At 53.7% G+C, this 57671-nt stretch carries 48 protein-coding genes (2 of these 48 cut by a window edge); 35 read left to right on the top strand and 13 right to left on the bottom strand.

Annotated elements, in window-relative coordinates:
* From BN8_RS08380 to BN8_RS33555, 4 genes are all read left to right on the top strand, one after another.
* Positions 1-49: the 3' end of an alkaline phosphatase D family protein gene (locus tag BN8_RS08380; protein WP_040005892.1), read on the top strand. Its footprint begins 974 nt before the window's first position; 49 of the gene's 1023 nt are visible here — the last part of the coding sequence; its start codon lies beyond the left edge, outside the window; its stop codon occupies positions 47-49.
* A gap of 144 nt (positions 50-193) precedes the next feature.
* Positions 194-1873, top strand: a complete 1680-nt coding sequence (locus BN8_RS08375; RefSeq protein WP_009281404.1) for a M28 family metallopeptidase — start codon at positions 194-196, stop codon at positions 1871-1873.
* 97 nt (positions 1874-1970) lie between these two features.
* A complete protein-coding gene (locus tag BN8_RS08370) occupies positions 1971-2648 on the top strand; it encodes an HAD family hydrolase (RefSeq protein WP_009281403.1) in 678 nt (225 codons plus the stop codon).
* A 290-nt stretch (positions 2649-2938) separates the two neighbouring features.
* Entirely contained in the window at positions 2939-3079 is a 141-nt protein-coding gene (locus BN8_RS33555) for a hypothetical protein (RefSeq protein ID WP_009281401.1), read from the top strand.
* A 120-nt stretch (positions 3080-3199) separates the two neighbouring features.
* Here BN8_RS33555 and BN8_RS08365 read toward each other — a convergent pair whose 3' ends face one another.
* The 5 genes from BN8_RS08365 to BN8_RS08345 form a co-directional block, all read right to left on the bottom strand.
* On the bottom strand, positions 3200-3979 hold the full coding sequence (locus BN8_RS08365) for a glycoside hydrolase family 25 protein (protein WP_009281400.1): 780 nt from the start codon (positions 3977-3979) through the stop codon (positions 3200-3202).
* 89 nt (positions 3980-4068) lie between these two features.
* Positions 4069-4314 carry a hypothetical protein gene (locus tag BN8_RS08360; protein WP_040005645.1) on the bottom strand — a complete coding sequence of 82 codons (246 nt, stop codon included), beginning with the start codon at positions 4312-4314 and terminating at the stop codon, positions 4069-4071.
* Positions 4315-4473: 159 nt separating this feature from the next.
* Positions 4474-5109, bottom strand: coding sequence for a peroxiredoxin (locus BN8_RS08355; RefSeq protein WP_009281398.1), 636 nt, complete (start codon positions 5107-5109; stop codon positions 4474-4476).
* A gap of 114 nt (positions 5110-5223) precedes the next feature.
* On the bottom strand, positions 5224-5880 hold the full coding sequence (locus BN8_RS08350; protein ID WP_009281397.1) for a response regulator transcription factor: 657 nt from the start codon (positions 5878-5880) through the stop codon (positions 5224-5226).
* Positions 5867-7450 (bottom strand): sensor histidine kinase, encoded by a 1584-nt coding sequence (locus BN8_RS08345; protein WP_009281396.1) that lies wholly within the window; start codon positions 7448-7450, stop codon positions 5867-5869. Before BN8_RS08345 ends, BN8_RS08350 begins: the two co-directional genes overlap by 14 nt.
* 85 nt (positions 7451-7535) lie before the next feature.
* On the opposite strand from BN8_RS08345, the gene BN8_RS08340 reads away from it, so the two are divergent.
* From BN8_RS08340 to BN8_RS08315, 6 genes are all read left to right on the top strand, one after another.
* Positions 7536-8015 carry a hypothetical protein gene (locus BN8_RS08340; protein WP_009281395.1) on the top strand — a complete coding sequence of 160 codons (480 nt, stop codon included), beginning with the start codon at positions 7536-7538 and terminating at the stop codon, positions 8013-8015.
* Between the two features lie 188 nt (positions 8016-8203).
* Entirely contained in the window at positions 8204-8407 is a 204-nt protein-coding gene (locus BN8_RS33205) for a hypothetical protein (protein ID WP_040005643.1), read from the top strand.
* A 376-nt stretch (positions 8408-8783) separates the two neighbouring features.
* The gene (locus BN8_RS08330; protein ID WP_009281394.1) at positions 8784-9656 is read left to right on the top strand and encodes a carbon-nitrogen hydrolase; all 873 of its coding nucleotides are present in this window, start codon (positions 8784-8786) and stop codon (positions 9654-9656) included.
* A 126-nt stretch (positions 9657-9782) separates the two neighbouring features.
* Positions 9783-11417, top strand: coding sequence for a hypothetical protein (locus tag BN8_RS08325; RefSeq protein WP_009281393.1), 1635 nt, complete (start codon positions 9783-9785; stop codon positions 11415-11417).
* A gap of 70 nt (positions 11418-11487) precedes the next feature.
* Positions 11488-12420 carry an ROK family protein gene (locus BN8_RS08320; protein ID WP_009281392.1) on the top strand — a complete coding sequence of 311 codons (933 nt, stop codon included), beginning with the start codon at positions 11488-11490 and terminating at the stop codon, positions 12418-12420.
* A 73-nt stretch (positions 12421-12493) separates the two neighbouring features.
* On the top strand, positions 12494-13051 hold the full coding sequence (locus BN8_RS08315; protein ID WP_009281391.1) for a D-sedoheptulose-7-phosphate isomerase: 558 nt from the start codon (positions 12494-12496) through the stop codon (positions 13049-13051).
* A gap of 176 nt (positions 13052-13227) precedes the next feature.
* Here the strand turns inward: BN8_RS08315 and BN8_RS08310 are convergent, their stop codons facing one another.
* The 3 genes from BN8_RS08310 to pheA form a co-directional block, all read right to left on the bottom strand.
* On the bottom strand, positions 13228-13935 hold the full coding sequence (locus BN8_RS08310; RefSeq protein WP_009281390.1) for a molybdopterin-dependent oxidoreductase: 708 nt from the start codon (positions 13933-13935) through the stop codon (positions 13228-13230).
* Positions 13936-14079: 144 nt separating this feature from the next.
* Positions 14080-15558 carry an IPT/TIG domain-containing protein gene (locus BN8_RS08305; protein ID WP_040005889.1) on the bottom strand — a complete coding sequence of 493 codons (1479 nt, stop codon included), beginning with the start codon at positions 15556-15558 and terminating at the stop codon, positions 14080-14082.
* 328 nt (positions 15559-15886) lie between these two features.
* Positions 15887-16966, bottom strand: coding sequence for a prephenate dehydratase (pheA, locus tag BN8_RS08300; RefSeq protein ID WP_083882490.1), 1080 nt, complete (start codon positions 16964-16966; stop codon positions 15887-15889).
* A gap of 253 nt (positions 16967-17219) precedes the next feature.
* Between pheA and BN8_RS08295 the strand changes: the two genes are divergently transcribed.
* Complete coding sequence (locus BN8_RS08295; protein ID WP_009281387.1) at positions 17220-18314, top strand: fasciclin domain-containing protein; 1095 nt, start codon at positions 17220-17222, stop codon at positions 18312-18314.
* A 92-nt stretch (positions 18315-18406) separates the two neighbouring features.
* Here BN8_RS08295 and BN8_RS08290 read toward each other — a convergent pair whose 3' ends face one another.
* The gene (locus BN8_RS08290; RefSeq protein WP_009281386.1) at positions 18407-20299 is read right to left on the bottom strand and encodes a DNA topoisomerase IV subunit B; all 1893 of its coding nucleotides are present in this window, start codon (positions 20297-20299) and stop codon (positions 18407-18409) included.
* A 171-nt stretch (positions 20300-20470) separates the two neighbouring features.
* Between BN8_RS08290 and BN8_RS08285 the strand changes: the two genes are divergently transcribed.
* From BN8_RS08285 to BN8_RS08200, 18 genes are all read left to right on the top strand, one after another.
* Positions 20471-23218, top strand: coding sequence for a polysaccharide biosynthesis/export family protein (locus BN8_RS08285; protein ID WP_009281385.1), 2748 nt, complete (start codon positions 20471-20473; stop codon positions 23216-23218).
* Between the two features lie 18 nt (positions 23219-23236).
* The gene (locus BN8_RS08280; protein ID WP_009281384.1) at positions 23237-24343 is read left to right on the top strand and encodes a GumC domain-containing protein; all 1107 of its coding nucleotides are present in this window, start codon (positions 23237-23239) and stop codon (positions 24341-24343) included.
* 42 nt (positions 24344-24385) lie between these two features.
* Complete coding sequence (locus BN8_RS08275) at positions 24386-25216, top strand: ABC transporter permease (protein WP_009281383.1); 831 nt, start codon at positions 24386-24388, stop codon at positions 25214-25216.
* 52 nt (positions 25217-25268) lie between these two features.
* The gene (locus BN8_RS08270; RefSeq protein WP_009281382.1) at positions 25269-26528 is read left to right on the top strand and encodes an ABC transporter ATP-binding protein; all 1260 of its coding nucleotides are present in this window, start codon (positions 25269-25271) and stop codon (positions 26526-26528) included.
* 64 nt (positions 26529-26592) lie between these two features.
* A complete protein-coding gene (locus BN8_RS08265; protein ID WP_009281381.1) occupies positions 26593-27696 on the top strand; it encodes a DegT/DnrJ/EryC1/StrS family aminotransferase in 1104 nt (367 codons plus the stop codon).
* Positions 27697-27776: 80 nt separating this feature from the next.
* Positions 27777-29831 (top strand): ArnT family glycosyltransferase, encoded by a 2055-nt coding sequence (locus BN8_RS08260; protein ID WP_009281380.1) that lies wholly within the window; start codon positions 27777-27779, stop codon positions 29829-29831.
* A 107-nt stretch (positions 29832-29938) separates the two neighbouring features.
* Complete coding sequence (locus BN8_RS08255) at positions 29939-30646, top strand: WbqC family protein (RefSeq protein ID WP_009281379.1); 708 nt, start codon at positions 29939-29941, stop codon at positions 30644-30646.
* An 86-nt stretch (positions 30647-30732) separates the two neighbouring features.
* Positions 30733-31386, top strand: a complete 654-nt coding sequence (locus tag BN8_RS08250) for an acetyltransferase (protein ID WP_009281378.1) — start codon at positions 30733-30735, stop codon at positions 31384-31386.
* Between the two features lie 93 nt (positions 31387-31479).
* Positions 31480-32679, top strand: a complete 1200-nt coding sequence (locus BN8_RS08245; RefSeq protein WP_009281377.1) for a glycosyltransferase family 4 protein — start codon at positions 31480-31482, stop codon at positions 32677-32679.
* On the top strand, positions 32672-33820 hold the full coding sequence (locus BN8_RS08240) for an acyltransferase family protein (protein WP_009281376.1): 1149 nt from the start codon (positions 32672-32674) through the stop codon (positions 33818-33820). The genes BN8_RS08245 and BN8_RS08240 overlap by 8 nt, the downstream gene beginning before the upstream one ends.
* 43 nt (positions 33821-33863) lie before the next feature.
* Positions 33864-34847 carry a glycosyltransferase family protein gene (locus BN8_RS08235; RefSeq protein ID WP_009281374.1) on the top strand — a complete coding sequence of 328 codons (984 nt, stop codon included), beginning with the start codon at positions 33864-33866 and terminating at the stop codon, positions 34845-34847.
* Positions 34848-34851: 4 nt separating this feature from the next.
* Positions 34852-35901, top strand: a complete 1050-nt coding sequence (locus BN8_RS08230; RefSeq protein WP_009281373.1) for a glycosyltransferase family 9 protein — start codon at positions 34852-34854, stop codon at positions 35899-35901.
* Positions 35898-36725 carry a DUF5672 family protein gene (locus tag BN8_RS08225; protein WP_009281372.1) on the top strand — a complete coding sequence of 276 codons (828 nt, stop codon included), beginning with the start codon at positions 35898-35900 and terminating at the stop codon, positions 36723-36725. The genes BN8_RS08230 and BN8_RS08225 overlap by 4 nt, the downstream gene beginning before the upstream one ends.
* Positions 36726-36733: 8 nt before the next feature.
* Complete coding sequence (locus BN8_RS08220) at positions 36734-37756, top strand: glycosyltransferase family 2 protein (protein ID WP_009281371.1); 1023 nt, start codon at positions 36734-36736, stop codon at positions 37754-37756.
* An 18-nt stretch (positions 37757-37774) separates the two neighbouring features.
* Positions 37775-38788 carry a hypothetical protein gene (locus BN8_RS08215; RefSeq protein ID WP_009281370.1) on the top strand — a complete coding sequence of 338 codons (1014 nt, stop codon included), beginning with the start codon at positions 37775-37777 and terminating at the stop codon, positions 38786-38788.
* 129 nt (positions 38789-38917) lie between these two features.
* Positions 38918-40300 (top strand): O-antigen ligase family protein, encoded by a 1383-nt coding sequence (locus BN8_RS08210; RefSeq protein WP_009281369.1) that lies wholly within the window; start codon positions 38918-38920, stop codon positions 40298-40300.
* A complete protein-coding gene (locus BN8_RS08205; RefSeq protein ID WP_009281368.1) occupies positions 40297-41481 on the top strand; it encodes a glycosyltransferase family 4 protein in 1185 nt (394 codons plus the stop codon). Before BN8_RS08210 ends, BN8_RS08205 begins: the two co-directional genes overlap by 4 nt.
* Before the next feature lie 14 nt (positions 41482-41495).
* Positions 41496-42647 carry a glycosyltransferase gene (locus BN8_RS08200; protein WP_009281367.1) on the top strand — a complete coding sequence of 384 codons (1152 nt, stop codon included), beginning with the start codon at positions 41496-41498 and terminating at the stop codon, positions 42645-42647.
* Between the two features lie 7 nt (positions 42648-42654).
* Here the strand turns inward: BN8_RS08200 and BN8_RS08195 are convergent, their stop codons facing one another.
* From BN8_RS08195 to BN8_RS08185, 3 genes are all read right to left on the bottom strand, one after another.
* Positions 42655-43506 carry a polysaccharide deacetylase family protein gene (locus BN8_RS08195; RefSeq protein WP_009281366.1) on the bottom strand — a complete coding sequence of 284 codons (852 nt, stop codon included), beginning with the start codon at positions 43504-43506 and terminating at the stop codon, positions 42655-42657.
* Positions 43507-43589: 83 nt separating this feature from the next.
* Positions 43590-44354 (bottom strand): methionyl-tRNA formyltransferase, encoded by a 765-nt coding sequence (locus BN8_RS08190; protein WP_009281365.1) that lies wholly within the window; start codon positions 44352-44354, stop codon positions 43590-43592.
* Between the two features lie 68 nt (positions 44355-44422).
* A complete protein-coding gene (locus tag BN8_RS08185; RefSeq protein ID WP_009281364.1) occupies positions 44423-46420 on the bottom strand; it encodes a sialate O-acetylesterase in 1998 nt (665 codons plus the stop codon).
* A gap of 134 nt (positions 46421-46554) precedes the next feature.
* On the opposite strand from BN8_RS08185, the gene BN8_RS08180 reads away from it, so the two are divergent.
* The 5 genes from BN8_RS08180 to BN8_RS08160 all read left to right on the top strand — a co-directional run bounded on the left by BN8_RS08180 (position 46555) and on the right by BN8_RS08160 (position 50783).
* Positions 46555-47535, top strand: coding sequence for a glycosyltransferase family 2 protein (locus BN8_RS08180; RefSeq protein WP_009281363.1), 981 nt, complete (start codon positions 46555-46557; stop codon positions 47533-47535).
* Positions 47492-48061, top strand: a complete 570-nt coding sequence (locus BN8_RS08175) for a WcaF family extracellular polysaccharide biosynthesis acetyltransferase (protein WP_009281362.1) — start codon at positions 47492-47494, stop codon at positions 48059-48061. Before BN8_RS08180 ends, BN8_RS08175 begins: the two co-directional genes overlap by 44 nt.
* 94 nt (positions 48062-48155) lie before the next feature.
* On the top strand, positions 48156-48920 hold the full coding sequence (locus BN8_RS08170) for a glycosyltransferase family 2 protein (protein WP_009281361.1): 765 nt from the start codon (positions 48156-48158) through the stop codon (positions 48918-48920).
* Between the two features lie 133 nt (positions 48921-49053).
* Complete coding sequence (locus BN8_RS08165) at positions 49054-50262, top strand: glycosyltransferase family 4 protein (protein ID WP_009281360.1); 1209 nt, start codon at positions 49054-49056, stop codon at positions 50260-50262.
* An 83-nt stretch (positions 50263-50345) separates the two neighbouring features.
* Positions 50346-50783: a glycosyl-4,4'-diaponeurosporenoate acyltransferase CrtO family protein gene (locus tag BN8_RS08160; RefSeq protein ID WP_040005641.1), complete on the top strand. Its 438-nt coding sequence runs from the start codon at positions 50346-50348 to the stop codon at positions 50781-50783.
* Here BN8_RS08160 and BN8_RS08155 read toward each other — a convergent pair.
* Complete coding sequence (locus BN8_RS08155; protein WP_009281358.1) at positions 50780-54883, bottom strand: hybrid sensor histidine kinase/response regulator transcription factor; 4104 nt, start codon at positions 54881-54883, stop codon at positions 50780-50782. The genes BN8_RS08160 and BN8_RS08155 overlap by 4 nt on opposite strands.
* A gap of 297 nt (positions 54884-55180) precedes the next feature.
* Between BN8_RS08155 and BN8_RS31590 the strand changes: the two genes are divergently transcribed.
* Positions 55181-57671: the start of a CBM96 family carbohydrate-binding protein gene (locus BN8_RS31590; protein WP_009281357.1), read on the top strand. The gene runs 3590 nt beyond the window's last position; 2491 of the gene's 6081 nt are visible here — the first part of the coding sequence; it begins with the start codon at positions 55181-55183; the stop codon falls past the right edge of the window.

Raw genomic sequence — 57671 nt, 5'->3', positions numbered from 1 at the left:
CAACGGCGACAACCAGGCGACGTACCTGACACAGCCGGTTACGTTCTAATCGTTCCCATCATTGAAGCTCCATTCCAAACCTGCCCTGTGTTCTGAAGACTGGAACCGTAGGGCAGGTTTTCGTTTGTCGCTTATCACTTTCGACAGGTATTTTGTACTTTTAAGATTTCCAAAAGTAAGACCACCCTGCCGAATGTCTTTCTGCTTCCCGACTAAACAACTCGCTTTATTACTCACCTGCGGCCTGAGCTGGTCTGGTGTGCTCGCGCAGACTACGCCCACTACCCTACCCACTGAGGCTCAGAAAGTGGCCCAATCGGTTCGCCCTGAAGCGATTCAGGCGCACATGAGGTACCTGGCCGACGATAAGCTGCGGGGCCGCAAGCCCGGTACACCTGGTTATGAGATGGCGGCTCAGTACGTCGAAGAACAGTTTCGGAAGCTTAACTTTCAACCTATTGGCGAGAAAGGAACGTACCGGCAGGCGGTTCCACTGCGGAAGGGACAAGTTAAGGAATCAGGGAGTTCGATGGCCCTCGTCCGGGATGGACGCCAGTTCCCGCTGGTGTATGGCCGTAACTTTATCCTCAGCCCGAATTTCAATGCGCCCACGAGCGAAGTAGAAGCGCCGATTGTGTTCGTGGGTTTTGGCATTTCCGCCCCCGAACTCGGCTACGATGACTACGCCAAAGTGGACGTGAAAGGAAAAATTGTGGCCTGCTTCAACGGGGCACCCACCGTTTTCCCATCCAACCAGCGGGCTTATTACTCATCGGCCAAGCAGGAGATGGCGGTTGCGCATGGGGCTGTAGGTGTGCTGATGTTCAGCCTGCCGACCGACATCCGGATGCGGATCGAAATGGCCGGCCCACGTGCCCGGCAGGCCGTTTATCGGTGGGTCGACAAGCAGGGACAGGCCCAGCGCACGTTCCCCGACCTGAAAGCAGCGGCTGTTCTGAGCGATTCCACGGCCCGGTCGCTTTTTACCGGCACCGCCAAATCGTTTGAGGAGGCCATGGCTGTTGCCCACCGGAGTATGCCGCAGGGGTTTCCGCTCAACAGTTCGGTGCGTATTCGGACACAGACCGAGCTGAACGACGACCTGATTGGCGAGAACGTAATGGGTGTGCTGCCCGGCAGTGACCCGGCGTTGAAAAACGAGTACGTTGTGTACGTCTCACACCTCGATCACCTCGGCGTTGGCCGACCTGTCAAAGGTGATTCCATTTACAATGGTGCCCACGACAATGCTTCCGGTGTAGCGATCAACCTCGAAGCAGCCCGGCTGTTTGCGTCGTTGCCTAAAGCCCCCCGTCGGTCCATTATCTTCGTTGGCGTAACGGGCGAAGAAATGGGGCTGCTCGGCTCTGACTACTTTGCCAGCAACCCCACGATTCCGCAGGACAAAATTGTTGCGAATCTGTGTCTGGACATGCCGTTCTTTTTCCATCCGCTGCTCGACATCGTACCCTATGGCGCCCAACATTCAAGCATGATCCGGGAGGTTCAGGCGGCTGCGAACTTTGTGGGTGTTCAGATTGCCGACGACCCGATTCCGGAACAGGCCGTGTTTATGCGCAGCGACCACTTTAGCTTTGTGCGACAGGGTATCCCGGCGATTTATGTCAAAAGTGGCTCCCAAACGGGTAATCCCCAGCTCGACGGTACGAAGCTCAACCTCGACTGGCGGGCGACCATCTACCACTCGCCCCAGGACGAGATCGACCAGCCGTTCGACTACAACGCAGCGGCCAAACACGTGCAGTTACAGTTTCTGATTGGTTATCTGACCGCCCAGGCCGACCAGCGTCCCGTCTGGAACGAAGGCGACTTCTTCGGAACGAAATTCGGGAAGAGGAAGGAGGTTAAGTAGGGCTTTCTGCTGGTTGGTCAATCTAACACCAGAGAAGGCTAATAACGGCGTTGAATTCACCCCGTAATCTGGCCTGTTCTGGGGAAATAGTACGGTTATGAAAAACCCATTTGCGGCTGCGTTCCTGTTGGACCTGGATGGTACGCTGGCCGATACGTTGCCCCTCTGTATTCAGGCCTTCCGGCAATCTATTGAGCCACTAGCCAACCGGCAACTGACCGATGAGGAGATTATTGCTACGTTCGGGCCGTCGGAAGAGGGTACCATCCGGGCTTTGATTCCTGACTATGTTGACCAGGGAATAACTAGCTACCTTCGCTTCTACGAGAGCCTGCACGGAATGTGTTCACAACCCTTTCCGGGCATTACCCAACTGCTCGAAACCTTGCAGAAGCGCCGGGTAAGACTGGGCCTGGTAACGGGAAAAGGTGAACACAGCACCCGTATTTCTTTACAGCAATTTCGGCTTGCTTCTTATTTCGAGTACGTTGAAACGGGCTGGGTGCATGGCCCCCGAAAAGTTGACGGAATCAAAGCCATCCTGAGCCAGTGGTCTGACCTGCCCAAAGAGAACGTCTGGTACGTAGGCGATGCACCGAGCGACATCCTGGCATCCCGTGAAGTGGGCATCCCGTTTGTAGCGGCAGCCTGGGCCAGAACAGCCGACGTTAACCAACTGAGAGCTTTGCAACCCAACGAACTGTTTACGAGCGTTGACGATTTTGTGAACTGGACAGAGGGCGTCACGATGAGTCATTCGCCCATGCAAGATTGAGCCGTCACATGGTTGTGGAGCCACCTGTCGTTGTTTAAAGCCCTCGTCAGTAATACGGCTGACCGCTCACGTAATCGTAGTTCAGGGCACAGTGTTCAACGACTTGTCCCTGGCTGTTGAGTACAATCAGTACGGTTTTACCTTTCCACGCGCTTTCGACCAAATTGAGCACTGGCGTCGCTCGACCACATGCTGCAGGGACGATTAACCATCAACATCATTAATTTCGACTTACCCGGCTATCTGAGGAAGTCAGTTTACGTTACCAGTGCTGCGCCGAAGCCATCGATATGCTGAAACAGGTCTGGACCAGTGACCGCATTGAGCACAACAGTCCGATTTACGGCAGGATATCGCTCCCGGCAACGCCGGTGAAATGCTATCAGCAGAACGGCGGCCCTTTCCTCTATTTCGGTGGTACGTCGTATTGAGCCCGGGACGTTTGCGCCCGCTACTGCGATATGTTCCTGATGTGGCCCGAAACCGAAGAAATGCTCTACGACAACATGAAAGACGTATCGGCGCGGGCGGCCCGCTACGGGTGGATTCCCTTAGAGACAGATTTCATTCATCCGTTCGGGTTCCATCACGAACACGTTGAAGTCTACCCGGCCACGAATGCCCTGCACCCAGCCACTTTGGTTGTGTTGCCACAGATACAACTTGTCGGGGTTGTAATCGCGGAGGTGTGTATTGGAGTAATCAGCGATCCAGAGCGGATAATCGTCCAGGTTGCCTTTGATGTAGTTCCGGTAGAGATTGCCATTGGTATAAATGATCGGCCGAACGTTGTAATGGTCTTCTACGAGTTCGAGCCACAGCCGCAGCCCATCAATAACTTTGTCTTTTGGCTGCCCATTGATGACTTCAAAATCCAGCACCGGCGCAAAATCCCCCGCTTCGAGATCGACGCGTTTGATGAAGTTGTTTGCCTGTTTCTGTGGGTCGCGCGTAGGATGATAAAAATGATAAGCGCCCCGGCGCAGCCCCGACTTCCCGGCTTCGCGCCAGTTTTTAACAAAGTGCCGATCTGTGAGCGTTGCCCCTTCAGTAGCCTTTATGAACACAAACTGCAGCCGAACGCCCTCGGCTTCCATTTGTCGAACCCGCTTCCAGTTGATCTGGCTGTTGTGCCGCGATACGTCGATGCCATGCACGCCATACCGCATCGGCAACCGGATACCGAACGATTTAACGTAGCGCCAGTCCTTATCCTCTTCAATGATACGTGCCGGCCGAAAAACTAGCCATACGCCAATCAAGCACAGCAGTCCGGCAATCCACAAGCCATAACGACTGATAATAATGTTGAACAGAACGCGACTTTTCATTCAATAAGGATGCAACTTGGCAGACCAAAAATAAGCACAAAACCCTCGCTGCGGGCGAGGGTTTTGTGATATTGAAAAGCTGTGGCCTCTTAATCATTACCTTCCAGCTTCACCAGTTTGTTATACAGACCCAAAATCAAAAACGGAGCGGCCCACTGGCCTACGAACAGGCTTCGCTCACGGTCCCCCTGCGCCTGCAGGAACAGGGAAACGGCCATAGAACCCAGTGCTGACCACAGGAACAGGTCAGACGGCAACTTGGCGGTTTGGTTTTCAATAGCCTCGGCTACCGGGCCTTCTTGGTGCTCGGGATTGAAATTTTTACTTTTTGCCATAACGCTCTGTAAGTTTTGGTTATCCAACGCTTTTCTAACTTAGAAACCGGCGTTGTGTTCAGAGATTAGAGCTTATGGTTTTAAACAAAGCGGTCGCTGCACTGGTCAGCCAACGAATTGGCCGCCCCTGCAACGACCGCTTTTTACGGGTGAAATCGGTTACTTATTCGGCTGGGGCGTTACCCGCAGATACGGCTTCACAAACGTAACCCCTTTTGGAAACTTCTCTTCGAGTTGGTCGTTCGAAACGGCCGGCGTTACGATTACGTCCTGCCCCTCTTCCCAGTCGGCCGGGGTAGCCACCTGGTAGTTGGCCGTCAGTTGCAGCGAATCGATTACCCGCAGCAACTCGTTGAAATTCCGACCGGTAGAAGCGGGGTACGTCAGTGTCAGTTTTATTTTCTTGTCAGGTCCAATCACGAACACCGACCGCACCGTAGACTTCTCGCTGGCGTTTGGGTGAATCATGTCGTACAACGTAGCTACGTTCCGGTCGGCATCGGCAATGATCGGGAAGTTCACTTCCGAGCCCGTTACGTCCTTGATATCCGGTGTCCAGCGGTTATGCGAATCCAGATCGTCGACCGACACCGCAATCACTTTTACGTTACGCTTGCCAAACTCATCTTTCAACAGCGCCGTACGACCGAGTTCAGTCGTGCAGACAGGCGTAAAATCGGCGGGGTGTGAAAACAGCATACCCCATGAATCACCCAGCCATTCGTGAAAACGAAGATGGCCCTGGGTGGTGTCGGCCTCAAAATCGGGGGCGATGTCTCCTAAGCGAAGTGACATAGTTGAAGGCGTTTAAATTTATAAAACCTATCTATTTTATGTAGTTAATTTAAAATGGAAAAACCGGCTGTAGACCGGTTTTTATGGGCAAACGTAAGCAGGATTTTGAAAGTTTCAAATCAATTTATCCTCAACAGCCATCCGGACTAATTCGGCCGCATTGCGGACCTGTAGCCGACGCATCATGTTTGCGCGGTGGTTATCGACCGTCCGGACGCTGAGTTGTAGTTTTTCGGCAATTTCGCGGCTGCTCATGCCCTCGACCAGGAATTGCAGAATCTCTTTTTCCTTCTTCGACAGGCGCGACTGACGCTGCGCCCGGCCATGCTTTTCACCTTTCTTCAACTGCTGCATGTAGCCGTTGAGGATGATTGTGGCCACGGGTGAGCTGTAGTACTTCTCGCCTGAGGCAATGGTCCGGATGGCCTTCACCATCTCGTCCGACGACGAATCTTTCAGGATATAACCATAAGCCCCCGCTTCGACCGACCGCAGGATATAATCCTCATTGTTGTGCATCGACAGCATCAGCACCCGAACACCCTTGTAAAGCCGCGAGATAACCTGCGTGGTCTGAATGCCCGACATGCCCGGCAAGGAAATGTCCATCAGTACCACATCGGGCCGCTGCACCTTCAGTTTTTCCAGTGCTTCTTCGCCGTCGTTGGCTTCATCGACAATTTCCAGTCCTTCGGCCTGTTCCAGCAGCAGCCGAATTCCGTCGCGAACGATTGAGTGATCGTCCACCAGCATCAATTTAGTAGGTGTCATGATGAATGGGTTGAGTATTATAGGGAATGCTAACCTGAACTTTTGTGCCTTTTCCAGGCACTGAACTAATTTTGAATTTACCATTGAGGAGCTTGGCCCGCTCCTGCATATTGTGTAACCCTTGCGAAACTCGTCTGTTTGATTCGTGAGAGGCAATGGTCTGTGAACGAACGCTATTCAACTCTTCGGCCTCCTTCTGACGCTGTAATTTACTACCGGGTTTGAACCCTCGGCCATCGTCCGTAACGATCAGATGCAGATAGCTGTCTTTCTCGAACAGTCCGATATGAACGTGCGATGGCTGTGCATGACGGACAGCGTTGCTGACGGCCTCCTGGGTCACACGATACAGCATAATTTCCAGGTCTTTATTCAGCCGGGGCATGTCGGGTGTCAGGTTCGTTTCGAACGTTACATCGATGGCCTCACTACGGTCATTCTCGGCCAGCATTTTTAAGGCTGGAATAACCCCGAAATCGCTCAGGACTGTCGGCATCAGGTTATTGGAAATGGTCCGGGTTTCCTGAATGGTCTGCGTAATGAGGTTCTTGAGCGTGCTGAGGTTCTTGGCGTAGGGCACCGTACCGTTCGCAGCCGGCTGGGCGGCATTGCGGGCCAGTCCGGCCTCCAGTCCCTCAATTTGCAGTTTGATCGCCGTCAGCATCTGCCCCAATCCGTCGTGCAGTTCGCGCGACAGGCGTTTTCGTTCTTCCTCCTGTCCGGCAACCAGGTACGATGTACGTACTTTCTGTTCATTAATTTCCTGCTGATACTGCTGCTTGGTAGCCTCAAACAGCTTCTGTCGGGTTTCTTTCAGCGACTTGTTAACGCTGATGAGCTTCTTGTTAGCGGCTGTCGTACGGGCTTCGGCCGCGATCAGTTGCGCGAGGGTTTGCCGAAGTTTTCGGGCAGCCGGCCGGATAATCAGTAAACCGATGCCGACGAGCACAAGAACAGTAAACAGATAAAGATAAGCTTCAATGGTCTGCATTGAGGAGAGTTCGTTCCGCACCTGAGCATTATACTCACGCACGATAGCGTCCATTTCCTCCAGAAATGGTTTTTCGTTGGCCAGCATCAGTTGCAGACTGGCCTGCACGTCGGGCTGACTGGCCTCCTCGAACCGCTGCAGCCGCATCATGCGCCGGGCGCTGGATTGAATGGCTTCAAACTCCGGCCGAATGGCGAGGTACATCTCCCGGATGCGATCCGGCAGTTCAATCGTTACGTTCTGATCCGACACACGGCCTTCGCGCCCTTCCAGATGGTACCGTTCGAACGTAGCGAAAACTTGGTGTAGTTCAGCCACGTTGGCCGCGAAGTTAGCCTGTTCATTGGGGTCCTCGATCTGCAACGCCTGCTTGACAATCTGCTGGCTTTGGTGCCGTTGCAACGCGGCATAACGCGTAATCCAGATCTTGTCCTGAACGGTATTAAGCCGCCATTGCGTCACACCCTGCCCGATAGTCAGCAACACGGCCAGCGTAACCAGTATCGTTACGTACAAACGCGTAAAGCGAACGGGAATGACTTGGTGATTTTTGTTGTTATTGCTGAAACCGTCTGACACGTTGATCTATTAGTGTATCGATCGTTCAGTAAAGTTAATAATTTTTGTAGTTTTACCCTGTTTTTATAGCCAAGTGCCCAACGCCATGAAACGATTGCTTATTCTCCTGCTTTGCGTGGGTGTAGTCGCCCCGGCCTTTCGTCCGATTGAACCAGTCAAGGCAGTCAGCGTGCCGACAGCCGAACCGGTAAAACTCTCGTGGGAAGCCCTGCGCGATGTTACGTTTAAGAAAAAATGGTACGCCGAGGAATCCGTGTACATGTTGTACCCTACGTTTGGCCCGACTATTCAGAAGCTGAATGGCAAGGCGGTTGAGCTAACCGGGTACGTTTTGCCGGTCGATCTGGAGTCGAATCTGTATGTGCTGTCGGCTTTCCCGTACAGCGCCTGTTTCTTCTGCGGAGGTGCCGGTCCGGAATCCGTCGTATCGCTGAAATTCAAGAAATCAGGTAAGAAGTTCAAGACCGACGAACGCCGGACGTTCCGCGGTACGTTGAAACTGAACGCCGACAATATCTACGAGCTGAACTACATCCTCGCCGACGCGGAGCTTGTAGAACAGTAAGTTACCTAGTTTTTAGGCAACAGCCCGACGGGTCGACCCGTCGGGCTGTTGTTGTTTGTGTACGTCGCCCCGGCTTCGACGATGCTGGTTAGGTCCGCGAGGGTTCCTGGTAAATTCGATAATGATTACCGATGCTTCATCGAAACGCTTGTGTGCTTTTTTACACGTTACGACATAAACAGATTCGAATGGTTGCGCTTTTAAAATTCCTCCTTGTTTTGGCAATGATTGCCGTGACTCCAATTACAGGCATTATTTATTGGGGAGCCACCAACGTGACAGGCAAAGTATCAATTCTGTTAACAGGAACATTACTTTATATTTTGTTAGCCTTTTATCACAGTTGGCTGTCAGTACACCCTACTAGTTTCAGAGACTGGCTGAAACAGTAAATGGAGCAGAATTTTAGCTACAGCAGGCTACGGTTGACAGAATACGCCTGATTATGACGGCTAATTTCTTCCCAAACATGAAAATGCAGTTAGACTGTCAAACCTCATGCAAAGGGTAAATTAACAGTGCGTTGTTAGATAACCAGATTGTAAAGCCATCAACAGCCATACTGGTTGGGTGCATAACAACGAAGCGACTTTCTCAGCCCAGGCTTGGTGTTCCAAATATCAATTCGCCCGAACCCGCGTGGTAAGAGTTTTGTTTTCTTAACCGTCGATTGCGACTAAAGAAACTACTTTTGCGTCGCCGACGCTCACTTTCGGTTTAACCTCGTCTAATTCTCAACGCCCGGACCTGCTGGTCCTGGCTACGCTAATGACAAAGAACGTTAACATTGGTTTAGTGCAGATGGCTTGCACAGACGACGTAGAGGCCAACCTGCAAAAGGCCATTGATGGCATCCGCCAAGCCGCCCGCCAAGGCGCTCAGATCGTTTGTTTGCAGGAACTGTTCCGGTCGCTGTATTTCTGCGATGTGGAGGATCACCATAATTTCAGCCTGGCGGAGCCGATTCCCGGCCCAACCACCGACCGCCTGAGCGATGTTGCCCGTGAGCTTGGTGTAGTCATTATTGCATCGCTGTTCGAGAAGCGGGCGCAGGGGCTTTACCACAACACGACGGCCGTACTGGATGCCGACGGTACGTACCTCGGCAAGTACCGGAAGATGCACATCCCCGACGATCCGGGCTACTACGAAAAGTTTTACTTTACCCCCGGCGATACGGGTTACCGGGTGTTCGATACCAAGTTTGCCCGCATCGGCGTGTTGATCTGCTGGGACCAGTGGTATCCGGAAGCGGCCCGCATTACGGCCCTGATGGGTGCCGAAATCCTGTTTTATCCTACTGCCATCGGCTGGGACACCCAGGAACCGGACCCCAGGCAGAACGAGGAGCAATACAACGCCTGGCAAACTATCCAGCGCAGCCATGCCATTGCCAACGGTGTACACGTCGTGGCCGTCAACCGCGTTGGGCAGGAGGCTGAGCAGAAATTCTGGGGCGGGTCGTTTGTGTCGAATCCGTTCGGGTCGCTGCTGTACCTGGCCCCGCATGATCAGGAAGTGGTTCACGTACAGGAAGTCGATCTGGCGCTGTCGGACAAATACCGTACTACCTGGCCGTATTTCCGCGACCGGCGCATTGATTCGTACCAGCCGATTACAAAACGGTACATAGACGAATAACTGAATTGACCTTTTTGTGATCAGCTGGGGAGTAACGGTGAATTAGTGTAGTGTCAGGTTAAGAATCTGACACTACACTAATTCACCGCTGCCTGCCTATGTTTTATCACTCGCCCACCTACCCCCATGAATCGCTCTATGAAAATCATCGCCTTATTTTTCCTTGCTGGATTCACGGGACTGGGGGTTTGGTATAACCACCGGTACGTCCTCCCTGATCCCGTTGCTGTGCGGCTGGAAGGAACGCTGCCTCAGCCAACTACACTCACCCCTACCCCACGCGCCCGCTTCACGCCAACGCCGGCCAACCGCAAAGGCTATTATAACATCGACATAGTCGGTGACTTTACGTTGCCTACTACTAAAACCATTACGTTCTGCGGAGCCGGCCGAAACCTGCACGTCCAGCAGAACCGCGACAAGATTTTTCGCCGGGGGTTCTCGGCCGTGGAGCAGACCCGCATGGTACCGGGCGTCGAAATCTGGACCGATGGTTTTCCGGCTGCGGGCTGGAAAAGTACGTTGAAACAAAGCCAGCGTTCGCTTATCTTATACCAGGACTACTTTGCAAACGCGCCGTTCGAACTGGGCTGGGCCCGCAACAGCGAACAGGCTAGTTCGGTTATTTATCGCCCCCCGGCCAACGCCCGCACCATGCGTACTACGTTGTTCAATGCGTCGGCGGAGTTGGGTGGCGGCTGCGTGGCCTTCGGCGATTGCCCGCCGGGTAGTCTGAAAAGTACGTTCGGCAAGATTTTTCTCGACATCGAAAACGAAGGGACGAGCTACGGCAACCAGCAGGAACAGGCCAATCTGTACACGTTCATGATCAAAACGATCAAAGAGAACGTAAGCCCGCAGACCCAAGTAGGTTCTATTGCCCCCGTTCCACACAACAGTTTCGGCAACTCCCGCGCCGACCACTACCTGGCCAAACCCGACTGGCTCTGGAATACCCCCGCCAAACACACGGCTACCAGCCGTCGTCGGGGTATGCCCGACGACATCGTTGGTAAGTCGTACGCCGATTACGTTGATTTTCAGATGCCGGGCGCCTACTACCTCTACCCCGATTTTGACTATTCAGCCCGGCATACCGGCGATGGCGACCGGCATTGGCTGGCGTCGCTGCTGGCCGAGCAGGAAGTGAACCGGCGGCTATCCCCTAAACCGCGCATTGCGTGGCACTGGCTGTTCAATACGCAGAACGCCGACTACCCCAACAGCGGCAAGGCTGAACATCCCGCCCCACCGGCCGTAGCGGAGGGTATGGGCATTTTCTACTGGTTTACGGGCGCGTATGGCGTGCTGTTCTGGGACGACCACAAGGACCTGGTTCCAGATCAGCCATCGCCCAACGATCCGGCATTGAAAGGGCTGGCCAACGACCGGAACTACGCTTGCTACGAGCATTATATACACGGCCTATGGCGGTTATTCAACCACCACGGGGATCTGTTCAACGGCCGGGAAACGTACCTTAACGAGCAGACCGAACTTTCATTTGATGGTGGGCAAACGTGGCTTAAGTACAACGCCAGTCAGTTAAAAACCCGCGACCTGCCCTTCGTGCGGGCGATTGTCAACGGCAACCAGATTCTGGTAGCAGCTACCAAGCCTTACGCACGCCCAAACCAGACGAGCCAGGTCATGCTGCGGTACGTACAGAATGGGTACAACTTTTACGCAACTCTATCGCTGAAAGGCGACGAAATTTACCTTGGCCGGGCCACCATGCCGAAAGGCGCGGCCCGTCGGTAAGGTTTTTTATAAAATCGCTTTTTAGAGCAGCAGGTCACCTTATCAGACCGGAAACGCTTAACCCAGTACCATGAATCTTGGCATTGAAATCGGTGGGACCAAACTCCAGCTTGTAACGGGCGAGAGCGATGGTCGTATCCACCAACGGTACCGCTACGCGGTCGATCCGGCTCAGGGAGCCGAGGGCATTCTGACGCACATTGACCAAACTATTCAGCAACTACCGGAACCGCCCCAGGCCATCGGCATCGGATTTGGAGGCCCCGTCGACTGGCAAACGGGACGTATTGCGACCTCGCACCAGATACAAGGTTGGGCTGGTTTTGAACTGGCCAACTGGTTACGGGAACGCACCGGCGCTCAATCAATTCGGATGGAGAACGATGCCAACGTAGCGGCTCTGGGTGAGGCTCGACATGGTGTTGCTACGGGTTTTCGGCACGTGTTCTACGTTACGCTGGGCAGTGGCGTTGGCGGGGGAATGGTTATTGATGGCCAGTTATACCACGGTACTACACCTGGCGAAGCGGAGATTGGTCACCTCTGGCTGGTTCCACCGGATGAGTCGGGTGCCAACGGGCAGACCATCGAGCAGACCTGCTCGGGTTGGGCGGTCGATCAGCAGATTCGTCAATTACTGCCTCAGTTGCCCAACGACTCTGTTCTGAAACAGCTAGTTACCGAAGCGCATTCCAACGGCATCACAACCGGCGAAGCCAAATTTCTGCACCCGGCTTATGAACAGAGCGACCCGGTTGCCCGGATGTTGATCGAACAGATCGGTTCCGTGATCGCGCTGGGACTATCACACGTCGTGCACCTGTTCCATCCCGACGTCATTGTGCTGGGTGGTGGCCTCTCGCTGATCGGCGAACCCCTCCGGGCGGCCGTTCGGCAGGCACTGCCGCGTTTTGTCATGAAAGCGTTTCAACCGCCCATTGTGCTGCTGGCTAAACTCGGCGAAGATGCCGTGCCCATCGGCGCACTGGCTCTCGTGTCTTAAACCACAAAGACCCTAAAATCACTAAGAAAACTTTGCGAACTTTGCGCCTACTTAGCGTCTTTGCGTTAAAAAAATGACTACACCTTACTTCCAGGCCTACCTCGACCAGCAACAGGCCGCCTATGCGTCCATTCCGCTCGATAAAGTTGAACGTATCACCAACTTGATGAAACAATGCTGGGAAGAAGACCGGCAACTGTTTGTTTTTGGCAACGGCGGCAGCGCGGCCAACGCGTCGCACTTCATTACCGACCTCGGCAAAGGCGCTTCCGACAAGCTTGGTAAGCGATTTCGATGCCTGTCGCTCAACGACAACGTATCGTGGCTAACTGCTTTGGGTAACGATTATGCTTATGAAGACGTATTCGTCGGCCAGCTCCAGAACTACGCGCGTCCCGGCGACCTTGTATTGACCATGAGCGTAAGCGGCAACTCCCCTAATCTGGTCAAAGCGGTGCAATGGGCTAATGAGCATGGACTCACAACCATTGGGCTGGTTGGGGCAAAGCGCGGCCGGTTAGCGGATCTTGCTCAGGAAGTCATCGTTATCGATTCTGAACACTACGGTCGCGTTGAAGACGCACACATGACCATCTGCCACATGCTGTGTTATAGTTTTATGGAGCAGTAGGGCTGACGGCACGTCTGACCGGCAGGTGTACAAAGAATAGTGTTAAACCGGTCAGACGTGCCGTCAGACCTACTGCTCTCTCATCAGACCAACTGCTCCATTGGAAACGGTCAGTCGTGATGTTATACCTTTTTCCCCTTTGTTCCTTTTCTCCATTTCTTCCCCTTCCTCCCCTATCAACTATACCGATCATTGCGCCAGGGGTAGGCGGTGTTTGAGTAGCCACGTTCTTCCCAGAAGCCGAACTGATTTTTAGGCAGGAACTCAATCCGCTTAATCCACTTGGAACCCTTCCAGGCGTAAAGCTGGGGCGTAATCATCCGGACGGGGCCACCGTGTTCGCGGGGCAAGGGCTGTCCATCGGCCGTATGAACCAGCAGCACATCCGGCTTGAGGGCTTCTTCCAGCGATACATTGGTTGCATAGCCATCGTAGCCGTAGCACATTACGTGCGTAGCGGTTTCTTTCGGATCGACCAGAGCCGCGAGGTCCATGAATCGCACCCCCACCCAGGGAATATTCAGCCGCGACCAGGTCGTGACGCAGTGGAAATCGCTGGTATCTTCCACCTGCGGTAAATCCATGAAATCCTGCCACTTCAACCGAATCGGATTGTTGACCTCTCCGTCGATGTTGAGCTGCCACTTGTCGAGGGGGATGTTCGGCTGGTAGCCAAGGTCCAGTACAGGCCACTTCGTCGTGACGGTCTGCCCGACCGGAACTGTTGGCATACCGTGACGGTTGGTTGGACCTGAACCGCGGGGCTTTGATTGGCCATCACTACCGTCGGCTACGGAGGGGGTCTGGGCCATTTTTTCCTCGAAGCGACGCTTGAGTTTCATTCGGGCCTCGACGATCTTATCGAGCTTTTCGTTTGCTTCCATGCTGCGAATGAAGGGGATTCGCCCATACGACGAATCATATACTTCCGAGCAAATTAACCCCGAATGCAAACGAGTAGTTTTATCGAGTGCTAAAAACCTGGCGTTTTCATTCACAAACGCCAAGTTTTCTTAAAGTATCCTGTTTCATTTATCAAAAGTCACTTTGTAAACTGCGTTACGCAGCGTCTGGCTCGATACGTCGTTGGTAGCAATGACATACAATATGCCATCGGGGCTTATCACCATATCCCAGCTATCAAATCGAAATCGCATCCGGTGCCCACGGCCAACCCGGTTGGATGCGTTTTTATTGCCGGCCACGGTCGTTACGTTCCCTTCTTTATCAATTTTCCGAATGCAGCCACACCCATAATCAGCCACGTAGACATTGTCGTCGCCATCGGCCGCGATTGCGTTCCCTCGGGCATAGCCACCGTCCTGAAAGCGGGCGCTCGCTCCTTTGCCATCCTGATACCCAACCTGCCCCGGCGATCCGGCAACCTGCTGGAGCGAATTCCCGTTCAGTTTCCACAGGGTCTGGTTGGCGAAAACAAACATGCTTTTACCATTCGAAGCCAGCATGGTATTGGCATCATTCGGAATGCCTTTCAACTGGCTGTTTAGGATAGAACTGGTGTAGCTTGACGCCGTATTGCCGCCGGCGGTACTCCAGGTTACGTTGGACAGTTCATTGGTAAACGACGCGGCAATAAAGCCACCCGAAAGATTTGGCCGGACCGTGTAGGCCGTATTTGGAAAATTACCATTACTGGTTTTGGTAAAATTCCCGAATCGATACGTGTAAAAATAACCGTCCCGATCACTCACCAACATAACATCGGAATAGGCCGCTATCCCTAATGGCCGACCAGGTACTGACTGAAAGGGAGCCACGCCGAGCGTAGTTAAGTCCATTTTATATACGGTATTTTGCCCCGGCCCGGTAATGTACAGGGCTTTGTTATCCGTTGCCAGTGTCATCCGCACACCATCGGCCCCGGCCGTCGGGTAAGCAGGAATGCCCGCCAGCTTCGTTACAAGGGCTTTTGCTTCAGTCGGCACAACAACCGTAAAATCCTGTGGGGATGTATTTGTTACGCCATTAGCCTCCAGGGTAATCTTGCCGGTCGTAGCGCCGTCGGGAACCGTTACGGTCAACTGCGAGTTGCTCTGACTATTCACCTGGGTGGCTTTCACACCGTTGAAACTTACGCTGGGGTTGTTGTTGAGGTTGTAGCCCGTAATAACCACTTCATCCCCTTCCTGCGCCGACAACGGCTTGATTGTAACGGGAACGGGGCCAACCGGCACCACAAAATCGTCGGCCGAGGTGGCGATTCGCCCGCCGGTTTCCACGGTTATTTTTCCCGTTTTGGCCCCAACCGGCACCACAACGACTAGCTGCGACTGACCAGCCGTTTGTACCGTAGCCGCTACTCCGCCAAACTTTACCACATTTTCGGCTGGCGTAGTGGCAAAGCCTACGCCCTGAATGGTTACTACCGTGTTTGCCGTACCTAGTTTAGGATCAAACCCGTCGATGCTGAATGGTTGAGGAGCTTCTTCCTTTTTACAGCTACCACCCATCCAAAGCAGCAAACCCATGAATAGCCACTTCTTCATGCTGAAAAAATTTGATTCTGTGATTCGTTTTCCCACATCAATAAATTTAGAACCCGTACCAACAGCCACCTGATCTATTTGATTCAGGTGATCGGGTTTTGAGCAATCGGTCAATCGGCTTACCGCTTAAACTCTTACACAGGTTAGTCGAATCGGCTCCTGAGCCGGGAAACAGGCTGGGTTGAGGAAGTTTCTACTTGAGTCAGCAGAAAGCAACAGGCCCGGTCATCGCCGGGCCTGTGAGAGTTCGATTTATATGTACTGTTACTGTAGCCTGTTCGCCCACGATCTGTGTACGCACAAAATCAATTCAGGGAAAGGCTGCTCTTTACGCTACTCGCACGTAGCTCCCCACCGATTTTACATCCCCCCGGTACAGGTTCAGAATATCTTTCAGCGCAGGCTCGTCGGCGTGTCCTTCACATTCGAGCAGAAACCAGTAGCGGAACGTAGCGCCTTCACGTAGTGGGCGGCTTTCAATCTTGGTGAGATTAATACGGCGGGCGTTGAACTCCTGAAGGAATTCGGCCAGTACCCCCGGCGATTCCGTGTTGGGCAGGCGGGCAATCAGCGTCGTTTTGTCGTTGCCGCTCGGCTGGTTAGTAAAATCCTTGGCCAGGATTAGAAAACGGGTCCGGTTCAGGTCGCTGTCTTCGATATTGTCGAATAGCACCGGCACATCGAACAGTTTGGCCGCAATGTGCGAGCAGATAGCCGCCGTACGGGGTTGCTGAGCCGCCAGCTTAGCCGCCTTCGATGTTGATTCGACCGGCACCAGTTCGGCCTGCAAACCATCGAACGAATCGCTCAGAAACTTACTGCACTGCCGGAACGCAATGTCTTTGGAGTAGATGTGCGTGATGTCGCGCAGGTTTTCGGTTTGGGTGGCAAACGTAAAATGCACCGGAATCTGAGCCTCAGCCGCGATCCGCAGGTCTTTTTCCAGCAGGAGATCAATCGTTTCATTCACGACACCTTCCTGGTTGTTTTCGATCGGCACCACCCCAAAGCGTACGCGACCGGTTTCCACTCCTTCAAACACCGACCGAATCGTCGGCAGGGCCATGTAGGCGCTCATCGCTCCGAACCGGCTCTCGGCGGCCTGGTGCGTAAAACTGCCTTCCGGCCCTAGAAACGCCACTCGCTCGGGTAGTTCCAGATTCCGCGAAACGGCGAATATTTCCAGGAAAATAGCCTCGATCGCCGACCGGTTCAGCAATCCGTTGTTCTGCTGATGCAACCGGTCGAGGATCTGCTTTTCGCGCTCAGGACGGTAGATGATTGCGTTGCTGGAGCGCTTAAGGTCACCCACCTGCCGCACCAGTTCCATGCGTCGGTTGAGGAGCGTCAACAGTTGATCATCGAGGGAATCTATGTCGTTACGGAGTGATTCAAGGGTTACATTCACGGGACGTCCGGTGTCGGCAGTTAAATAATTTTTTGTACTATTTTTTTCAGCGGCAAAAATAACGGTTCTCTCCGCCCTACACTGTCAATAGCCCGTTTTTTATACGGTATCGTGGTAGTTACTTCCAGCCATACAATTTCTCAACCGGGCAACAAGTCAAGATATATGACGTTTTACCGTGAAATTGATTCAGTTGCTCCGTCACGGATGTCTCATCCAGGTAGTGAGTATTCATTTAACCCAATATCAACGTATGAAAAAGACAATCATCATCAGCGAATCACTTAAATTACTGATCGCCCTGTTCCTTTTCTCTGGTCTAATTCTGGTCGGTTGCCAGGAAACAACCCCAGACCCCTTACCTCCAACAACAGGTACGACCAATCCCGGCTCGTCGACAAGCACGCCCGGCTCCTCAACCACAGCCACGACGCCTGGCTCGTCGACAACTGCTACAACACCCGGTTCATCGACAACCGCCACCACTCCGGGTGTAGTTGTAACATCGCTGACAGCCACGGTAAACGGCAACGCAAACCTTACATTTTTAGCAGCCGCGATCAACCGCGCTGGCCTGGGAGCAGACCTCAGCCAGGGCCTGCTAACGGTATTTGCTCCATCGGATGATGCCTTCCGGGCAGCCGGTTTCGCTAACGTAGCGGCTATAAACGCAGCTCAGCCGGCCGATCTGAAACGGATTCTGCAATACCATGTGATCGGATCGCGGATTGACAAGTCAGCATTCCCAACCGCGGTCAATACGTCGTATCAGACGCTGTTGCCTAACGCCAGGGTGGTGGTCTATAAGACACAGGCAGGTGTTGTTTCGGTTAATAACGCCCAGATCACGCAGCCCGACATTCCAGCCACCAACGCGGCCATTCATATTATCAACCGCGTCTTGATGCCACCGACGGTAACGGTGGTTGATCTCGCCAAGGGCAATCAGGAACTCTCGTTCCTGGTGGCAGCCATCGAACGGGCGGGTGTTCAGAATACCCTCACGAGCAATCCGGAAAATGGCTTTACGGTGTTTGCACCGACTAATGCTGCCTTCCGGGCTGCTGGCTATGCCGACGAAGCAGCCATTCGGGCGGCCGATCCTAAAGCGCTGGCCGATGTGCTGAACTACCACGTACTGACTACCCGGGCTTTTGCTCAGACCTTGCCTAATGGTGCAGAACTCGTAACGGCGCAGGGTGGTAGTATCCGAATCACGAACGCCGACGGAAAAGTGTCCATCCTTGGGAAAGGTAATGGTACCAACGCGGCCAACGTAACACAGGCCGACCAGGTAACAACCAACGGGGTCGTTCACGTCATTGACCGCGTGTTGTTACCGAAGTAACCACCGACTATCCGGACAAGCAACTGAAAACGCCAACGGCCGACATCACTGTCGGCCGTTGGCGTTTTTGATGTTTCAGAATTAATCAGAGGTTATACCAGCGCAGCTTCTTCTACGTCCTTCTCAATCCGCAGGTTATCGATGATGAACCGCTGGCGATCGGGCGTATTTTTGCCCATGTAGTAACTCAGCAGCTTCGGAACGGAGGTTTCTTTCTCCATAATAACGGGTTCCAGCCGCATGTTCTCGCCGATAAACAGACCAAACTCCTCCGGCGAAATCTCACCCAATCCTTTAAAGCGGGTAATCTCCACTTTCTTGCCGCCTTTGGTCAGTTTATCGATGGCCTTCTGTTTTTCCTCTTCCGAATAGCAGTACGTCGTTTCTTTATGATTCTTGGGGTTACGTACGCGGAACAGAGGGGTTTCGAGGATATACAGGTGACCATTCCGGACCAGATCGGGGAAGAATTGCAGGAAGAAGGTCAGCATCAGCAACCGGATGTGCATACCATCGACATCGGCGTCGGTAGCAATCACGATACGGTTGTAGCGCAGTCCATCCAGGCCGTCTTCGATATCGAGGGCGTGCTGCAGCAGGTTGAACTCTTCGTTCTCGTACACCACCTTCTTGGTAAGTCCAAAGCAGTTCAGGGGTTTTCCACGGAGGCTGAACACCGCCTGCAACTGTACGTTCCGCGACTTGGTGATGGAGCCGCTGGCCGAATCTCCTTCCGTAATGAACAGAGTCGTCTGGTATCGATCGTCGGCTTTGACGTCGGGCAGATGAACCCGGCAGTCGCGCAATTTTTTATTATGCAGGCTGGCCTTCTTGGCGCGTTCGTTCGCCAGTTTTTTAATACCCGCCAGTTCCTTACGTTCCCGCTCCGACTGCTCGATCCGTTTCTTCAGTGCATCCTTTACGGCCGGGTTCATATGCAGGTAGTCGTCCAGGCGCTCTTTTACAAAGTCCTTAACAAAGGAGTTAACGGACTGCGCGTTCGGCTCAGGCGACATATTGATGGAACCCAGCTTGGTCTTGGTCTGCGATTCAAACACCGGTTCCTGCACCCGGATACTGATAGCCGCAATGATACTGGCCCGGATGTCGGTGGTTTCGTAGTTCTTGTCAAAGTGTTTCCGCACGGTCTCCACAAGCGCTTCCTTCAGCGCATTGAGGTGCGTACCGTGCTGGGTTGTATTCTGACCGTTAACGAACGAATAATATTCTTCGCCGTAGGCATTACCGTGCGAAAGGGCGATCTCAATATCATGCCCTTTTAGGTGAATGATTGGATAGCGCAGCGCATCCTCGTCCGTATTGTTGCGCAGGAGATCGAGCAGGCCGTTCTGCGAAATATATTTCTGCTTGTTGAAAACGATGGTCAGGCCGGCATTCAGGTAGCAGTAATTCCAGATCATTTTTTCCAGAAACTGGGGAATGAAATGAAAATGCTTGAAAACCGTATCGTCCGGCTCGAAAATGATGAGCGTCCCGTTCCGCTCGGAGGTAGCATCCTCACCTTTATGCTTGAGTTCACCCCGCTCAAACTCGGCCCAGACGGTCCGGCCATCGCGGAACGATTGCACCCGGAAGTACGTCGACAGGGCGTTTACGGCTTTCGTACCGACCCCATTGAGCCCAACCGACTTCTGAAAAGCTCCTGAATCGTATTTACCGCCGGTATTAATTTTCGATACTACCTCGACAACTTTCCCCAGAGGAATACCCCGGCCATAGTCACGCACCTCCACGCGGTGATCGGTCACGCGCACCTCAATGGTTTTGCCGAAGCCCATTACGTGCTCGTCGATGCAGTTATCAATGGTTTCTTTCAGCAGCACGTAGATACCATCGTCGGCGGCCGAGCCGTCGCCGAGTTTACCAATGTACATACCAGGCCGCAGGCGAATATGCTCGCGCCAATCAAGGGATCGAATACTGTCTTCGTTGTACTGTACGTTCTGATTTATCGAATCTGCCATAAAGGGTTTTAACGTGAAAATGTCCTAAACCATCGGTAGGTGACAATATTTGTCAATTCCAGACATTAGAAAAATTATACGCATACGAATAAGCGTATGAAAACCTTCCGCTGAATAGGAAACTTGCTGATAAAACAAAAAAAGTTCACTTATTTTGCCGACTGAACCGCCATGCGTACTATGGCCACGTTTGTGTCGTTACATACAAACCCTCAACGTTGGTTAGCCAGGGGGTTTCGACATCTTAAAAATATGCAAAAATCCCGAATTAACCACAACTTCAGGCTAAATTCTTCAACTTCCGCATTTTTTTTGTCTAACCGCCGACTCAGCTATTGGCTGCTCGCTTTTTTGCTGATGACCGGCAGCCTGTCGGTTCGCGCTCAGATCACGCCAACCATGCCCGGAGGGGTCACTACACAGCCCGGCTCTATTCCATCGCGAGGCGGAACAGGTACGCTGCAACCGGGCTCAACCGTCAATGTACCCGGTCGGGGACCGGTCACCGTACCAAATAATGTCAATGTACCGGGCAACCGTACCAACGGTACCCTGAATAATACAACGCAGCCAAACGGACGTAGTAGTCAGGCCCCGGGCATAAATCAGCAATCTGGCCGGCAGGTGAACGGACCGGTAAATCAGCCCGGCAACGGTCGGCAGGCCGCCAATGGCCAAACCAGCCAGACGGGCGAAGTGTTGTCCGACTCACTAAATCAACAACCAACCACAACGCAGGAGGCCCTGGAAGACGGCTACGAAGCGGCCCGCCGGAGAGAACGTGAGGAAACGCGCCAAAAACTTTTTGGCTACAGCCTGTTCAACGACCCGAACCTGGAGCAAACGTTTCAGCCGAATCTGAACATTGCGACCCCCCGCAACTACATCGTCGGGCCCGGCGATCAGCTCAATATCCAAATGTATGGCTATTCGGAAACGGATTTCAGCCAGACCGTTTCGCCGGAAGGTAATGTCTACTTCGGGCAGGCTACGGGTATTGGCCCCGTTTACGTGGCCGGCCTGACCATCGAACAGGCCAAAGCCCGCATCACCGGCCGGTTAGCTAAGCGGTACGTGGGTCTACGATCGTCGTCCTACGGAGCGGCCAATACATTCCTGGAGGTTACGCTGGGCAACATCCGCAGCATCCGGGTATCGGTCCTGGGCGAAGCGGTCCGGCCAGGAACCTATACGCTGTCGTCGCTGTCGACGGTGATGAATGCCATCTATCAGGCCGGTGGTCCGAACGAACTGGGCTCGTTCCGTAAAGTCCAGCTTATCCGCAACAACAAGGTAGTAGCAACGCTGGATTTGTACGATTACCTGCTGACCGGTACGCAACGTAACGATGTGCCCCTACGCGACAACGACGTGATCCGGTTCGGGACGTTTGTATCGCGGGTCGAAATCACGGGAACAGTTAAACGGAACAACATTTTCGAACTGCTGCCGGAAGAATCCCTCGATCGGCTGCTGTACTACGCCGGCGGCTTTGCGGCCAACGCCTATAAAGGCCGGATCAAGGTGACGCGTCTGACCGACCGCGAGCGTAAGGTGATTGACGTAACATCCGATCAGTTCGCTCAGTTTGATATGCAGGACGGCGACCTCGTAACGGTCGAGCAGTTGCTGGATCGCTTCGAAAACCAGATCACTATCGAAGGGGCCGTTTTCCGCCCGGGTCAGTATTCGCTCGATCAGAACAAAACGCTGAAACAACTCATTCAGAATGCCGAAGGGCTGAGAGGAGACGCGTTTGTAGGCCGGATCAATATCATCCGGACGCGCGAAGACCTCGCGATCGAAAACATTACGGTCAATCTGGCCGACATCCTGAATGGCAATCAGCCGGACGTTCCGCTCCAGCGGGAAGACCAGGTGATCATTACGTCGAAGTTCGATCTGGCAGAACAGGCTAACATCTCCGTGCAGGGTGAGGTAAACATCCCGAACGAAGGCATTCAGTATATGGCGAACATGACGCTTAACGACGCGCTGCTTCGTGTAGGTGGCCTGAAGGAGTCGGCAGCGGCTTCGCAGGTGGAAGTGGTACGCCGGAAAAAAGACGTTGATCCCCGGTCTGCATCAGCCCAGATTGCCGATATTTACCGCTTCAACGTAAACCGGGATCTGTCAATGAGCAGCGATGACAACAAGTTTGTGCTGGAGCCGTTCGACCAGATTATCGTTCGCCGGTCGCCGAATTACCTGATTCAGACGTACGCTCGGGTTGAAGGTGAGGTGATTGTTCCGGGTGAATATCCGATTCGCAGTAAAGACCAGAAGATTTCGGATCTGATTGGGCTGGCCGGTGGCTTGACGCCCCAGGCGTATCCGGCCGGTGCTACGCTGATCCGGCGCGTCAAACTGAGCGCCGACGAGATTGCCCGCCGGAATCAGTCGGTTACTGATATTTCGGATGCGGCTGGTAGTAAAGCGGTGGTTGAAACCGAAGCGCTTGCTCCCGATCAGGAAGAATCGATTGGCATTAATCTCCGGAAAATTCTGGAGAAGCCAGGTTCGTCGGAGGACATTCTGGTGCAGGAAGGTGACCTGCTGCGCATCCCGAAATTACTGGAAACGGTACGTGTTCAGGGCGAAGTCCTGATGCCGACAACAGTGAAGTACCGGGGCGGCCAAACCTTCCAGGATTACATCAGCCAGGCGGGTGGCTTTACCTCAAAATCACAGCGCCGGAAATCGTTTGTTGTGTACGCCAATGGCTCGGTAGACCGCACCCGGAAGTTTATGTTCTTCAACATCTATCCGCGTGTGGAGCCCGGTTCAGAAGTAATTGTACCGAAACAGACCTCTACGCCGTTAACGCCACAGCAGATCCTGAGTTCAACGGCGGGTACGATTTCGTCGCTCCTTTCTGTAATTGGCCTGGTCATCGCCCTGACCCGGGTTGCCAACTAACCTGAAGAAAGAAACTGTATGAATGCCAACTCATCAACGGATACAACCAATCTGGTAACGCGGCCACTGCCTCCCGATCAGATTTCGCCCAAGGCAGTTGTGCTACGTGTCTATCAGCTCAAGAACGTCTTTCGACGTAACTGGCTGCTGCTGGTCATTCTGACGGGCATTGGAGCCGCCATTGGCTTCATCTACGACATTACGCACGAAAAGAAGCCGGTCTATACCGCTACGATGAAGTTTAACCTGGGGGGGGGTAGTCCCTCAAGCGCCTTTGGTGAACTGGGGCAACTGGCCAGCGCGTTTGGTCTGAGCCAGGCCGCCCCGGATGCGAGCATCTTCGTGGGTGACAACTTCCTGATTTACGCCAAATCGCGGCCGGTCGTTGAAAAGACGCTGATGAAAACCGTCAACATCAACGGCAAGGATACCCTGCTGGTCAACTACTATATCCAGCACAGCGGCATCCGGGATGAAGAGTGGGAAAAAAGCGATACACTGCGGGCTTTCTCGTTTCCCCGGGCCAAAACGCCGAAGGAATACACCAAGCAGGAAGCCATTGCAATGGCCCAGATCTACGGCCGTATCGATACGGAATTTAACGTAACGCAGCCCGAGCGGAAGTCGTCGTTTATGGAACTGCGGGGCAGTATGCAGGATGAGCAATTGGCAGCCGCCTTCGTTGACAACCACCTGAAAACTATTGAGCAGGACTATCGGGAGAAGCAGACCAAGAAAACCAAGGAAATGTCGGAACTGCTCACAAACCGGGCCGACTCGTTGTATCGGCTACTCACCGGAACTGAAAACAGACTGGCCAAATACATTGACCAGAACCAGCAGGTAGTGGTTGCAGAGGGCCGTATTCAGGAAACCAAGCTGAGCCGAAACTCGACCTTCCTGACCACGCTGTACTACCAGGCGTTGCAAAGTGCCGAGAACATGCGGCTTTCCATGATCCGGGAAGCTCCGCTCTTCACCATTATCGAGCCGGTGGCGTTTCCGCTGTACAAAGAAATCATCACCCCCGTTGGGTTTCAGATCGGCGTTGCCCTGGGTCTGTTGCTAAGCGTAATCGTTGTATTTTTGCGCGAGACCTTCCGCTCCATCATGCGGGAAGAATAAGCCGAAAGGTCACTACCAGGCTATCCTGCCTGACTTTTGTTAATGAAAACACACGAAGTAGTTATTCAACCTGGTCGCGCTGAGCGGCATTACTGGCGCGATCTGTGGCGGAACCGTGAGCTGTTGTTCATCCTGTCCATGCGCGACATCTCCGTCCGGTACAAACAGACGGCCCTCGGCACAGCCTGGAGTGTCATTCGTCCGCTGACAACCATGCTCATTATGGTGCTGGTCTTCAGCGTCATTGCCAAACTACCAGCCGAACCAGGGATACCGTATCCACTGATGGTCCTGGCGGGTATTACGGTCTGGACGTTTTTTGCTAATGCCTTCACGCAGGTCAGCAACAGTGTGACCCTGAACGCCAACCTCGTCACAAAGGTGTATTTCCCGCGGCTCATCATGCCCCTCAGCGCGGTGGCCGTTAGTTTTTTAGACTTTTTGGTGTCACTCGGGTTATTTATTCTGATTGCGGCCTGGTACCGGTTCGTGCCCGACTGGCACATTCTGTTCCTGCCGGTGTTTATGCTGCTGGCCCTGCTGGCATCGTTTGCGTTCGGCTTATTTTTTGCGGTAATCAACGTACGATTCCGGGATATTGGCCAGTTGATCCCATTTCTGGTGCAGGTCGGTTTTTACGTCTGCCCGATTGCCTACAGCAGCCGGATCGTAGCCGATAAATGGTTTTATAAATTTTACATTCTGAATCCGCTGGTTGGTATTATTGACGGCTTCCGCTGGGCCTTACTCGGCGAGAAGGCGTTTTTCAACCCGCAAAGTATCTTAGTATCCGTGCTGATGGTTGCGGTCTGTCTGGCAGCCTCGGTCTATTTTTTCCGGAAGCGCGAGAATACCTTTGTTGATGACATTTAACCAGTCGGTCCGTTAATCAGTTGATCGACTGACCAACTCACCAGCAGTCACCATGTCTGTCATTACCGTCGAGAATATTAGCAAACAGTACATCATTGACCACCAGCGCGGCAAGGGCGTCAATACCCTGCGCGATGTGGTGGCCGAAAACTTCCGGCAGTGGTTTGGGCGGGGAAAACAGGTAGAGTCAGGTTTGACGCGGGAGGAGTTCTGGGCCCTGCGCGATGTTAGTTTCACCATCGAGCAGGGCGATCGGGTGGGTATCGTGGGACACAATGGTGCCGGTAAATCCACCCTGTTGAAAATTCTGAGTAAAATCATTGAGCCGACCACCGGTTCCGTTCGCATCCGGGGCCGCGTAGCCAGCCTACTTGAAGTTGGAACGGGCTTCCACCCCGAACTGACCGGCCGCGAAAATATTTACCTCAACGGCTCGCTGCTGGGTATGACCCGGAGCGAAATCCGGAAGCACTTCGACGAAATTGTTGCCTTTGCCGGGGTTGAGAAGTTTCTGGACACGCCCGTAAAGCGGTATTCATCGGGTATGTACGTGCGGCTGGGTTTTGCCATTGCGGCCCACCTTGATCCCGAAATTATGATTGTGGACGAAGTTCTGGCCGTGGGCGACGCCGAGTTTCAGAAAAAGAGTCTGGGTAAGATGCGCGACGTATCGACGAGCGGCCGGACTATCCTGTTCGTCAGCCATAACCTGACAGCCGTACAGGCCCTCTGCAACAAAACGCTGTTTTTCGAGAAAGGCCGACTGGTCGAGCAGGGCGAAACCAACCAGGTTATTCAATCCTACCTGAGTAAGGTTTCAAAAACCCGACTGGCTCGCCAGTGGGATACGCCCGAAGAGGCCCCCGGCAATGATCTGGTACGTATCCGTCGGATCGAGCTTATCCCCGAATACCCTGATAACACAACGCATATCGACGTCCGGACGCCCATGCGGGTGCGGTTCGAGTTCTGGAACATGATGGAGCGGGCCAACCTGAACCTGAGCCTGCACCTGAACTCGCTGACGGGCGAGTGCATTTTCAACGTCGGTACGCAATCCCTGCCCTACGGTAAAGGGTTGATTGCGGGCGAATGCCTGATTCCGGGCTATTTCCTGAACGACGGGTCGTACACCATCTCGGTGATGGTCGTTAAGGACACCGTTACGCCTTTGTTCCAACTGGAAGAAGGGCTTACCTTCGACGTCGAAGATTACCGCGAAGGGGTGGCCTGGTACGGAAAGTGGCCGGGTTACGTTCGGCCGCAGTTCCGGTTTGAGATGGAAGCCCTGGAAGAAGTACCAGCAAAATAAGGTCATCGGTTGCAGTTTTCGGTTGAAGGACTTAAAACTGTAAACCGTTAACCGTAAACTGATTATGATCAACGTCACAAAATCATACCTGCCGGATCTTGAGGAATACAACCGTTACCTGGAGGGCATCTGGGAACGGGTACACCTGACCAACGACGGCCCACTACTACGTGAGCTGGAAAGTCAGCTAAAAGAGTATCTGGGCGTCCGTCACCTGAAATTCTGCACCAACGGCACCGTTGTGCTCCAGATGGCCCTCAAGGCGCTGGATATTACCAAGGAAGTCATCACGACGCCCTTTTCCTACGTGGCTACGACCAACGCCATTTTGTGGGAAGGCTGTACGCCTGTTTTCGCTGACATCCGGCCGGATGATTACTGCATCGACCCCGATAAAATTGAGCCGCTGATTACCGAGAACACGCAGGCTATCATGGCTACGCACGTGTATGGCAATGCCTGCCGCGTTGAACAGATTCAGGCCATTGCGGATAAATACGGTCTCAAGGTTATCTACGACGCGGCTCACACGTTCGGGGCTACGTACAATGGCCGCTCTATTCTGAGCTACGGCGATCTGAGTACGTGCAGCTTCCACGCGACGAAGGTGTTTCATACCGTCGAGGGTGGCTGCATTGTGACCGATAGCGACGAAATGGCGCAGAAACTTCATTTCTACCGTTCCTTCGGGCATCGCAACGACGATTATTACAGCATCGGCATCAACGCCAAAAACTCGGAGTTCCACGCGGCCATGGGCTTATGCAACCTGCCCAAAGTGCCCAGTTTAATTGCCGCCCGCAAACAGGTATTTAGCTGGTACGATACGCGACTCGACTTCGAGAACATAACCCGCCCGACTCTAACCCCGGGCGTTGACTACAACTACGCCTATTACCCGGTCGTCTTTGAATCGGAAGCGAAGCTGCTGCAGGTTGTTGACGCATTGAAACGCAATGAAATTCTGCCCCGGCGCTATTTTTATCCGTCGCTGAATACGCTGCCGTTTGTGGCGCATCTGGCACAACCCTGCCCTGTATCGGAAGATATTGCCCTGCGCGTTCTGGCACTGCCGCTTTACCCGGATCTGCCGGAATCGGATGTAGACCGTATCTGCCAGATCGTTAACGAAACTGTATCGGCCAACGTAGCGAGTATTGAACAGTGATCCAGCCCTGAATGGCCACTCCGGGCTCCTAGCCCCGGCATTCGGTACTTTGTTCGCTTTTCATCATTCGATTGTTCTGTATGACCGTCTTGTATCTGATTGCGCTTCTTGGATTTCTAGTGTATGTGGGTTGGCTCGCGACGCGCATCAGCCGTCCGTCGCTGACCGAGTGGTATTTAGTCTCGTTTTTGCTGGGTGTCGGCAGCGTTGTCCTGACCGGCTTCGTTCTTTCAGCGCTGTATCTGACCGCCAACACGCTCGTCTGGGCGGGTTCCGTTTTTCTCACCGCAACCGTAATTGGCTGGGCGTTACGCTGGGCTAAACCCGTCACGGATCAGCCGGCTGTCTTTTCGGTAAGTCAGTTGATCGGCCAGCGCCGGCAGACCTTCCGCGACTGGTTCGGAACGCTTCCTACGTTTCCGAAGCTTCTCTTTTCTGCCCTGTTCGGTACGTTGGCGATCATCGCCGTGACAAACCTGCTGCTCGTCCTGTTTACTGTCCCGAACGAGTGGGACAGCATGACAGGTCACCTCAACAGGGTGATGCAGTACATCCAGCGGGGTACGATGCGGCACTTCGGCGGAACGAACTGGAACATGGATACGTATCCGAAGAGCGTCTGCACGCTCCAGATCTATTCGTTTCTGATGACGGGCCGATTCGAGAATGCCTTCAAGTTCATTCACCACCTGAGCTACTGGACCGCCCTCATATCCGTTTTCGGTATCGTGCAACGTATCGGCAACCGGCTATCGGCCAGTTTTCTCTGTGCGCTGGCCTACGCCCTGCTGCCGGACTTTCTGATGCAGGCCATCACAACCGAGACTGACATTGTGCTGACGGCCTACCTGAGCGTGCTGCTGTACATGCTCTTCACGTTCCGCCAAACCCGAGACAACCGCTACCTGTGGCTAGCCGGTATGGTATACGGCATTGCCTTCGGCCATAAGATCACCTTTGCTCTGTTGCAGCCCTCGGTGTTCGTCATCATGCTGTACACGGTATTTCTGGCCCCATCCTGGAAAACAACGGTCGCCCGCACAGTTCGGCTGGCCGCAGCTATTTTTGTGGGCATTTGCCTCTGGATGCTGCCGACGGGTTACCTGAAGAACATTGAAGTGTTTGGCCATCCGATTGGTCCGCCAACCGCTCTTCGCCACCAGTCGGTGGAGCGGGCCGGTTCGCTGGGTAATCTGCTGGAGCAGGGAAGCCGAAACGTAGTACGTTACGCTTATGACCATTTCAACCTCGATGGCATCCGGAATCTCGAAGCTGGGGCTGAGCTCAATCACCTCATGCGCGTCCCGGCAGTGGTGCTGGAAGACAAGCTTCGCCTGCGACTCGACGAGGAAACCGACTTTTCGATTGTGCCCTTTGCGTTTGATCGGCGGTTCGTGTTCTACAATGCCAACCCGTACTGGGGCGTTTTCGGTTTTGGTCTGATTTTCCCGCTGGTAATCCTGGTCCTTACGGGTATTATTCGTTCAACACCTCATGTTTACCTGGGTCTGGCGCTTGCGCTCCACTTTGCCGCCCTCTCCTACTCGGCTCCTTACGACCCGTTTAAAGGCCGCTACTTTATTGAAACCGGTCTGTTTGGGGTGACGTTCCTGGCATTATTATTCCTGAAACCAGCCATTGCCGTTGATAAACCCGGCCGACCGGCCTGGAAGGCTTACGTTGGCCTGATCGCAGGACTGGGGTGTTTGTCCGCCCTGCTCTGCGTCTTTCTAAACATCCGGGCGTTGCCGTTCGAGTGGACAGGACCTACAGGTATTACGTACCCGTCGGCGTTCAACTCCGACCGTATCCGGCAGATGACCCTCGGCCGCCCCGATATTTACCAGCCCTACAAACGTTTCGACGAACTGGTACCGGCCAAAGCCACCGTAGCGCTGGGTACTATCAACGACGATTATGAATATCCGCTTTATGGTCCGGAGCTATCGCGTCGGCTGATTCCTATTAATCCGTTCGAGCAGGGCCTACGCCCTATTCCGAAAGAGGCTGATTATCTGTTTTTTGATAAGAGTGTAATCAAACCGCGCCCCGGCGATCTGCGGTTAGGTACCGACACGACCATGAAAGACCTGATCGTGCCGGGCGAAGATTATTACTTACGCAAACTGAAATAAGTTTAACGTTTCATGTTCACAGTTTAAGGGTCAACGGTCAGGTGGCTCTCCATGCCAAGCTTAACACATTGGCCCTTAAACGTTGACCCTTACCCCCTCGTTCCGCCATGACGCTCGCTATCATGCAACCTTACTTCCTGCCCTACGTCGGGTATATGCAGTTGATGAAAGCTGTCGATACGTTTGTGCTCTACGACGACGTATCGTTCATTAACCGGGGGTGGATTAACCGGAACAAACTGCTGATCAATGGCCAGGAATATTTGTTTACCGTACCGCTGAAGGATGCCAGCCAGAACAAGCGAATCAAAGAGGTCAAACTGGCCGACGATCCTAAATGGCGCAGCAAACTCCTGAAGACCATTGAACAAGGGTACCGAAAAGCCCCCTATTACGGAACGGTACTGCCCATCACTGAAAAAATCATCAACTTTGACACCGATTCCATTGCCGGGCTGATTCACAATAGCCTGGTGGAGCTAAATCAGTACATCGGTCTATCGACAACGCTGGTACCAACCTCAACGACGTACGATAATACGCATCTGAAGGCACAGGAACGGATACTTGATATTTGTCGGCAGGAAAACGCCACCCGGTATATTAACCCGATCGGGGGCATGGAACTGTACGACAAGCCTACGTTTGCGGAGGCTGGTATTGAGTTATTCTTTATCAAAGCCCGACGCGTTGACTATCCGCAGTTCAACCGGAATCAAGCCGATTTTATTCCCTGGTTATCTATTCTGGACATTCTGATGTTCAACGATCCGGCCAGCGTCCGGACAATGCTTGACGAATATGATCTGATTTAATTGCGAACGAGTGGACGAGTGAAAGCGCGATTAGATTCGTGAGATTTTCACTCGTTCGCTCATTAACTCTTTCACTCATTACCAATATGGCAAAAGTGGTCATTTTCGGCGTGATGGATACGGCCGAATTAGCGCATTTCTACCTTACCCACGACTCAGAACACGAGGTGGTGGCTTTCACGCTCACCCGTGATTACCTGAAAGAAACCGAATTCCGCGGATTGCCCGTGGTGGCGTTTGAAGAGGTCGAAACGCTGTATCCTCCGCAGGAATTTAAGTTTTTCGCGCCGATGACAGGCCGGGGCATGAACAAGAACCGGGAGCGAATCTACCTCGAGGCCAAAGCTAAAGGCTATGAATTTATTTCATACATCAGCTCCAAAGCAACGACCTTCGGCAACCAGATCGGCGAAAACTGCTTTATTCTGGAAGATAATACCATCCAGCCGTTTACAACCATCGGCAATAACGTAGTGCTCTGGAGTGGCAACCATATCGGTCACCACGGCCAGATCAAGGACCACGTTTTCTTCACATCGCACGTGGTCATGTCAGGTCACTGCGTGATTGAACCGTATTGCTTTTTTGGTGTTAATAGTACAATTCGGGATTATTTGCATGTAGCCACCGGCACGTTGGTAGGCATGGCGTCGGCTATTTACAAAGACACGGAAGAATGGGGTGTTTACATTGGCAATCCAGCCAAGAAACTCCCCAAGCCCAGTCACGAAACGTATTAACTAAGGGGAGAAAGGAGGAGGGGAGGAAAGGAGAAAGGTATTTGCGCTCTCCTCGTTCCTTTCCTCCTTTCCTTCCTCTTCTCCTTTACTCCTTTGAAAACCATTCTCCTCATTGGCCACGATGCCAACCGCGCAGGCGCTCAACTGGTGCTGCTCCAGCTCATGCGCCTGCTGAAACAGGAAGGCATTCAGATGCGGTTGCTGCTGGGAGCCGGGGGCGCGTTGCTGGACGAATACCAGCAGGTCTGTCCGGTAGTGCTCTGGCCGGAACCCGACCCCCACGTGGTGGGTGGCGTTGCCGACAAGCTCCTGGGCAAATTAGGACTCTGGCAGCAGGCGTATCAGCAGAAACTGGAGCAGCATCAGCAAACCCTCCGGACAGAATTAGCCCTCGACTCAATCGATCTGGTGCTGGTCAACACCGTAACGAGTGGCCGCTGGCTGAGCCACTTGCCTATATCGCCCGATGTGCCCGTTGTTACGTTCGTGCATGAGCTGCCGCTCTCGGTGCGCATTTATACCCAGCCCGAGGAATTAGCCTATCTGCTGAATCGCACGACCCACCTGCTGGCCGTATCGCGGGCTACCGCCCGCTACTACGAGCAGGAACACGGCTTCGATCCAGCCCGCATTACGTTATTCACCCTGATTGATACGCCCGCTCTGATTCGAAACGTGCAGGACGCTCAGCAGCAGCCGGGCGTTCTTGAGTCACTCGGCATCGGCGAAAACGCGGTTGTTATTGGCGGCTGCGGCAACGCCGAGTGGCGAAAAGGCAACGATTTGTTTGTTTCGATGGCTAAAATAGTCACGGGGCGGATGTCGGCCCAGGATGTGCATTTTGTCTGGGTAGGAATGCAGCCTGGCACGCTTCGCGACGACCTGGTGCTGGACATTCAGAAAGCGGAGCTGGAAGACCGCGTTCATCTGGTGCCACAAACCCCCGAAGTGCTCCGGTACATGAGCCAGTTCGACGTGTTTGTGTTGTGTTCGCGGGAAGACCCCTACCCACTCGTCGTACTCGAAGCGGGTTTGTGCAATTTGCCGGTTGTGTGCTTCGACAAAGCCGGCGGCTCGCCCGAACTGGTTGAAACCGATGGCGGATTTGTTGTTCCCTACCTCGACCTCGATGCCATGAGCAGCCGGGTTGTAGAACTGATCGAACAGCCGGAATTACGCCGTACGCTCGGCCGGCGGCTGAATCAGAAGATACAGGAACGGCATCCGGCCCGCCAAAGTGTCGAAACCCTGCTAACTTTGTTTGCGCAACTGACCAATTCTTCGCATGCCTAAGCGGAATATCCTCACGGTGGTGTCTGGCCCGGCCGGATCAGCGCAGCCCCGCACTGACCTGTCGCGGCTGACGCACATGCCCCAGTTGGATGCCCTACGAACGCTGGCCGTCATGCTGGTGGTCGTATACCACTGGTTTCCCACCGGCGAAGGCATCAACCGCCTGCCCAACGGTACCATTGGCGTGATGATTTTTTTTGTCATCAGTGGTTTTCTGATCAGCCGGATTCTGCTGCAAAACCGCAACCGCATTCTGGCGGGATCGGCGCAACTTAGCGACACGTACCGCAACTTCTTTGTCCGGCGGGCGCTGCGAATTTTTCCTTTGTATTACCTGGTCATTACGTTCGTGCTGATCGCCCTGCCACAGGCGTCGGACATCGACGAATACCCACTCTATTATTACCTCTACGGCTACAACATCCTGCTGCATCAGACCGGTAACTGGTCCGACCTGCTGTCTCCTTTCTGGACGCTGGGCGTTGAGGAACAATTATACCTGATCTGGCCCTGGATCGTATTTCTGACACCCCGTTCATCAACCCGCACGGCCATTATCGGCCTTATCGTCATCGGGGTTGTATCGCGGGGCATCGGCTACCTGCGGGGTGACCTCGACGGGGTATTAATGCCAGCCAGCCTCGATGCCTTTGGCTTAGGAGCTCTCTGGGCTCATGTTATCACCGAAGAGCCGGAGCAGGCTGGTACGTTTCTGAAGCGACTGTCGCTGGCGGCCGTTCTGGCCCTGGTGGGCTTTGCCTGTCTGTTGTTGCTGCCCGGCGACGATGTACTGGTGGTCCTGTTCCAGCGGCTGCTGATTTCGGTACTGTCGCTGTACGTGGTCGCCAACGCCAGCCTGGGTATTCGGGGTATCACCGGTCGGGTGCTCGACAACGGCGCCCTCCAATATGTTGGCCGCATCAGCTACGGCATCTATGTGTTCCACATGCTGGTTCCGGGGTACCTGGTGCCGTTTTTGCTACGTATTGCCGGGCGGTTTGGTATTCATCCTACGCTGGGTTACTGGTCGCACCGGCTGTTCAGTCTGGCCGTGCTGATTGCGCTCGCATCGGTATCGTGGTATGCCTTTGAGAAACCCATCAACGGTTTAAAGCGTTATTTCTCTTACAATGACAAGTAGCTGATCCATCCCACCGATCAGCAGCCCATTCTTTACAGTACGCATGACACTGGCATTTACCATTTGTTCAGTTAATTACCTGGCCCAGGCCCGCACGCTGGGCGATTCGTTACGGCAAACCAATCCCGACTTCCGGTACGTAATCGGTCTGGTCGACAAGCTCAGTGTGGCCAACCTGCCCGACTCGCTCGCGCCCGGCTACGAGATGCTGGAGGTAGACCAGATCGAGATTCCGGATTTTGAGGGCATGGGGAAACGCTACGACATTACCGAGCTGAACACGGCCGTTAAGCCGTTTTACATCGACTATTTTTATAAACACTACCCGGACGTTACGGAAGTCATCTACTTTGACCCCGACATCATCGTGTTTCAGCCGCTCGACAAGCTCAAGCGGGATTTGTCGACCTACAGCCTCGTACTGACACCGCACACCTGTTCGCCCACCCCCGACTGGGAGCGCCCGAACGAACAGCACCACCTCAACACGGGTGTGTTCAACCTGGGCTTTATCGGTCTGCGGAACGATCCCAGCGCCCGGCACTTTGTTGAATGGTGGAAACAGCGGCTCGTTTATGAATGTCGGCTCGATTTATGCAATGGGTTGTTCGTCGACCAGCACTGGGTGAACTTTGCCCCGGTGTATTATGACAACGTACTGATTGAACATCATCTTGGTTACAACGTTGCCTACTGGAACATGCACGAACGGCAGTTATCGCAGGATGCCGAGGGTCAATGGCTGGTAAATGGAACCGATCCGGTACAATTTTTTCATTATAGCGGATACAGTCCATACAAGCCGGACGACGTATCGAAATACCAGACCCGCTACACGTTTACAGACCGGCCCGATGCCTGGCCGTTGTTTGATCTGTACCGCAGCCGGCTCCTGGCGAACCACAACGATCAGTACCGTCACTACCCCTGCATCTACATTAAACCGCCCAGGGTATTGCGGTATCGGCGGGTGCGGAAAGCGGTCAATGCACCGTTTAACAAAGTAATTGAACTCTTAGCCACGTAGCGTTATGCCAACATGGCACCGAACTAAAGAAATATGGATCCATCGCCACAGCAAATACGGTCATCTTATCGACCGATACTGGTGGGCGACGCTGGATTTACTTCGCTTACGAAAACTGAAACTAAAACTGGGCAAACGCCCATTGGTAGCCATCATTCTATCGGAGCAGATGGGCGACATCATCGCCTGTGAGCCGGTGGCCCGTGAGGTTAGACGCCGTCACCCCGACGGACACATTATCTGGTTTGTTCGTCGTCCATACGTCGAGTTAGTAGCGCATCATCCGGACCTGGACGGTTATTTGATTGAACTGTGCCCCGGCCACCGCGAACAACTGATTCATTCGGGCGTTTTCGACCACATCTACAATCTGCACCTCTCCCACCGGAAGTGTAAGTACTGCCCGGATGATCCTGTTAACCCAAATGCCGAACGGATCGGTATGCATTTTGACAATTACTACGATCGCGGGGATCTGCTGTATTCCTTTTCGCAGGTAGCCGGATTGCCGCCCATGACCGACGACCCGAAGATGTACATTCCCGAGTCGGTACGTCAGCGGGTCGATACGCTCCCGGTTCCGATGGCTCCGGATGGTAGTGGCCCCATTGTCATTCACTGCCAATCCAGCTATGCCCCGCGCGACTGGCCCGCTGGTAACTGGCATCAGTTGGTACAATGGCTGCTCGATACGCATCCCTACCCCGTGGTGGAAGTCGGTATCAATCCGGTTGTCACCATCGAACACCCCCGGTTTCGCAGTTTTTGCGGGCAGCTCAGCCTACTCGAAACGGCCGAGGTGATCCGACGTGCGCATCTGTTCATCGGCATTGACAGTGGTCCGGCTCACATGGCCAACGCCGTCGGTACCGACGGCGTCATCCTCCTCGGTCGGCTGTTCGACTTTGTCAATTACCTGCCCTATTCGGGTCGGTACAAGCGAGGAGAGGGTGTAAGTATTTTGAATAATTTTGATCACCCCTGCGCTGAATTGCCCTACAGTTGGGTGCAGCGAGCCGTGCAGCAACGGCTGGGCCAACCCAAACTTGTATGAAGGCTACGGCTTCTGTAAACGTCAGTGTTGTAATTCCCGTCTATAAACCTACCCTTACCGACCACGAGCGCATCGCTCTGACGCAGTGCATACGGATTTTAAATAAGTTTACCATTGTTTTAGCCGCTCCGCAATCCCTCGACACTTCGTATTACCAGGATTTATACCCATTTTTGCAGGCCCGTCGATTTAACGACAGCTATTTCATTGATATTCAAGCATATAACCAACTGATGCTGTCAGCAGAATTCTACCAGGCATTCGCTGATTTCGAGTACATTCTGATTCATCAACTGGATGCCTTTGTGTTCCAGGACGAATTGGCCGACTGGTGCGCGCTCGGTTACGACTATATTGGGGCTCCGTGGCTGCGCGACCGTGATTTCACGGACTGGCGCGACGAAGCCTGGTTTTCGGTTAAGAAGAAAGTGGCAACACTACTGGACCTTAAAAAGCCCGATGGTGTGACACCCCGTGAGATCGTCAGTCTGAACAGCGTGGGCAACGGCGGTCTGTCGCTTCGGCGGGTTCCGTCCATGCTGCGGTGGCTACGTTTTTTCCGGCGGAAGATTGAGCGCTACCAGCAAATCAGCGCTCATCAGTATAATGAAGATGTATTCTGGGGAATTGAAGTCAATCGGTATCTACCCCTGCTGCGTATTCCAGACTACCGGACGGCGCTTCGTTTTGCCGTTGAGTTTTATCCGCAGCGGGCCGTCGAACAGTATAACCAGGGCAAGCTGCCGTTCGGTTGCCACGCCTGGGATATTCACGGCACAGACTACTGGCGACCAATTTTTGCCCGTTATGGGTACCAGATTTAAGCAAACGCATGACTATCAAAGATCGACAGACTATATCCGTTGCACTATGTACCTACAATGGGGCGGCCTACCTGCCGGCTCAATGGCAAAGTCTGGTTGACCAGACACGCCTGCCCGATGAGGTCATTGTCAGCGACGACTGCTCTACCGATGGAACGATTGATCTCCTCCATCAACTGGCGGCCGAGGCTCCTTTTCCAGTACGGATTTCCATAAATCCTAAACAACTGGGTTTCAACAAGAACTTCGAGAAAGTTCTTTCCCTGTGTTCGGGCGACCTGATTTTCATCTGCGATCAGGACGACTACTGGTTTCCCGAAAAAATCGGCACCATGGAAGCCTATATCAACCAGCATCCGGATGCCCAACTTGCTTTCTGCGATGCCTGGGTAACGGATGAAGACCTGAAGGAACGTCAGCAGCGGTTCTGGAACTGGGTCCGCTTCGACACCGAAGCACAAACCCGATGGTCGGAGGGCGAAATGATGGAGGTTATGCTCGACGGCAATCGTGTCATGGGCTGCGCTACGGTGATTCGACGGCCATTTCTGGAGAAAGTCCTGCCCATACCCAGCGAAATTCCCGGCTATATCTACGACGGCTGGATTGGTCTGATGGGTGCCGCCTATAACGCCATCCAGTTCATTGATCAGCCATTGCAACTCTATCGTACGCATGTTCGCCAGCAGGTAGGCATTCGTCAGTCGAAACCCGGCAAGCGCATTCGGCTACGCGATCGTTTTTTACGCCAGCGCGAGCTCAAACTGGCTCCGCTGCAAAAGAAGCAAAGCCAATTGGCTACGATCAATCGGCTCCTGACCGAACGGGTTGCGCCCGATGCCCCGGGAATGGAGTTACTACGTAGGCGGCTGAGTCACTTTACCATGCGGAGTTCGCTGCCCACGAACCGCTTCAATCGGGTACATCCGGTGCTACGTAGCCTGCGCCAGGGAAACTACAACCGATACGCCGACGCAGCCGCAAACTGGTATGCGCCTTATCTGGCGGTTTTGGGTGATATACTCGAATGAGTTAGTTTTGCAGCTACCGTGTTAATAACCGTCTGTACAATCCGCCAGTTACCCCAGGCATTGGCACTGGGGGCCAGTTTCCGTCAGTATCACCCCGATGCACCCGCCAATGCGTTTCTGATCGGCCTGGCCGACGATCCATCCCGGCTTCCCACCGATGTAGTCATTCCCCATCCGGTTCTGTCCATAACGGACGTATTACCGGCCGAACGGCTCTCGGTGTTATCGGCCATGTACACCCCCACCGAGTTCGCGGCTGCCTGCAAACCTCACCTGATTCAGGCCGCTATGGCCCAGCATCCGGACGACGTAGTGGTGTATGCAGACCCAAACTGCTGGTTCTATCAGCCGCTAACGGCAGTTACAGACCGGTTGGAGCAGGCTAATACGCTGCTTACTCCGCACATCACCCGGGCGCCGGCCGATGCTTTTCAGCCCGACGAGAAATACTTCCAGAACGTAGGTCTCTACAGCGGTGATTTTCTGGCGTTCAGGCGCTCACCGGAAACCGACCGGCTGCTCACCTGGTGGCAGGATCGGGCTACCGACCGCGCTCACATCGACTTTTGCAACGGTTCGTGCCTCGATCAGATCTGGCTCATGCACGTACCGGTGTTCTTCCGGGGCGTATCGGTTGTCAAAAACCCATCGTGGCACGTAGCGGTCTGGAATCTGCCGCAACGGCAGCTTGCCCGGCAGAGCGACCACTGGCTGGTTAATGATCTGGCTCAACCTACAGAAGGTCAGCCTCTTTTCTTCGTTAATTTCAAGGGACTGAGTAACCCGGACGACGGGCTGTTTCCGTACCAGACCCGCCTGCGGTTGGCCAACCGCCCCGACGTACAAAGCCTGTTGACCGACTATCAACGGCAGGTGTCAGGATCGGATGTAGCCCGCTTTTCGGGCATCCGACCCGCGTTCGGTCAGCGGCCCGAACCGATGATAATACGCGGCTGGCGACGAATAACCGTGCAGTCGCTGCGGGCGGTTACGAATTTTGTCGAGAAGGTACCCCTGCCGGTGATCCGCTGAGGTCGTAGGCTCAGTTCAGTCGGCGCTATCTTGGTTTTACCGACATAAAGCGTATTTTTGCAGGCATCTTTTCTACGAAAAGTACAAACTCATTCGTTATATAGCCAGCGTTTGGAAACGAACTGATTCATGAGGAAATTCCTATATTTTTTGCAGACACTCGACTACATGCGAATGGTGCTGGGTATCTGCATTCTGCTGGATGGTTACCCGCTAATCTTTTTCTTTCGTGATGAGTTGCGATTAGCCCCAGGTAGTACCATGTTTACGGCTGTGGCCCTGGCGATGGGGCTGGTGCTGATGGTACCCTTCACGGTGCTGCGTCGGCTATACCGGCCCAACATCACCATGTTCTGGATGGGCATTTCGTTCCTGCTGTTCTGCATTGCCTACATGTATCTGTTCAATCCGTACCCGCAGGTTACGGACTTTACGAAGGATATGATCTACTTCGCCTACGTGATCATTTTCCTGTTTCTGCTCATCAACATCCCCAACGACATCATCCGGGTCTTCGTCCCGGTTGTGATTCTGTTTACGCTTGTATCAAATTTAGCGCTGGTGTATGCCCTGCTGACGAACCCGAACTGGGTAATCGGGATGCGGGCAACCATCGTATTGGGTGAGGGCGACGAAGCCTCCGGCAATCCCCACGCGTTTTCGCGCAACGCCTTCATGAGCATTATTGCCTGCGCGATCTGGATGGTTCGCCCCCAGACCAACTTCCTGATTCGGCTGTTCTGTTTCTTTTCCGGCGTTTTCAGTCTGGCCATCCTGATTCTGACGCAGACCCGTTCGAGCGTTGTGGCGTTGATTATAGCCATTGTATTCTTCCTGTCGTTCAATGTCCGGCCCGCGCAAATCCGAACAATGGTCAAAGGATTACTGAAACCCATACCCATCATTACCATCTGCCTGGGTATTATCGGGCTCATGTTCTTCTTCCGCAAGTATTACGACGCCTACGCCATTCTGTACGGCTATGTCGTGGCGTTTATTGAACGGAACATGGAGAACGTATATGCCATATTAGGCATGAAAGCCAAAGGAGCGGATTATAAAGCCGTTCTGGATGGTTCAGCGGCCAACCGATCCGTGAGTGCTACGTTCCTCAATAACGTACTCGTCGGGCACCAGTACAAGCTGATCCTGGGCTACGGATACAAGTACCTGTACCTCGATATTCCGGTGGTCGAAGCGCTGACGAATCAGGGCATTCTGGGCTTTATTCTGTTCGGCGGATTGAATGCCATAGCGGTGTATCATTCGGTTCGGGTCATGCGAACGAATCCCAACCCACTCAATACGTTCCTGGCCTATTTCTATACGCTGCTGATGGTACAGTTGTTCACCAACGGCCGACCGTATGAGATATCCTTCTGGTTCCCATTGGCCATGATGATTCGATTTATGGGCGTTGAACACTTATTTCCGGCCTATCTGTCCGACCGACCGCACCTGCTCAATGAAGAGCAATACCAGGTAGTCGCCAACGGGCAGCCGACCCGATGAAAATCCTGATCGTTCACAACATTCTCTGGGCACATTATAAATCCAGTGTCTTTCAGGCCCTGCAGCGGCTGGTCGATGCCCAACCCGGCGCCGATCTCCGGGTGCTGCAAATTGCCCGCAATGAGCGCTCCCGGGCTGGCCTGGAAACCGCTGCCGGCACCTCGCCCGGTCAGCCCTCGGCCCCTACGTACGCATACACCTATACGCTCCTGTTCGACCGCTTTCTGGAAGACGTGAGTGTGCTGGAACGGACGCAGGCCCTGCTGCGGGAAGCTAAGGCCTACCGCCCCGATGTCATCAACCTGACGGGGTATTACGATCCGGCCCAGTTGGCTCTCATGCTCTGGGCTAAACGACGCGGTATCCGGGTGGTGATGCAGAACGAAAGCACGGCCGCTGACCATCAGCGCGGAGGGTGGAAAGAACGACTGAAACGCTGGATCATTGGCCAGTGCGACGGCTTCTTCTGCTTCGGTAGCCAGTCGGCCGACTACCTCATCGGTCTCGGGGTTTCTCCGGAACGCGTCCTCGTCCGGAAAAACGCGGTGGATAACAACGCGCTGCTGACTGAGTATGAACGAGCCCTCCCCCAACGAACTGCTCAACAGAAAGCCCTGGGGCTGCGACCCAATAACTTTATCTTCGTTGGGCGACTAATTGGCTTTAAGAACCTACCCGCCTTGCTTACCGCCTTCGCTGATGCTCAGCGGCAATCGTTTCGGGCGGGAGCCTGGGGACTGATATTGCTCGGCGACGGCCCTGAACGTGACGTACTCGGGCAACAGATCGACGCATTGGGACTGGCTAATTTTGTCACCCTTCTCCCGGGTCGCCCCTGGTATCAGGTACCGGAGGTGCTGGCCCTGGCCAACGTACTGGTGCTGCCGAGCCGGTCGGAGCCGTGGGGACTGGTTGTTAACGAAGCGATGGTGTGCGGCCTGCCCGTGCTGGTATCCGACCGATGCGGCTGCGTACGGGATTTAGTACACCATGGGCAGAACGGCCTGGTATTTAACCCCGATCAGCCCGATGAGCTAACGCACGCGCTCGTCGATTTCATGAATGGAACGGTCAGTGAAACGCGAATGGGCGAAGCGGCCCGGCGGACAATCGCCCCCTACGCCCCCGAGGCCGTTGCCCGGGAAATGCTCGATGGATTTGTAAAAACGGTACGCACCTGATTATTTCGCGGCTCATGCGAATTCTGAACATCTGCGCCTACACCTGGGAAGCCGGGGGCCCACCTAAGATTATCTTCGATCATACCCAGGTTGTCCTCCGCTACGGCCATTCGGTTGATATTCTGAGTCCCTACTCACCCGGCGAAAAACCATACCCCGTGCCCGAAGGTGCCCGCCTGATTTTGTGCCAGCGAACCCCGGTCATCAGTCGTTTCTTTCGGGAGGTCTCGGGCGAACTGTTTGACTACCTCCGCAAACACGTTCATGAATACGATGTCATTCATTGCCACGGTCTATGGCATTTCGGTACGTTGGCTCCGTTTATGGTGGATAAGCAAGTGGCCAAGGTGGTCACCATCCACGGCGTTCTCGATCGCTGGGTCTATGCGCATAACCAGTGGAAAAAGAAGCTCATCGACGGATTAGCGCAGAAAGCGTTCCTATGCCGGGCCGACGTAGTCCATATCAACAACACCGATGAGCAGCAGGATCTGCTTCGTTATTTTGGCTTTCAGCACCCGAACGTAGTGATTATTCCGAACGGGGTAAAGATGAGTGACTTTGCGCAGCTCCCCCCGAAAGGTCTGTTCCGGTCAAAGTTTGGGTTGCCTGCCGATCGCAAACTAGTCCTATTCATGAGCCGGCTGAACAGCAAGAAGGGGCTTGACCTGCTCTTACCCGCTTTCCGGGATTACGTGCGCCAACACCCCGATACCGTACTGGCCCTGGCCGGCTCCGATGATGGGTATGGCGAAGCCACCCGCCAGTTCATTGAACAGCATAAACTGGGAGATTCCATGCGGCTGGTTGGTATGCTGACCGGTGACGATAAAAAAGCAGCCCTCGCCGATGCCGACCTATTTACATTACCGTCTTATTCGGAAGGTTTCTCGATGGCCGTACTCGAAGCGATGGCTGCGGGAACCCCTACCCTCGTGTCGGACCGGGTCGGTTTTGGCGAAGCCATCCGTCAGCACGAGGCTGCCCAGTTAGTTGAGTTAACCCCCGACGGCGTTCGGGCCGGTCTGGAACGGATACTCGCCGACGACGCGCTGCGCCAGCGGATTAGCCAGAATGCAACAGCCCTGCTCCGGGCGCAGTACGACATCGACGTAGTAGCCAAACGACTACTCGACGAGTACACGAAAGTTGTCAGGAAACCGTAAGTAGGTCCTACGCAATGGTACGGGTCCGGACAGTCGACCAGTCAATCTGCTTTTCGGCTTCGGCAACGTCCACGAACTTGAATTCAGTCAATAACTGCCGCAGTTTGGGCCAGCACCCTTTCAGACCGTAGTACGACTTGAATTGCCGGACCCGGCTCAGGCCCGGGATCATGGGTTGCTCTGCGTCGAAATCACGGGGGTGAAAATACGTCATGACGTAGTCCGACTGGCGCATGAACTGACGAATGGCTCCGTAGGGCAGTAATCGAAAATACCCGCCCCCCGAGAAGATAAAATGCTGCCCCAGTACGCTGGCCGTGTTGATTGGAAACTCCTTCAGTAACTCACCTTTCACGTTCAGATAACTGGGTTTAACAACGCCCAGGGTTGCGTCGCCCCCGTGAGCGCGGGGGGCTGAAAACACGGAACAGTCAATCTCAATGCCCTGTTCGATCAGAATTGGAAACACCCAGCGGTTAAATTCTTTCACCGAAAAACCCGGGGCGCGGTATGAACGCACTTTTTTGCCGGTGATGTCCTGCAGGTGTTTGATTGATCGCTCCAGGTCCGCCTGAAACTCGTGTGGCGTCTGCTCGTATGCCAGTTGATGCGCATAGGAGTGCGTAGCAATCTCATATCCGGCCGCGTCGATCCGCCGGATCACATCGGGATGCTTGTCGGCCACCCAACCCAGGCAGAAGAACGTAGCCCGGCAGTTGGTCTCGTCCAGGAGTTGAAAAATCCGGTCCATATTGGCGTGGATCCGCGTTTCGTACCGGCTCCATTCGGCTTCAGTACGCGTCGACGCGTTATCCAGGATATGAAACCACTCTTCTATGTCGAACGTGAGAATATTCATGTTGGTAAGTTGGACAGTTAGTCAGCTAGAAAGCCATATTTGAACCAGGCCAGCTTTCGCTGATCTGCTATCTTCCCGGCGGACTAATAAAACCGTTTTCCGGCCGCCTGAAACGCTCTAACATCCTCGCGGGTCGGGAATGAGAAATAAGTCATCTGCGACGCATCATTCGCGATCAGTTCGTAGTTACCCGAATGAATTTTCTCGATCGATTCAATGATCGCGTCCATACCGATCAGCTTCGTGTCTTTGATCAACTGCTCCTGCGAGCGGTTTCCGATTTCTACTTTCTTCTGCACCAAAATCGGGCCACTGTCGATGCCTTCGTCTACAAAAAAGACGGACACGCCAGTATGCGTTTCGCCGTTTTTCAGCACCCAGAACGACGGCATCAACCCACGGTACTTCGGCAGCAGGGCCGTATGGAGGTTAACGCAGCCGTGAGTTGCTACGTCGAGTAGTTTGCGTTTGAAGATCTGATTACCTGCGATGGATACGAGCAGATCGGGTTTATACGACCGAATCTTCTCCAGATTTTCGTCTTTGTTGATGTTGCCTTCAATCTCAATGAACGGAATGCCCCGGTCGGCCAGCACTTTGCGCACGTTGTTGCGACTGTCCAGTTTTGAGCGAAGGTACTTGAATCCGTACCGAATGAAGAAGGGTAACCCAAAGATCTCGTAGGTCTTCTTCATTTTATCCGTGAAGCTCTCTCGCTTGCCGAAAGGCGATACGTCGAACACGACCGTAGCCACGACTTCAGCATAGGGTGGCAGTTTTTTAAGAAAATAGTCAATGTTGCGAGCGAGGTAAAACGGATCGTCCTGGGTTAAGATGACCAAACGCATAAACGTGGTAGATGAGACTGGTTGCGCCGTAAAATTACAAAGTCCTGCGCAATGCCAAGCCTTGTTTCTTATCGAACCACTACCTTCCGGCGAAGCGTCCGCTGATCGCTGGTTTGCAAATCGGCGATATAGAAGCCAGCCTCCAGCTCATCAAGACTGACAGTCAGCGAGTTGGCCACCCGACCGTTCCAGACCTTTACCGCCCGGCCCAGTTCGTCGCGGATAGTCAGGCTGGTAAACGTTGTCTGGTCAGCTTCAATCCGGAGCGTCCGGTCGGCAGCCAGCGGGTTGGGATACAGTCGTACCACCGGCGCAATCGGTTCTACACCAAGCACCAGCGGCCGCGCGCTGATTACGTTGCTGTAAGGCGATTCCGATACGTCGCTGAACGCCCGCAGCCGGTAGTAGTACGTTCCCAGCGGATCAGGCAGGTTCGCATCGGCGTAGGTAGCCGTTGTCCCGCTCAGGGTAGCGATGGTTGTAAACGAATTTGGTGATCCGTTGGAGCGCTCCAGCACAATCCGCTGTGCCCCAGCCGGGGCCGTCCAGTTGAGCTGGATCTGCTTTTCAGAAATGGGTTTGGCAGCCAGCGTCGACACAGCCGAAATCAGGTCGGCAATGGCTACATTATCGAACGTCAGTGCCCGCATACCCCGCGTGTTTCGTAGCGTTGGGCCGTCGTAAAAGTTTGAATACTGATCCGAGAAGTAAGCCGGCAGGTACCGAATGGCTTTGGCCGACGAAGGTTGTTTTAGGCCTATGAGTATCCGATTTCCGGAGGCAACACCGCCCGTTACGTCGCCGGCTTTCCCGTCCAGATACACGTAATCCTTCAGGCTGCGGCTGTAGACCTTCGTTTTGGTCGCGAAGTTATAAAACGCCGTATCCTGCGGCCAGATCATCTGCATACCTTCATTGAAAACCAGCGTGATGGAATCTTTCCGGGCGTTGTAAAACACCTTTTTGATGTCCGGCGAGCTGACCTGTGCCGTGTCTGCCGATCCATACACATCCCTCGCCAGCAGACGGAACTGCTCAAATGCCAGTTGCTGATGCCCTTTTACGCCGAAATGAATGCCGTCGTTTCCCATGTTCATGGTGCCGACAGTCGCCACCGCTTCTACGTTCCTGAACAATTGACCCGTCCGGCGCTGAAAATCCCGGAGCCCGGCCGCAGCATCGACCCGATCGGCCAGGATGTTGATCTGCCCGACGTAAATTTTAGCATCGTTGTAATCCTCGCGAAGCTGATCGTAGAACGTTTTAAACAGGGCGGGGTAATTGTCTGGCTTATTCCCGGCTTCGTTTTCGCCCTGCTTCCAGATGATAGCTTTAATCTGTTTCTCCGCTCCGGCCCAACGCGCCCGGTACAATAGCCGCCCATAGGCCGTTTGAAGATCAGCGTGATTGGCCGGGTTGCGGAACGTCAGTACGTCGATGCCCGTGCCGCCAATGGCTTCGCTGATGATGCAGGTCGGAATGCCGTAGGTATCCAGGATCAGCTTTTGCAGCGTAAGACCAAAACCACCCACACTGGCGTACGGATTTTTGGCAGAGTACCACATCATCTCGCCCGGAATATTCAGCGAACCGTAGGGATAGGTACAGTTCCGCAGATACGTATCATCAAAATTAAAGCTATAAGCCTCATCCAGCCCCGCCAGCGCCAGGGCATTCGACTGACCGTGCAGCAGGATCACATCCCCACACACAACCCGGTTCCGCTCGGCCACCAGCGTCGAATCGGTGCCTTTGTACAAAAATACTTTGAACCCATACTGCGCCCGCTCGGCCTTGATGGTGGTCGGCAGCCGGAAGTCAACGTTGGTGGCTGTTGGCGACAGCGTCTGGCTTACCACGGCAGACAGCGCACCCTCCCGGAATACCTGCATTCCAATTTTCTGAAAGCCCGTAGCGGTTACTTTTCCGTTTACGATCACCTCGGCCTGATTGGCCGCGTTGCGTGGATAGAGCTGCAGGTCTTTGGGCAAGTTCTCGAACGTTACCTGGCCTTTCGCTGGAAAATTGAATAAAAACAATAAGACACTTGCGTAAAGTAGCTTCATTGGCTTTCGTTCGTATAAAAAAAGTAATAGTATTGCAGTAAATATCAAGACGTGCAGTGTTTCCCGTTGCCTAACTGCGTTCTGGTGACAACTAAGCAAATATAAAGCAATTCGGGAAACGTAGTTAACAGGGCATGACCGACGTATCAGTCATTATTCTGACGTACAACGAAGAAAAACACATTGCCCGGTGTGTGCAAAGTCTGCACCCCTTTACGGACAAGATTTTCATTGTTGACTCTTTTTCCACGGACCGAACCGTTGAGATTGCCCGTTCATTGGGGGCCGTTGTGGTACAGAATCCCTGGGTCAATTACGCTACGCAGTTCAATTTTGGCATTACGCATACGCCGTTTAAAACCAGCTGGCTGATGCGTATGGACGCCGACGAATACGTGCTGCCGGAACTGGCTCAAGAAATAAACCGACGGCTGCCCACCCTGCCCGACCACGTATCGGGCGTGTACGTGAAGCGCCGGGTGCTTTTTTTCAACCGCTGGATCAAACACGGAACGTACTACCCGATCTGGCTGATGCGGCTCTGGCGCCGGGATCAGGGGATTTGCGAGGAGACCTGGATGGACGAGCACATCAAACTCGTAAAAGGGCAACCCATTAACTTTCAGCACGATCTGGTTGATCACAACCTTAACAACTTAACGTGGTGGACACAAAAACATAACAATTATGCCATCCGCGAAGTAATTGATCTGTTGAATATCAAGTATAATTTTGATGATACGGAACGCGTTGAACCCAAGCTGTTCGGCTCGCAGGAGCAACGTACCCGTTTCTTCAAAATACAATACGCGTCGCTGCCGTTGTTCACCCGACCATTTTTGTATTTTTTATATCGATACATTGTTCGGCTAGGGTTTCTGGATGGGCAAAAAGGGCTGGTCTGGCACTTTTTGCAGGGCTTGTGGTACCGTTTCCTGGTCGACGCCAAGCTGATGGAGGTGTACTTTCATGCCGGGCGCGACAAGCAGGCAATCATTGATTTTTTTCAAACAGAATATGGCAAAGACCTTCGTCCCAGCCGGGAACGAGCCGCTGCCTCAGGAGCCGTCGATGGCGGGAACAGCGGTCGGCCGGACCGACCTGTCGCGCTTTAACAACAGTTGGTACAATCCCGGACCACGCTGGAAAGTGCTGCTCTGGTTTTTGACCAACACGGTTTTTCTAAACAACTATTTACCGATTCCGGTAGCCATTAAGGTGTTCATCCTGCGGTTGTTCGGGGCTAAGGTTGGCAAAGGCGTAATGATTAAGCCGGCGGTAAATATTAAGTATCCCTGGTTACTTGAGGTCGGGAATTACGTCTGGATTGGTGAGAAGGTCTGGATTGATAACCTCAGCCAGATAACCATCGGCGATAATGTCTGCCTGTCGCAGGGAGCGATGCTGCTCACCGGCAACCACGATTACCGGCTACCGACGTTCGACCTGACAACCCGTCCCATTACGCTCGACGAGGGCGTCTGGATCGGTGCACAATCGGTGGTGTGTCCGGGCATCCGGTGCCATTCGCACGCGGTGCTGGCAGTGGGATCGGTAGCAACCCGCCCGCTGGAAGCCTACGGAATTTACCAGGGCAACCCGGCGGTATGGGTCCGCAGACGCGAGATTAGAACAATATGAACTGAACCAGGTATCAGCCGAAATTTTTGTTGTTAAGCGATGAGAATGTAAAAACTCATTCGAATAACAGGCGACGGCTGTTTTATCAACGTACGTGAAAGTATCCATCATTACGGTCGTCTTCAACGGCGCTGAACACATTCGGGACTGCATCGAATCGGTGCTGGGCCAAACGCATCCCGACATTGAATACATTATCGTTGACGGACAGTCGACGGATGGCACCGTCGACATTGTGCGGTCGTACGGATCGCGGGTTGCCAAATTCGTTTCCGAATCCGACAAAGGGTTGTACGACGCGATGAACAAAGGAATTCGGCTGGCTACCGGCGAGGTGGTGGGTCTGCTGAACGCCGACGATTTTTACCACCATAACCGTGTCATCGAGAACATGGTCGCGACGTTTAAGCGAACCGGAAGCGATGGCGTGTATGGCGACATGCTGTACGTTGACCGCGATGACCCCAGTCAGTTGAAGCGCTACTGGCGGTCGGGCTGGTACCGGGAGGGCGATTTTCTGTGGGGATGGATGCCAGGGCATCTGTCTTTTTTCGCAAAACGCTGGGCGTATGAGCAGTATGGCTTGTTCCGGCTCGACATGAAAAGCGCGGCCGATTATGAACTGATGCTGCGGTTCATTCACAAGCACAAGCTCAAACTGGCGTATATGGACGAAGTGACGATTGTCATGCGTGCTGGAGGTATCAGTAACAGTAGCCTCGGCAACCGGCTCCGGGCTAATCGGGAGGATCGACTAGCCTGGAAATTGAACGGAATACAGCCTTATTTCTTTACACTCTGGTTGAAACCGTTGCGCAAAATTAACCAATACCTGCGTAAGCCACCTATACCTACATAGTCAATCTACTTAAATTCACCAAACCGGTCAATCAGATTTCGCTTGTGTTTCTAGAGAAAGATTGGATTTTTACAAGCTTTTATTCCAACGATAGACCTACCGCAACGTTTAAGTAGCCAAGACAGCAAATTATATGAACTTCAATTTACTGATTGCCTTTTTGCAACATAAACTCGAAGACGACCTCTTTATGCTGGGCTTGTACCAATGCATACTCTCGTTTCTGGTCGCCTGTTTTGTTGCGGTCGTATCCATACCGGTAGTCATCAAGATTTCTGAACTGAAGTCGCTGATGGAAAAGCCGGGCGACCGGCGGGCTCATAAAGTACCCACACCGACCTTCGGCGGTATTGCTATTTTTGCAGCCGTACTGATTGCCTACTTCCTGCGTCCGAGCATTGACCAGACCGACGTATACCGGACGAATCTGTCAATTGTCGGCATGACGATCCTGTTTTTCATTGGTATTAAAGATGATCTTGTTGGCATCGACCCTAATAAAAAGATTCTGTTTCAGGTGCTGCCTGCCCTGATTCTGATCTTTTTCGGTGACCTCAAAGTCGATTACCTGTACGGCATTCTGGGCTTTCACCATGTTGAAGACCTGATCAGCGTACTCCTGACCTGCTTCATTTTCATTGCCGTAACCAATGCCATGAACCTCATTGATGGCATTGATGGGCTGGCCGGGGGCATTGCTACCATTGCCAGCGCTACGTTCGGCGCGTGGTTTTTGCTGACTAATCACTTTGCCATGGCCTGCCTGGCCTTCACGCTGGCGGGTGCCCTGATTGGTTTTCTGCGGTTCAACTTTTCGAAGACGAGCAAGATCTTTATGGGCAATACCGGCTCGCTGATCATCGGCTTCATGCTGTCGTTCTTTGCTGTGCGGTTTGTTGCGTTGAATGCGTCGTATCGCTTCGATCCGACGTCGTTCTTCAATGCGCCCATCATCGCCATTGTGATCCTGATCGTACCGATTTTTGATACGCTTCGGGTCTTCCTTGTCAGGATTCTGGCGGGTCGTTCGCCTTTCTCAGCCGACCGGAACCATATGCACCATATCCTGCTGGACAACGGCCTGTCGCACATTGCGGCTACGGCAGTGCTGTGCGGTACGTCGCTGTTGAATACAATTCTATTCTTTGCGCTGCACCGCAACATTTCCAATACTGAATCACTGATGATCCTGGGTGTCCTTTTCATGCTGTACATGCTGTCGAGCTTCCTGCTGAAAATGCGGGTTATCTACATCAGTACGCACCCCCGCCGTCGCATGGCTGTTATGCGCCGGGAATTCCAGACGGTGATCGGTGGCCGCCGAATCATCGATTACCTGTAGAATTGCTATCGGTTTCCATTACCAAAAGCCCTCTCTGCGAGGGCTTTTTGGTCTTAACCACCCCTGAACCTCACACCCCTTCTATGGCTGCTATTGGTCAATTTTTGGCCTGTCGGTATCTAAAGCCCAGACGGTTTGAGCTAGTTGGGCAGCGGATAATCTATGAGTTTATCGGTATGAGAATCTTTAAGCGATACGTTCCCACCACTGGTGATTTAGTTAGACAATGGCGGGCTAGCAAACAGATCGTTATTGGTGAACAGGGCCGCTTTCAGGTGTTGTATGAGTATGAACGACAGACCCGACGTTACGAGTGGCGGCATGTCGGCGGTGCTATCGGTTTTGTACTTTTGGCTGTTCTTATCAACAAGCCACTGACCCTCGTTGACTGGGTGTTCTTAACGTGGCTTAATCTCACCGTTAATATCTATCCAATATTTTTGCAACGATATAACCGCATTCGCATCCTCGACGTACTCAGGCGTTACAACCAGCCGTCTCCTTATAGTGCCTGCGCTTAAACGGAAGAGGCAGAAGCAGCCGCAAACTGTTTAGGACTACGACCGAACTCTTTGGTAAAACAGCGGGTGAAATACGCCGGATCACGGAAACCAACGCGATAGGCTACTTCCGAAACGGTCAGATCGGCTTCGCTCTGTAACCACTGAGCCGCCCGCTTGAGCCGAATCGACCGGATGAACTCGTTTCCCGACAAGCCGGTCAGGGATTTCAGCTTCCGATACAGCAGCGTTTCGCTCATGTTCATCGCGTCGATCAGTTCGTTAATACCGAAATCAGGGTTGGCCAGTTGCTGTTCGATAACTTGCAAGGCCTTCGTCAGGAACTGATCATCAGCCGACGTAACAGTGAGTTCTGAGGGTTGTACGGTGATCACGCGGCTAAAACGTTCCCGCAATTTCTCGCGGGTACGTAGCAGATTCTGGACGCGACTTTGGAGCAGGTGCGCGTTAAACGGTTTGCTAACGTAGTCATCTGCCCCGGCTCCATAGCCATCGAGCTGACTGTCCGTGTTCTGCCGGGCCGTCAGCAGAATAAAAGGAATGTGGCTGGTCTGGTTATGGCTTTTCACCAAACGACATAACTCGATTCCGTTCAGCCGGGGCATCATCAGATCACTGATAATCAGCGCAGGGTTTGTTGTCTGAGCTTTCTCCCAGCCATCCTGCCCATCAACAGCTTCCAGTACCTCGTATTGAGTGGCAAACAGTTCCGACATGTAGGACCGAAGTTCGTCGTTATCTTCAACAATTAGCAGCAGGTCGCGCCGGATACTGATTGCCGGTGGGGAGCCCGTTCTCGTAATTTCCTGAGTCAGTATAGCGTCCTTTGGCAAACTTAGTTGATTACCAGACGGTACGCGCGTTGCCCCCTGTTTCGGCTCACCGACCGGCAATGTAATGACGAACGTACTACCTCGTCCTGGCTCGCTTTCTACCTCGATCGCCCCTCCTACCAGTTCAATCAGTTCTTTTGTCAACGCCAGGCCAATGCCCGTCCCGACGGTCTTGCTCTGCGACTTATCATCAACCTGATAGAATCGATCGAAAATATGAGTAAGGTGATCAGGACTCATACCTATACCCGAATCCTGCACTGTAATTCGCGCCAGAGTCGGCTCCGGTTCATGCAACGTAACAGAAACCTGTCCCCCATCAGGCGTAAATTTCAGTGCGTTGGAAATCAGGTTCGACAGCGTTTTTTCAAGCAGGTCGGGGTCATACCAGACCGGTACGTTCGGGAAGTCGGCGGTAAACGTCAGATCGATGGCGTGTTGCTGGGCCGTAAAGTCAAACGATGCAACAAGCCGGCTCATAAAATCGGGCAAGGTGTTACGGCTGTAGCCCGGTTGCAGATGGCCAGCTTCAAGCTTGGCCAGATCGAGCAGTTGGTTGATGAGCCGCAGGAGCCGCTGGGCGTTGCGATGCATAAGGCCGTGCTGCTGGCGAAGGGTTCTGGAATCTTCCGGAGCCGGATCGGTGAGCAGTTTCTCCAGCGGACTGATGATCAGCGTTAATGGCGTTCGAAATTCATGCGATATGTTGGTAAAGAAACTGGTTTTTACCCGGTCGACCTCCCGCATGGTTTCAGCTTCCAGGGTTTTTAGCCGCAGATCACTGCGAAACCGCTCCCTGATTTTTATGAGCCGACGCCAGGCCAACAAGGTCGCGAATAGGATCAGCGCATACAGGGTATATGCCCACCAGGTCCGATACCAGGGCGGCAAAATCCGGATTGTCAACGTTGTGGTAGCCTCGGTCCAGGGGCCGGCTCCATTAGCCGCTTTCACCCTGAAAACGTACTCGCCGGGATCCAGATTGGTGTAGGTAGCGGAGCGTTGCGTGCCCACGTAGTTCCAGTCCGGGTCAAACGCATCGATTCGGTAGGCGTATTGCAGGTTGGGCGCATTCTGTAGGTTCAACGCCAGGAAATCGATGGTGAAAACCGACTGGTCATGTCGCAACGTCAGCACATCCGTTTCCACTACGGGTCGTTGAAGTGGCGAATCGGCCACCCCCACCGTAACGGGTCGATTAAACAGCCGCAGGCCCGTCAGGTAAATGGGCAGTGCTTCGCGGCTGGACTCAATACTGTCCGGGTGAAAGTAGGCCAGGCCATCCATCGTTCCAAAATACATATGGCCGTCGGGGCTTTTGTAGCAGGCCCCAACCAGAAATTCACGGCTCGGCAGGCCGTCGTGCACCGTATACGTAGTAAACTGCCGCCGATTGATTTCCAGTTTGGAAAGGCCGTCGTTGGTTGCCATCCACAGGTTACCATGGTCGTCTTCCAGAATACCTTTAACCGTATTGTTAGCCAGACCGTGCTCCGTTGTGTAGACGATAAACCGGCCGGTTTTAGGGTCAAATTGATTCAGCCCTCCCCCATTCGTGCCAATCCAGAGCCGCTTCTTCGAATCTTCGAACAACGTCAGAATGTGGTTTTCAGACAGGCTACCCCGTTGGTTGCTGGCCTGATAGTGTTGCGTTCGGCGAGTACGTAGGTCATAAGCCCAGAGTCCGTTGTTGAACATGCCCATCCAAAGCGTTCCATCGGCGGTTTCGCATACCGTACCCGGCCCCAGTCGGCGAACATCTACCCCATCGACAGCCGGTGGGATCGACTCGCTTTGCAGCGTAGCCGGGTCGAAGCGAACAATGCCTGCATTTTGGCTCACCACCCAGACCCGTCCGTCGCGGGCACGACAGAATGCCTTTACCGAATTTGTAACTGAGGTATCATCAGCTGTCAGCCGGCCAAGCAGATTCTGAAACCGCCCGGATTTTGGGTTCCAGACATCGAACGCTTTGTTCCAGACGCCTACCAGTGCCTGATCGGTTGGGTGGGTATACACCAGGTTGACATCCAGCCCGCTCAGGTTGGGTGGCCGGTAATGCGTAAAACGGTGCCGATTGGGCTGCCAATACGTTAGCCCCATGTTGGTGCCAATCCAGATACCTCCCTGCCGGTCGCCCCCGACAGCAGTCACTTTACGTGCCGGCAGGCCGTTCGGCTCGTTGGGTTTATACGTCAACGACTGGAATCGGTCCGTTAGCCGGTACACTACATTAAGTCCGGCCTCCCAGGTACCGATCCAGATATTCCCGTTTCGATCCTGCCGAATGCTTTTTACCGCGTGGCTGCTCAGTCCAAATTCGGAATCAGGTCCAGCCCGATAATGTCGGGATTGGGTTAGATTACCACCGGGAGCCACCAGTACCCCATCGTCGGTACCCAGCCAGAGGTTATGCCGACGGTCTTCCTCAAAAGCCTGCACCGAGTTAATGCCACCGGGCTGATTGGGTACGTACAGCACTCGTTCAGGCTGTACATGACCCGGGTCAAGCCGATATACACCGTTAGCCTCCGTACTGATCCAGAGTCGACCCCGACTATCTTCAAACAGCCGATTGATGCGATTAGCACCAGCCTTACGCGCCACGACCAACCGACGCAACGGACGATCTATCCTGCTGGACAACTGGTAGATAGTACCGTCGCCCGTACCGGCCCAACAGGTGTTGTTACGCCCCTCGGCGAGCGCCGTAACGTTAGGTTCAAAGACCGGTCCTCCTCGTTTTGACAACCACCGGGTTTTTCGGGTACGGGTATCAATATGAAACAGCCCCGCAGCATCCGACCCGACCCAGACATCCGATCCCTGAGCCACAATGGATGAAACGATGGTGATGGAACGGCGGTCGGCCAGTAGCGGTACCCGTACAAAGTGGCCCGTTGACCGATCGAGGTAACAGGCCCCACCCGTTATGGTACCGACCCACAGTCGCCCGTTGCTGTCTTCATCCAATGCTGAAATATGGCTCGATGGCAGGCTCGTCGAATCGTGCGGTAGGTGTCGATAAACCGTGAAACCGTACCCATCGTACCGGTTCAGGCCATCGGCGGTGCCTAACCATAGAAAGCCTTGCTTATCCTCATGAATAGCGACTACCGAGCTTTGCGAAAGCCCCTGTGCCGTGGAGATTTTATGAAATTTTACCTGTGAAAACCCCGGCCGAACGAGCAAAACAGCCAAGCCAGTCAGGAAAAGCAGTCGGCGAAGCCTGACTCGCCAAAACAGAGGTTGCGTATCCTTCAGCACTGGTAAAGTTCAATTAACTGCTTCTAAGATACAAAAAAGCCGCATGTTCTGTGACCTTGTCTGTTCTGAAAATAGCTTCGCCAGAAATGGATGGTTAACTCATCTTTCCTTTTAGCCATGCAAATGTCAACAACACCCCGCTTAACCAATTGATAATCAAACGCGAAGCATTTATCCAAGGTTTAGCCGGATTCGTCCAACTGCTCCTACAGCTATCTCTCTACTTTTGATTTGCATGAATTCAAGAAAAAATTGATCATTCCTGAAGGCCATGCGATTAGTCAAACCCTCAATTGTATGAAGCTAAAACATCTATTCTCCCTCTGCCTGCTCCTGCTGTTTCATCCGTGGGCGAAGGCACAAGAGATTGTGGACGTCCTTCCATTGACGGACCGGATTCTGGTAGTCCACATTAATGAAGGTTATGCCCAGAAACACCAGCGCGGTCAACGCCGGGGCGATGAGTCGATCGTTTATACGCCCCTGAATCTGGGCGCTGCCACGACGCTGACATCGTATCAGCTAAGCAGTAGTAACGACCCTTCTTATTCGGCCGCCAAAAACCCGACGGATATTGGTCGGAAAAGCAAAGGAACGTCGTGGGTATTTTTGTGTCAGAGCTACAACAACAGCACCGGCTGCGTGAATACCTCACCCGATCACGCCAGCGAGCACTTCCTGTATCTCTACCTACCCTCCCCGCTGCAACGCGACAAGGCTTACACCCTCAATACGGGTTCACTCGGGGTCAACGGCAGTACCTGGACGTTTACGTACAACGAAAAGACAATTCGGTCGGAAGCCGTACACGTCAACCAGATTGGCTACAAACCCAACGCAGCCCTCAAATTTGGATACGTGTACCACTGGATGGGCAGCAAAGGCGGCCTGGATCTGTCGACCTATGCCGGTAAGCCCTTTTGGGTGGTCAATAAGACAACCAACCAGGTGGCTTTCTCGGGAACGCTGCAACTGGCCAAATCAAAAACCAACCCCGAAACCGGTCAGGCCGGCAACACCCCGAATGCCAACTTTGCAGGGGCCGATGTATACGAGTGTAATTTCTCGGCTCTGACCGCACCCGGCGACTACGTACTGGCCGTCGAAGGAATCGGTAGTTCGTTTCCCTTTCGCATCGACCAGAACGTGTACGCGGAGGTGTTCGGCAGCGTGATGAACGGACTGTTTAAAAACCGAAGTGGTATTGCCATTACGCAGGGCGAGCTATCCGATCAGAATCGCCCCGCTCCGCACAACCCTAACCTGACGCCCGGCTTTACCAACCGGTTGTATTACAGTACCGCCCGCGACTACGACTACCCAACCGATGGGGGTGGCGCACCCGAAAAAGCCGCTTACGAAGCGGGTAAAAAAGGACTGATCAACACCTGGGGCTGGTACCAGGACGCCGGTGACTGGGATGGCTACTTCTCGCATACGCGCATTCCGGTTAACCTCATGTTCCTATACGAAACCTTTCCGAACAAGTTTACGGACAATGCGCTGAAACTGCCCGAAAAAAACAACGGCCAACCCGATATTCTGGACGAGGCCCGCTGGCTCTTACGTTACCTGCATCGGACTCGCCACGCGATCAAGGATGCGGGCTACGGTACCGGTGGCGTTGGTGCGCGCGTATCGGGCGACCTCTGGGGTGGCGACGAACGGGCCGACGGTACTACCAAAGCCTCCTGGGACGACACCGACCGCGACTGGTACGTATCGGGCGAGGACGTCTGGACAACCTTCCGGTATGCCGGTATGGCGGCTCAGTACGCTCATTGCCTGAGTGTGGCAAGCGTGTCTGATGCTGAGGGCATCAACTGGCAGCAGGAAGCCATCGACGCGTACGCCTGGGCCATCAGCAAACAAACGGCCGCGGACGAAACGCCCAGACGCGACTACAACCTGAAGTTCGACCGACTGTATGCGGCCGCTATGCTGTACCGGCTGACCGGAACCGCTACGTACCACGACCAGTTCAAAGCCGATTTCAGCTCGCTGAATTTAAACGACGTAACGCTCCAGGACGACGTTCGATTCGGCCTGTGGGCGTACCTGCTGGTGCCGGGTAGCCGTCCGACCGAGAGCGCGATTGTGTCGGCGATTCAGGCTAAAACCGAATCATCCGCCGATTATCTGTTGGTCAGCTCAGCGCAGAAGCGGGCGGCCCGCTGGGGTGGCGATTTCTACTATCCAATGCTCGTTGGTCAGGGTAGTTCGCCGATGACGACCGAAGGAATCATGGCCTATGGCCTGCTGAAGAACATCAAGCCCGACAAATCGAACGAATACCTTCAGTACATCGGCACGACGGCCGACTATTTTCTGGGGAACAACCCGCTGAACCAAACCTGGGTGACTGGCTTAGGCGAACGCTCGCCCCGCGAGATCTTCCATATGGATTCCTGGTATTCGGGCAACACGAACACAACCCGGACGGGTATCGTACCGTACGGGCCGTGGCTGGCCAGCAATCCGCGTCCGGCGCAACAGGGCTGGTGGGATCACCACTGGCCGGAGCGCACGGGCTCGCTGTATCCGGCTAATCTGGACGAATGGCCCGGCCACGAACGCTGGTTTGAGCAACGCACCAGTCCATTGGCGACCGAGTGGACCGTGCACCAATCGCAACTGTGGTCCATCATGACGTACGGTGCCCTGTTCGCGGCTGAAGAACCGCCGTTTCAGAACGTACCCGTCACGGGCCTGACTGTCACTCCGCAATCGCTGACGGTTCTGACGGGGCAGACCGGTACGCTGACGGCTTCAGTACAACCGGGTAATG

Origin of the sequence: Fibrisoma limi BUZ 3 (assembly GCF_000296815.2) — a bacterium.
Classification (GTDB): domain Bacteria; phylum Bacteroidota; class Bacteroidia; order Cytophagales; family Spirosomataceae; genus Fibrisoma; species Fibrisoma limi.
Note: the sequence above shows the minus strand (reverse complement) of the source record. Positions and strands in the feature narration are given on the sequence as shown.

What these genes read in the sequence shown, in the direction of transcription:
- BN8_RS08375 (WP_009281404.1), top strand. Translation starts at nt 194, where the DNA reads ATGTCTTTCTGCTTCCCGACTAAACAACTCGCTTTATTACTCACCTGC.
- BN8_RS08370 (WP_009281403.1), top strand. Translation starts at nt 1,971, where the DNA reads ATGAAAAACCCATTTGCGGCTGCGTTCCTGTTGGACCTGGATGGTACG.
- BN8_RS33555 (WP_009281401.1), top strand. Translation starts at nt 2,939, where the DNA reads ATGCTGAAACAGGTCTGGACCAGTGACCGCATTGAGCACAACAGTCCG.
- BN8_RS08365 (WP_009281400.1), bottom strand. Translation starts at nt 3,979, where the DNA reads ATGAAAAGTCGCGTTCTGTTCAACATTATTATCAGTCGTTATGGCTTG.
- BN8_RS08360 (WP_040005645.1), bottom strand. Translation starts at nt 4,314, where the DNA reads ATGGCAAAAAGTAAAAATTTCAATCCCGAGCACCAAGAAGGCCCGGTA.
- BN8_RS08355 (WP_009281398.1), bottom strand. Translation starts at nt 5,109, where the DNA reads ATGTCACTTCGCTTAGGAGACATCGCCCCCGATTTTGAGGCCGACACC.
- BN8_RS08350 (WP_009281397.1), bottom strand. Translation starts at nt 5,880, where the DNA reads ATGACACCTACTAAATTGATGCTGGTGGACGATCACTCAATCGTTCGC.
- BN8_RS08340 (WP_009281395.1), top strand. Translation starts at nt 7,536, where the DNA reads ATGAAACGATTGCTTATTCTCCTGCTTTGCGTGGGTGTAGTCGCCCCG.
- BN8_RS33205 (WP_040005643.1), top strand. Translation starts at nt 8,204, where the DNA reads ATGGTTGCGCTTTTAAAATTCCTCCTTGTTTTGGCAATGATTGCCGTG.
- BN8_RS08330 (WP_009281394.1), top strand. Translation starts at nt 8,784, where the DNA reads ATGACAAAGAACGTTAACATTGGTTTAGTGCAGATGGCTTGCACAGAC.
- BN8_RS08325 (WP_009281393.1), top strand. Translation starts at nt 9,783, where the DNA reads ATGAATCGCTCTATGAAAATCATCGCCTTATTTTTCCTTGCTGGATTC.
- BN8_RS08320 (WP_009281392.1), top strand. Translation starts at nt 11,488, where the DNA reads ATGAATCTTGGCATTGAAATCGGTGGGACCAAACTCCAGCTTGTAACG.
- BN8_RS08315 (WP_009281391.1), top strand. Translation starts at nt 12,494, where the DNA reads ATGACTACACCTTACTTCCAGGCCTACCTCGACCAGCAACAGGCCGCC.
- BN8_RS08310 (WP_009281390.1), bottom strand. Translation starts at nt 13,935, where the DNA reads ATGGAAGCAAACGAAAAGCTCGATAAGATCGTCGAGGCCCGAATGAAA.
- BN8_RS08305 (WP_040005889.1), bottom strand. Translation starts at nt 15,558, where the DNA reads ATGAAGAAGTGGCTATTCATGGGTTTGCTGCTTTGGATGGGTGGTAGC.
- BN8_RS08295 (WP_009281387.1), top strand. Translation starts at nt 17,220, where the DNA reads ATGAAAAAGACAATCATCATCAGCGAATCACTTAAATTACTGATCGCC.
- BN8_RS08290 (WP_009281386.1), bottom strand. Translation starts at nt 20,299, where the DNA reads ATGGCAGATTCGATAAATCAGAACGTACAGTACAACGAAGACAGTATT.
- BN8_RS08285 (WP_009281385.1), top strand. Translation starts at nt 20,471, where the DNA reads ATGCGTACTATGGCCACGTTTGTGTCGTTACATACAAACCCTCAACGT.
- BN8_RS08280 (WP_009281384.1), top strand. Translation starts at nt 23,237, where the DNA reads ATGAATGCCAACTCATCAACGGATACAACCAATCTGGTAACGCGGCCA.
- BN8_RS08275 (WP_009281383.1), top strand. Translation starts at nt 24,386, where the DNA reads ATGAAAACACACGAAGTAGTTATTCAACCTGGTCGCGCTGAGCGGCAT.
- BN8_RS08270 (WP_009281382.1), top strand. Translation starts at nt 25,269, where the DNA reads ATGTCTGTCATTACCGTCGAGAATATTAGCAAACAGTACATCATTGAC.
- BN8_RS08265 (WP_009281381.1), top strand. Translation starts at nt 26,593, where the DNA reads ATGATCAACGTCACAAAATCATACCTGCCGGATCTTGAGGAATACAAC.
- BN8_RS08260 (WP_009281380.1), top strand. Translation starts at nt 27,777, where the DNA reads ATGACCGTCTTGTATCTGATTGCGCTTCTTGGATTTCTAGTGTATGTG.
- BN8_RS08255 (WP_009281379.1), top strand. Translation starts at nt 29,939, where the DNA reads ATGACGCTCGCTATCATGCAACCTTACTTCCTGCCCTACGTCGGGTAT.
- BN8_RS08250 (WP_009281378.1), top strand. Translation starts at nt 30,733, where the DNA reads ATGGCAAAAGTGGTCATTTTCGGCGTGATGGATACGGCCGAATTAGCG.
- BN8_RS08240 (WP_009281376.1), top strand. Translation starts at nt 32,672, where the DNA reads ATGCCTAAGCGGAATATCCTCACGGTGGTGTCTGGCCCGGCCGGATCA.
- BN8_RS08235 (WP_009281374.1), top strand. Translation starts at nt 33,864, where the DNA reads ATGACACTGGCATTTACCATTTGTTCAGTTAATTACCTGGCCCAGGCC.
- BN8_RS08230 (WP_009281373.1), top strand. Translation starts at nt 34,852, where the DNA reads ATGCCAACATGGCACCGAACTAAAGAAATATGGATCCATCGCCACAGC.
- BN8_RS08225 (WP_009281372.1), top strand. Translation starts at nt 35,898, where the DNA reads ATGAAGGCTACGGCTTCTGTAAACGTCAGTGTTGTAATTCCCGTCTAT.
- BN8_RS08220 (WP_009281371.1), top strand. Translation starts at nt 36,734, where the DNA reads ATGACTATCAAAGATCGACAGACTATATCCGTTGCACTATGTACCTAC.
- BN8_RS08210 (WP_009281369.1), top strand. Translation starts at nt 38,918, where the DNA reads ATGAGGAAATTCCTATATTTTTTGCAGACACTCGACTACATGCGAATG.
- BN8_RS08205 (WP_009281368.1), top strand. Translation starts at nt 40,297, where the DNA reads ATGAAAATCCTGATCGTTCACAACATTCTCTGGGCACATTATAAATCC.
- BN8_RS08200 (WP_009281367.1), top strand. Translation starts at nt 41,496, where the DNA reads ATGCGAATTCTGAACATCTGCGCCTACACCTGGGAAGCCGGGGGCCCA.
- BN8_RS08195 (WP_009281366.1), bottom strand. Translation starts at nt 43,506, where the DNA reads ATGAATATTCTCACGTTCGACATAGAAGAGTGGTTTCATATCCTGGAT.
- BN8_RS08190 (WP_009281365.1), bottom strand. Translation starts at nt 44,354, where the DNA reads ATGCGTTTGGTCATCTTAACCCAGGACGATCCGTTTTACCTCGCTCGC.
- BN8_RS08185 (WP_009281364.1), bottom strand. Translation starts at nt 46,420, where the DNA reads ATGAAGCTACTTTACGCAAGTGTCTTATTGTTTTTATTCAATTTTCCA.
- BN8_RS08180 (WP_009281363.1), top strand. Translation starts at nt 46,555, where the DNA reads ATGACCGACGTATCAGTCATTATTCTGACGTACAACGAAGAAAAACAC.
- BN8_RS08175 (WP_009281362.1), top strand. Translation starts at nt 47,492, where the DNA reads ATGGCGGGAACAGCGGTCGGCCGGACCGACCTGTCGCGCTTTAACAAC.
- BN8_RS08165 (WP_009281360.1), top strand. Translation starts at nt 49,054, where the DNA reads ATGAACTTCAATTTACTGATTGCCTTTTTGCAACATAAACTCGAAGAC.
- BN8_RS08160 (WP_040005641.1), top strand. Translation starts at nt 50,346, where the DNA reads ATGGCTGCTATTGGTCAATTTTTGGCCTGTCGGTATCTAAAGCCCAGA.